The sequence below is a fragment of the Proteus sp. G4415 genome (genome assembly GCF_963896075.1).
Classification (GTDB): Bacteria; Pseudomonadota; Gammaproteobacteria; order Enterobacterales; family Enterobacteriaceae; genus Proteus; species Proteus mirabilis.
The window spans coordinates 1-56,207 of record NZ_CAWQOK010000102.1 but is presented as its reverse complement, the minus strand read 5'-3'; the positions used below and the strand labels follow the sequence as shown (position 1 = coordinate 56,207).

The window sequence follows — 56,207 nt, the reverse complement described above, 5'->3', positions numbered from 1 at the left end:
CTATTCACAGTAGTAAAAATAAAATTTATGCCAAATAACCATAGCAACATTAATGATATAACTTAAGTTATCGACAAATATGAAGCCTGTTAACTAAAAAACCTCTATTAACTCAAATTCTTCAAATATTAATTCCATATCTGGAGAGTAGGTACCTTCTCGCATAAAGAATTCTTTATGTCCTTGTTGCCAATATGACAAGCTTAGATCACCCTCACCTTCTTTACGCGCTAACTGTTCTGTGACCTCAGAAAAACGTACCAATGTTAAAGAGCGTGTTCTGATAACACAAATAGGAACCCCATGGCTATTTAAAATAATATTGTAACCACCAATTGTTGGCGTGACTGGATCACTAAAAAAACCACTTAATGAGCTACATGTTGCTGTTTTTTTTCTTTCAACGACAAGTTGTGCAAGTTCATCAGCAAGCTGCGGATTATCCCCGAAAGACCAACAAATCGCTGTAGGGTATTTCTTTTTTATCAATTCCAGCATGAGATTTTTCTCTCGTTATCTCGAATAAAAAACCAACACCTGATTTTAGTCAGGCATTGGTTATTCCTATATTACTGTATAAAACAATTAATATTGTGATTTAATTGTTTTTGCGATCTCAGCGACGACATTCTGCCATCCTTCCCCTAGCGTACGTACCAGAGCCGGATAGCCATCTTGCGTTTGTGTTAACGCGACAGAAAAAGGCTGACTAATCACTTTATTGCCTTGAGTGTAGATCCAATCACCAGCAATAATCACTTTGCCGTCATATCGACCTTGAAAATAATTAACATTGACAGTCAATTTAGCAAGTTTATCTTCAATAGGTTGTGTCGAAACCACTCGATTAGGGAATTCTTTTGCTAATCCCACAACCAGATTTTGCTGTAGCTGTTGATCAAGCGGGTTTATCCACAAATGTTGGTTAGCAACGGTATAATTGATATCACTGGTTTGATAGACAATGCCCGTGTTAACTAACATATCAGATAAACGGATAGGCTGAACCCAAATCTGATCTTGCTTTGCGCTCTCAGTAGTTGTAACAACCTTATTATTTGCACCTTGATAAACATCAGGTAATTGATAATAAGCTTTATCAGGCACACTTGAACAAGCCGTCAGCATCAATACCGCGATCCCAATAATATATTTCATTATTTTTCAGCCCTCTTTGGTTCAGGATCTTTACCTTGTTGTGCTTCAAAAATTAATGCGTTGCTCTTATTGTTTAAGGTCTTCAATAGCGGTTGCATCTCTCTGAGCACTTGATCTAAGCGTTGCATATTATCAACCATTTTACTGTATGCCGGTGAGCCAGGTTGGAAACCTTGCATACTGCGATTGATCTCTTTTAATGACTGTTGAATATCATTAGGCAGTTTTTGGAAGTCATCACTACCAATCATAGCATTTAATGATTTCAGAGTTTCCTTCGCTTCAGCAACCGCTTTTTGACTTTCGGTTAATGTCGCAGTCATCTCTTTCAACATTGGCTCAACAGGAAGATTGTTGATCTTATCCAATGAAGTCATCACTTTTTGCTGAATTTGCGTTAAACCAGAACTGACTGTGGGTATTTGTGGTAATCCTGCAACAGTTTGTGGCCCTTTCCAAGGTTCAACATCTTGATAAAAGTCCAGATCAATATACAGCGCACCTGTTAATAGATTGCCTGATTTTAACGATGCTCTTAATCCATTTTTAGCAGCAGAAGAAAGCTCTTTTACGAAATCAAAACTTTCACCTACATCATTCGCAAAACGTTCCGGCTCAACATGGATAAGCACAGGAATACGGAAATCTTTATCTAACGATTGTTGCATTTCTTGGGTGTAATAGGGTACTTGAACAACCGTACCCATTCTAATACCACGGAACTCAACTGGCGCTCCGGCTTGTAATCCTCTTATAGAATCAGAGAAAAACATAATATAGCTACGGTAATCGGTATATAACGAATTTTGAATACTCTTTTCGTTATCATAAAGTTTAAATTCTGTTTTAGGGGCAATAGCTTCACCAGGTAACCACCCCGTAGGCACATCGAAACTCACCCCACCGCTAAACAGTGTGGAAAGCGAAGCCATTTCAACACGAACCCCTGATGATGACATATCAAATGCAATGCCTGAATCTTTCCAGAAACGAACATTCGACGTGACCATTTTGTCATAAGGTGCTTTGATAAAAAGCTGGTAGTGCATATCTCGGCTTTCAATATTAAATTCACTCGTCTCAACCGAGCCGACTTGATAACCCCTAAATAATACCGGATCACCTGCATTAAGCTGGCCTGCTCTTTCACTGACTAAATTAATGCGTATCCCCTTTGCATCCGGAGAGGCCAGTGGCGGAGAGTCCAATAAATTAAATTCATCCTGCTCTTTACCTGTTAAACCGGGTTGTAGCTCAATATAAGCACCTGAGAGTAGAGTACCTAAACCAGTGACACCTTCTTTCCCCACTTGTGGTTTAACCACCCAAAAAGCGGTATCAGCACGCAGTAGTTCTTTCATTTCATTATCGAGACGAGCTTTGATGATCACTCGACTAAAATTACTATCTAATGTCACACTTTCGACTAAGCCAATATCAACACTACGGCTCTTTATTTTAGTTTTACCTGCTTCAATACCATCAGCATTATAGGTTATTAATGTGACTTCAGGACCTTGATGACTGAAATGATAATAAAGTATCCAAGCTCCTATCAATAACGTAACAAGAGGTATTATCCAAACTGGAGACCAGCTTTTCAGTTTATTAATTTTTGCTTGTGTTAAAGCAGTATCGTTCTTTTCAGTCACCCTTAGGCTCCTTAATCATGGGTTTATCATCATCGGCAGTACATTTATCCCATGTTAACCGAGGATCAAACATCATTGCAGAGAACATCGTTAATACGACAACCAATGCAAATAGCACTACACCAAAATCGGGATAGATACTCATCAGACGTCCCATTCTGACTAATGAAGCTAAAACAGCGATAACAAAAACGTCAATCATTGACCAACGCCCTACATATTCAACCACTTCATAGAGAAAGTGCATTCTCGCCGGATCACGTTTTCCTTTAGCTTTATGTGCATCCCAACATAGCCAACCGATAGCCACCATTTTTAAACTGGGTACCATAATACTGGCAATAAAAATAACCATTGCCACAGGATATGAGCCATCTTCCCAAAGTAAGATAACCCCAGCCATTATGGTTGAGTAAAGATTATTACCCAGCGATTCCGTCACCATAATTGGCAATAGATTAGCCGGAATATAAAGAATTAAAGAAGTAATTAAGAAAGAGAGCGTCCATTGCAAACTATGAGGTTTTCTCGCATACCCTTTTACTTCACAACGACTACATTCATATTGATCAGCCGGTAAAATAGCAGTGCAAGAACGACATAATCTTACCCCTTGCTTTAAACCTGTTTTACCTGATTCAATTTTAGGATAAGCGGGTCGCGATTCTAGTTTTTCCCATAATGTATGGCGATCTAAACATTGAAATGCACGAATTTGTAATAAGCAGTAAAGTACATAAGGTAGAAAGCTTAACCCTAAGCCGATATCACCATACGCCATTAGCTTGACAAAACTGACTAAAATACCGGCTAAAAAAATCTCTGCCATACACCACGATTTTAATTGGAAAAGAATTCGTGATAGCCAAATTTGTAATTTTCTTGGCAGCTTAATGGGTGTACAAAGCAGTAAAATCGCTATCATGCAGAAAGCAGGAACCACTTGTACAAAGAGTAAAAAGAAAGCGCCTAGCTCAACATAATTTTCGCTAAACATCACATTTGGGATCTGCATTAAAGTAATGTTATTGGTAATTCCTGCCACTTCCATACTGACAAAAGTAAATTGGCAAGCCATTAACAACATAAATAATGCACTAATCGCCAAGGCTACAGGCTGATAAAAAGGTTGTCGCCAACGTGCTGTTAGCAAAGTGTGACAACGTGGACAGGTCGCCTTGGTTCCTTGGGCTAATTCAGGAACACTCACTACCAGATCGCACTGAGGGCACAATATTTGCTCATGTTGTTCTTCATGACAAGAATGTTGACCCGAACACACAACGGCACCTCTCATTTATTTGATAATCAATAAACAACAATAAGTATAGAGACTAAAACGGGGCATTATGCCCCGTTATGAGTTGGCATACGTTATTCACCGTTTTGCATCATCTCCAGCTCTTGCCATCTATCAAAAGCTGTTTCAAGTTCATTTTCCTTATCAGCTAATGCTTTTAGCACTTTTTCTGTCTCTTCATGAGGACGTGTAAAGAAATCAGCTGCAGCCACTTCTTCTTGTAAACAACCTAATTCCTCTTCTAAACGTTCCAGTTTAGCGGGCAGTTGTTCAAGCTCGCGGATCAAATGATAGCTTAACTTATTGTTACTTCGTGTAGCCTTTTTGGCGTTCTGTTTTGGTTTAGTCTCTTTTTCAGTTTTTTCTGGTGCATTACGTGACTTATTCGCTTCATTTTTAAGAGAAACAGACTGTGCACGCTGCTGCTGCGCATCATAATAGCCGCCAACATAGCTATTGATTACGCCATCACCTTCAAAGATCCAACACTCCGTAACACTATTATCAACAAATTCACGATCATGGCTAACCAACAACACAGTGCCTTGATAAGCATCCACCAGCTCTTCTAATAGTTCTAATGTTTCAACATCAAGATCATTAGTTGGTTCATCAAGAATAAGTAAATTGCTTGGTTTTAAGAACAAACGAGCAAGCAATAGACGATTTCTTTCGCCCCCCGAAAGTGCTCTAACAGGTGTCATGGCACGTTTTGGTGGAAATAAGAAATCTTGCAAATAACCTAAAACATGACGAGGACGACCATTTACCATCACCTCTTGCTTACCTTCTGCAAGGTTATCCATCACTGTTTTATCAGGATCAAGTGTGGCACGGTGTTGATCAAAATAAGCAACTTCTAATTTAGTGCCGCAATGAATACGACCACTATCTGCTTTTAAATCCCCTAACATCAATTTGAGTAGTGTGGTTTTACCACAACCATTAGGGCCAACTAAGGCAATTTTATCTCCTCGTTGCACTTTTGCAGAGAAGTCACGAACGAGCCTACGCGTACCGATGCTATAATTAACATCTTCTAATTCAAACACAATTTTACCTGAGCGCGTTGCTTCTTCGACCTGCATACGAGCACTGCCTAATACTTCACGACGTTCACTTCGTTCAACTCGCAATGCTTTTAATGCCCGTACACGACCTTCATTACGAGTCCGGCGAGCTTTGATCCCTTGACGTATCCATGCTTCTTCTTGCGCTAATTTCCGGTCAAACTCAGCATTTTGTTGCTCTTCAACACGCAATGCCTCTTCTTTACTTTCCAGATATTTATCGTAATTTCCCGGCCATGAGGATAGTTTTCCGCGATCTAAATCAATAATGCGGGTTGCCATATTACGAATAAATGATCGGTCATGGGAAATAAAGACAATGCTACCTTGGAAATCCTTTAAAAATTTCTCTAACCATAAGATAGTTTCTATATCTAGATGGTTGGTGGGCTCATCCAAAAAGAGCACTTTCGGTGCGCTCACTAATGCGCGCCCTAATGCGGCTTTTCTTAACCATCCTCCGGAAAGTGAGGAAAGCTCTGCTTCGCCATTTAACCCTAATTTTTCCAGTACTTCAGCAATACGGCTATCTAATAACCAGAGATTACGGTTATCGAGCACTTCTTGTAACTGAGCTAATCGATTAAGATTTTTTTCAGACGGATCCGTTTCTATTACCTTTGAAACACGATGATATTCGGTAATATATTGCGCATCTTCTGCAACGCCTTGCGCGACAAAATCAAAAATAGTGCCTTCGATATCTCTGGGGGGATCTTGTTGTAAACGTGCAGTCACCAGATCTTGTTCATACACCACTTGCCCATCATCTAAGGGCTGCTCTTTGGCTAACACTCTTAATAGGGTCGATTTTCCGGCACCATTGCGACCGACTAAACAAACGCGTTCATTTTCATCAATAAACAAGTCTGTATTATCTAATAAAGGGGCATCACTAAACGCTAAATAAGCCCCAGTCAAACTAATTAACGGCATTGTAAATTATTCCTCACCAGCATGATTTAATAGCCAGCAATTGTGGATTTGGCGGTTACGTGCAAAATCTTGCGATAACGTTTTTTGTGTTATCTCTTTTGCTGTTAACCCAATATTCGCTAATGCTTCATGATCCATTTTGAAACCACGTTTATTATTTGAGAACATAATTGTTCCGCCTTTTCTTAATAAACGCTTTAGATGTTTCATTAATTCAATATGATCACGTTGTACATCAAAGGTATTTTCCATGCGTTTTGAATTAGAGAACGTCGGAGGATCGATAAAAATCACATCAAACTGTTCATTACTTTGGCTTAGCCACTGTAAGCAATCCGCCTGCATTAAACGATGTTGTCTACCTGATAATCCATTTGCTTGAAAGTTTTTCTCAGCCCATTCAAGATAAGTTCGTGACATATCTACTGTTGTGGTACTTTTAGCTCCCCCCAACCCAGCATGGACTGACGCGCTACCGGTATAAGCAAAGAGATTTAAAAAGTCTTTTCCTTTGCTCATTTCACCTAACATTTTGCGTGCAATGCGGTGATCTAAAAACAGTCCAGTATCGAGATAGTCGGTTAAATTCACCCAGAATTTGGCACCAAACTCATCAACTAAAAAGAAATCCCCTTTCTCTGCCATTTTTTCATATTGTTGTTTACCTTTTTGGCGTTGACGAGTTTTTAAAATTAGTTGATCAGAGCGTAATGCCAAAACCTCCATGGTGGCACTAATCACATCAAATAAACGCTGGCGTGCTTTATGTTCATTAATGGTTTTTGGAGGTGCATACTCTTGGATCACCACTTTTTCGCCATAGCGATCTACCGCAACATTATATTCTGGTAAATCAGCATCATATAAGCGATAACACTCAATTTGCTGTTGTTTTGCCCATTTTGCGAGTTTTTTCTCATTTTTACGTAAACGGTTAGCAAAATCTTCCGCCAGTCGTGTATTAATCGTCGAAGGTGTTTCTGATAATAAATAGTTTTTTTGTACACAATCTAACGGACCATTTTTAGCTTTAAATTCACGCTCAGCACGTAACTGAATACAGCTTAACAATTCAGGAGAAGCACTAAAAAGTGATAATCGCCATCCTGGGAAATGGGCTTTTACCGCACGTCCTAACTGGCTATGCAAAGCAATGAGTGCGGGTTCACTTTCTAAACGTTCACCATAAGGCGGGTTACTAATAATCGTCCCTTTAACACCCGTGGATACTGGGTTAGTCAGTTTTGCTGCATCACCTTGGGTAAAAGTAATTAAATCGGCCACATCCGCACGACGTGCGTTGGCTCTTGCCATATCTAATACACGTTTATCCACATCGAAACCATAAAAACGCGCTTGAGTATTCTTTTTACCTTCACGGAAGCGGGCAAATGCTTCATGAGTGACTTCTTTCCATAGCGCTTCATTATGTCCTAACCAATGACGGAAACCCCAATGGACTCGATTTAAAGCGGGAGCACAATCCGTCGCCATCATTGCTGCTTCAATAAGTAAAGTACCTGAGCCACACATAGGATCAATTAATGGTGTATCGGTTTTCCAACCTGAACGCATAATAATCGCTGCTGCTAGATTCTCTTTTAGCGGTGCTTGCCCTGTTAAGTCACGATAACCACGTTGATGTAATCCATCGCCACTGAGATCTAAAGATAATGACGCTTTTTCTTTATGTAGATGTATAGTTAAACGAATATCCGGTGATTGCTTAGCAACATCCGGTCGTTGCCCTATTTTACGTTGGAATGAATCGACGATAGCATCTTTCGCTTTTAATGCACCATATTGGCTATTACGGATCACATCATTAGTGCCATTAAAGTGAATAGCAAAAGTATGATTAACTGTAAATACTTCGCTCCAATCAATTGCTTGCACACCAAGGTATAAATCTAGATCACTGTAGACATTAAATTCATTTAGCGGAAGCATGATGCGAGAAGCTAAACGGCTCCAGAGCAAAGACTGATACATGGTTTTATCATCAGCACGGAAATAGACACCACCTTGCGTAATCTGGCAAGACTGGGCACCAAGGTGTTCAAGTTCAGTTTTTAATAATTCTTCCAGACCTCGGCCTGTGCTGGCAAACAGAGAGCGCATAATATTGTTACCACCTAAAATAAAATTGTTGGGCATTATAGCTAATTGTATTACGTTGTCATAAAGTTACTGACGATAAAAAAATAATAAAACCTTTTTGGGAGCACTGATGATCAACGTATCACGCCTTTATATACACCCTGTAAAATCAATGAAAGGGACTCGTCTTTCTCAAGCCTTTGCCCGTGAGAGCGGCTTCACGTTTGATCGTGATTTTATGATAACGACCCCTGAGGGGACATTTATCACCGCACGTAAATACCCTTTGTTGCTGTGTTTTATTCCCACTGTAATGACAAATGGTATTTATATTCAAGCACCCGATGGTGAAGGAATTGCCATTACTTATCAGGATTTTCAATCTTCATTACAACCAACTGAAGTGTGGGGAAATCATTTTACCGCTTATGTTGCCCCAGATGAAATAAATCAATGGTTCAGCCGCTATTTAGGCATGGATGTACAACTTCGCTGGACGGGTGAAAAATCAACACGTCGAGTAAAAAAATCTCCTGAAACCGCGGTTTCGTTCGCTGACGGTTACCCTTATCTATTGATTAATGAAGCCTCATTTCAGTCTCTGCAACAGCGTTGCCCAGCTTCAATCAATATTGAGCAATTTCGCGGTAATATCATCATCACAGGTGCAAAACCTTTTGCAGAAGATAGCTGGCAAACAATCCGTATTGGCTCTGTCGTCATGGACTTAGTCAAGCCTTGCAGTCGCTGTATTATGACCACTATCAGTATCGATAAAGGCATTAAGCATCCTACCACAGAACCGTTAGCAACACTGCAAACATTCCGTACAGATGAAAAAGGCGATGTGGATTTTGGTCAAAATATTATCATTCGCCAATCAGGTATTATTCGTGTTGGGGATAAAGTTGAAATATTAGCTTATAAAGAAGCGAAATCTTATTTACAAACAACAGAGCAAACAACCGAACCAGCAACTGACAATGCGGTTACAGCAGCCTCCGCTCAAGAGCCAAAACAAGCTGTCACTATTGAATTTAATGGCATCAGCTTTGCCGGGAATAATCAAGAGGTGTTGTTAGAGCAACTGGAAAATCACGGTTATGCTATTCCCTATAGTTGTCGTGCGGGGATTTGTGGCTCTTGTGTTATTCAATTAGATGAAGGTGATGTCAATGCATTAAAAGCAGGTGCCATAAAACGTTCTGGCAGAATACTCGCATGTAGTTGTGTTCCTAAAGGCAATGTAAAACTTTCACTTAATAAAAAATAACGCTTATCTTTATCACAAATAAAAAGAAGGTAAACTGTCCTTATCTTCTTTTTATTTTGCATGATCTGCTCTGCTGATTAAGAATTATCTCATCAATAACTCAATTTTAAATTAACTATAAACTCACTTTATTTACTTTTATAAATTTGTTGCAAAAAGAGAATAATGCAGATTTGATTTTAGGAAGTGTTGTTTAAGGCCAATTGTTTTTAGCATATTATAAACAATAAGTGAAAATAAAAGAGTAAGTCCTTTTTACTCTTTTATTAGATGACTTTTTCGTACAAAAACGATCTTGGCTCAGACTGTTTATGATATTCACTTAACCGATCATTCATGATTTTTAGTGGATCACAAAACGTTAGTGTTCTATCAAATAATGCTAACTGAGGCTGGGCTAATAAGCATAAACAGGCTTGCTCTCCCACTTCCGCCACTAAAAAAAGCACTTTTTCATTGCTATCTTTCAATGCGGTTTCCACCACTTGAGCTAAATAAGGGCGGGTTGATGAATGACTCACTTCAAAATACCAGCTCTTAGGCATTAATGGCTTTAAAAAACGATGGGCTATTAATGCGTTTAACGCTAATTCTGCTCGCGACTCAGAAGGCATATCAATCTGGCGGATTTGCTCATCATATCCATAATAAAGAGCAGCATCATCAACAGTAAAAGGTGATGATTGATGAGCAGTTGCACTTAGCATTTTACTTGGAAAACGACTACGAAAAATCATTCCATTAGCTAAATCGAGCATCAACTTTTGTTGCTCGTCATCAAAATACCAACGCCAGCGATCATCGGGTTTTATTATCACTAATTATTCCCCCTTCGATTTATTACCTGCTTTTTTCTCTGATACTCAATATTAAATAACCTAAATAAAATATTTAATACCACCTAACAAAAACAGGGTTCATTTTTTTATTAATTAAGCACAATCACTGCCATTTAATAAAAAATAATCAACTAGAGGCAATATAAACGAGTTAAGGGCAGAAGAAAAGCCCTTAACTGATTATTGAATGTAATTAAATATGATTAATTATAGATTTTATAAGTGCAGGACCATGATAAATGAATCCTGAATAGACTTGTATTAAAGAAGCACCTGCATCCATTTTTTCGCGTGCGGCAGTCAATGAATCAATCCCCCCTACCCCAATAATAGGTAAAGCGCCTTTTAACTCTTCATTTAGTTGTCGAATGATTTGTGTACTTTTTGATTGAACCGGACGACCGCTTAATCCACCGGCTTCATTGCAGTGATCTAATCCACTCACTAATGATTTGTCTAATGTTGTATTGGTCGCAATTACGCCATCAATATGGTGACGCACTAAGCTATCTGCAACTTGGATTAATTCTTCATGAGTAAGATCAGGGGCAATTTTAACGGCCACAGGCACATATTTTTGATATTTCCCTTGTAACTCAAGTTGTTTATTTTTAATCGCAGATAATAAATCGTCTAATGCTTCACCATATTGGAGTGTCCGTAAGCCGGGGGTGTTAGGTGAAGAGATATTAATCGCAATATAACCTGCATAAGGGTAAACTTTTTCCATACAGATTAAGTAATCATCTTTTCCTTGCTCTACGGGGGTATCTTTATTTTTACCGATATTAATACCCAGCACACCACCATATTGAGATTGTTTTACATTCTCTATTAGGTTATCAACCCCTAAATTATTAAACCCCATTCGATTAATTAAGCCTTCAGCTTCTACTAAGCGAAAGAGACGCGGTTTGTCATTACCTACTTGTGCTCGTGGTGTAACAGTACCGACTTCAATAAAGCCAAAACCCATTGCCCCTAGTGCATCAATACAATCACCATTTTTATCAAGGCCGGCGGCAAGACCGAGAGGATTTTTAAATGAAAGTCCCATACAAGAAACGGGTTTGGCAGGAAGTGATTGTTGAATAAGAAATTGAAATGGGGAATGAGATAAGCGTTTTAACTGACGAAAGGTAAAATCATGGGCACGTTCAGGATCTAGCCGAAACAATGCCTTCCTTACTAAGGAATAATACATACGATCTCCATTGAGAATATCGGGTATTAGGAATGATATGTCTACGACGATTTAAGCGTCGAGCATCATATAGATAAAAGCACGAAAAGTAAACGTTTCAATTGCACAATTCACCATAAAAAATCCCCAGTTTATGATGTCCCTCGCACAATTCTCCTTTCATTAAGATGATGTAACATCTCAAAAAACTTAAAAAAATCAATATTTAAGATTTTTTTCATATTTATCAATAAATAAAGTTTTCTACAATTATTGAGCAATATAACACTAGTTAAATCCTAGCAATTCAGTAGCGCTAAACTTGGATAGTAAATTGAGTAAAAGAGTCTTTTATACTCAAAAATGGAAACTACTTTATGAACGATAAAAAAACCATTAACACGCACCCCCCTTTACTTACGAATATTCGAAACCTCTTGATACAAGGTAGAAAAAACACAGTACAAGCAGTAAACAGCATAATGGTACAAACATATTGGGAAATCGGTCGTTTAATTGTTGAAGATGAACAACATGGAGATAATCGAGCAAAATTTGGAAAAAGAGTTTTACAAACTTTATCAGCTGAATTAACAAAAGAATTTGGTAAAGGATTTGATACCTCAAATCTTCGATATATGAGGAAATTTTATCTCACATTTCCAATTCGTGACGCAGTGCGTCACGAATTAAGTTGGACTCATTATAGAACGCTACTAAAACTAAAGAATGAACTCGCCCGTCAATGGTATATAGATGAAGCAATTACACAATCTTGGTCCGCCCGTGCATTAGAAAGACAAATTAGCACATTATATTATGAACGATTACTTTCAACACAGGGGAAACAGCAAAGTATTTATCCTGTATTAGCTGAAGGAAAACAAAAAACTACTGAACTCGCAACTTCAGTCAAAGATTATTTACGTGATCCCTATATTTTTGATTTTCTAGGACTACCTAGTAGTATCCTGCAAGAAAATAAACTAGAACAAACTTTAATAGAAAACCTAAAAGAATTCTTACTCGAATTAGGAAAAGGGTTTGCTTTTGTCGAACGACAACAACGTATTAGTACTAATGATGGTGATTTCTATATTGATTTAGTTTTTTATAACTTTCACTTAAAATGCTTTTTGTTAATAGACTTAAAAATGCATAAACTCACCCATCAAGATGTTGGGCAAATGGATATGTATGTCCGCATGTATGAAGAGAAAAAACGCCGTCATGATGATAATCCAACCATAGGGCTAATTCTTTGCACTGAAAAAAATCACACAGTAGCCAAATACTCCATTCTAAATGAAAGTAAACAGCTATTCGCTTCAAAATATATGCTTGAATTACCAAGCGAAAAAGAATTAATTTTACAATTAGAAAAAGAACGCCAAAAATTATTTGAATAATAGTCATAACCCCTTAGCTTTTATTCAATACATATTATTAAACCATTATAATTTTTTGTATGAAATACTTACCATAAAAAATCCCCAGAATATGCTGGGGATCTAATTATCATGCTAACTTAATACCTTCTTATCACTTACTTAGTGATAGCGATATAGTGTTAATCCGCTAATGCTTTAGTGATTTTCTCATATAAATCACCTGATAAGTTATCAAGGGCTTTTAGCTTTAATAACTCGGCACGCATTTTCTCTTGGCGATTAGCATCATAGCGTTTCAAACGAATAAACGGCTCAATAAGACGAGATGCAACCTGTGGATTTCGGCTATTTAAGTCAGTCAGAATTTCTGTCAATAATAAATAACCTGAGCCATCTTCTGCATGGAAAGCCACAGGGTTATTATTCACAAACGCACCGATTAAAGCACGAGTACGATTTGGGTTAGCTAAAGTAAAAGAGCGATGTGATAGCAAACTGCGTACTGTTTGTAATACATCAGTTGCCGGACTCATTGCTTGTAAGCTAAACCACTTATCCATTACCAAGCCATCTTGATGCCATTTATCATCAAACTCTTGTAATAGTGCCTCTTTACAAGGTAATTGTGCCATTACTGCAGCATTTAAGGCCGCGAGTGCATCGGTCATATTGTCGCTATTGTGATATTGCGCTTCAACCAATTGATTACCCGTTTGCTGGTTTTCAACGGCTAAATAACCCAAGCAGACATTGCGTAAATCACGTTTAGCAATATCACCATGATCGACACGGTAAGCACCGATATGCATTGAGTGATAAACCGCAGAGAACTCATCAGCCATTTCAGTGGCTAAAGTTTTACGAATAAAACCTAAGGCCTGATGAATAGCAATAGGATCGATAATAGCAAAAGCTTCGCCCGCTTCAACATCGGTAGGTAATGTCAGAATAAGTGCCGCCAAGGCAGGATCGATATCTTTATCAAGCAATACAGCACGGAAAGCATCAATTACCATTTCAGGTAAAATTAATGGTTGCCCTTTTTGAACACGCGAAACGTTTTCTTTAATATAACGACCTAATAAAGATTGCGCCGCATCCCAACGAGAAAAAGCATTACGTGCATGTTTCATTAAGAATGAGAGTTGCTCATCCGTAAAAGGATAATCAAGTTTTACTGGCGCAGAGAATTCTCGCAATAATGAAGGAATTGGCTGTTGAGCAACATCATCAAAAATAAACTGCTGCTCTTCTCTCACCACATTTAATACATTAGAAACCGGCTGACCTTGTGAGCGTAAAGGGATAACCTCCCCTTGTTGATTATATAATTCAATATCTAACGGAATATGTAGAACTTGTTTTTCCGCCTGATCTGCCGTTGGTGGCGTCATTTGGCTGACGGTTAATGTATATTGCTGTTTTTGTGCGTCATAGCTATCACGTACAGTCAATACCGGTGTACCTGATTGGCTATACCAACGACGGAATAAAGTCAGGTCAACATTAGAGGCATCTTCCATCGCTTGTACAAAATCATCACAGGTCGCTGCACTACCATCGTGACGATGAATATACATCTGCATACCCGCTTGGAATTTCTCTTCACCGAGTAGCGTGTGGATCATACGGATCACTTCCGCCCCTTTTTCATATACCGTTAAGGTATAGAAGTTATTCATTTCAATCACACTATCTGGACGAATTGGATGAGCCATTGGGCTTGCATCTTCGGCAAACTGTGCTGTACGCATAACACGCACGTTATTGATACGATTAACTGAGCGAGAGCCTAAATCAGAGCTAAATTCTTGATCACGGAAAACCGTTAGTCCCTCTTTTAAGCTTAATTGGAACCAGTCACGGCAAGTAATACGGTTACCTGTCCAGTTATGGAAATATTCATGGCCAATAACAGATTCAATCCCTAAATAATCTTTGTCTGTTGCTGTTTCGCTTTTAGCAAGAACATATTTAGAGTTAAAGACATTAAGCCCTTTATTCTCCATTGCCCCCATATTAAAGAAATCAACAGCGACTATCATATAGATATCGAGATCGTATTCTAAATTAAAGCGTGACTCATCCCATTTCATGGCATTTTTTAGTGATGTCATCGCCCAATCAGCACGATCAAGATTACCTTTATCGACAAATAACTCTAAAGCAACTTCACGACCACTTTTAGTGTTAAATGTATCGCGTAATACATCAAAGTCTCCCGCCACTAATGCAAAGAGATAACTTGGTTTAGGATGTGGATCTTCCCAAGTCACCCAATGACGACCATCTTCAAGATCACCTTGTGCAACACGGTTACCATTAGATAATAGATAAGGATACTGTTTTTTATCTGCAGTGATCGTAGTGGTATAGCGCGCTAAAACATCCGGTCTATCTAAATAATAAGTAATATGACGGAAGCCTTCCGCTTCACACTGTGTACATAGCGCATCGCCAGAAACATATAACCCTTCTAAAGCGGTATTAGCTGATGGGTTAATCTCATTAACAATTTTTAACGTAAACTGTTCAGGCAATTGGTCAATGATGAGTTTGCCGTTTTCTTCTTTATAGTGTGTCCAAGCAACATCATTAACAAAAATAGATTTTAATGTTAAATCTTCCCCATCTAACACCAACGACGTTGCCGTTGTCGCTAAGCGCTTGCATTGGCTAATAGCAGTAACCTGTGTTTTTTCTTTATCTAAGATAAAATCAAGATGCAAATCAGTGATGGTGTAATCTGGGGCGCGGTAATCTTTACGATATTTAGCAATTCTTTGTTGTGTCATAGAAAAAAACCTTTTAGTTAACACGACTATTTTACGGTTATATAACCAAAGCTTACTCGTCAAAAAACGGTTTAGCTAGTCGAATATTCAATTGAGCACATTAAAAGTCAATAGAATGTTAATGGGATATTAATATGTGTAACTAATTTATTTGCTAATTGATGCTAACATACTCCCAAATTATGTTTAACGTGGTAAACTCAATAGAGATTTACAGCTTGTTTTTATGTCGCAGAGAAATATTAACGAATAGTGACGCATTATCATCATATTCGGGTATACTCTCCAACCTTAACGATTTAGCTGACATAAAAACGCTCCGTGAGGATGCTTGACGCGCTATGATTTTAGACGCTACACCGATTATTACATCACTGTTGGATACCGATGCATACAAGCTCCACATGCAACAGGCGGTTTACCATCATTATAGTGATATTCCTGTCGTTGCTGAATTCCGCTGCCGGAGTGATGAACGTCTAGGTGAATATGCAACAACCTTACGCCATCAAGTGGATATGATGGCAGACTTGTCATTAACTAATGAAGAGTTTGGCTATCTTCAAAGCCTGCCTTTCTTTAAAAATGACTATCTGCAATGGTTTAAACATTTTCGCTTTAAACCCGAGCAAGTGCATATCGCGACCACTGCTGACAATCAATTGACGATTAAGATAACTGGCCCTTGGCGTGAAGTTATTTTATGGGAAGTTCCTTTGTTAGCATTGGTGAGTGAAATTGTCCACCGTGCTCGTTCGCCACAAATCACCGCTGATGACGCCGTTATTCAATTACGCAAACTTATCGATATTTTCTATCGTGATGCGGCTGAACAACAGATTGATTTAGCGGATTTCAAATTGATGGATTTTGGTACTCGTCGTCGCTTTTCTTATGATGTGCAACGTGCCATTGTCGATGAATTAAAAAATCATTTCCCTTATCTTATCGGCACTAGTAACTATCATTTTGCTGAACGTATGCAACTGGCGCCCGTAGGCACACAAGCCCATGAATGGTTCCAAGCACATCAGCAAATTAGTCCTGAGCTTGCCAATAGTCAACGGGCTGCATTGCAATCATGGCTAGATGAATACCCAGATCAACTCGGTATTGCACTCACTGATTGTATCACTATGGATGCATTCCTGCGTGACTTTGATATGCCATTCGCCAGCCGTTATCAAGGGTTACGTCATGACTCAGGTGATCCGATTGAATGGGGTGAAAAAGCCATTGCTCATTATGAAAAGCTCGGCATCGATCCGATGAGTAAAGTATTGGTATTCTCTGATAGCCTCGACTTTCAGAAAGCCTTAGTACTTTATAAGCATTTCCATAAGCGTATCCGCTTAATTTTTGGTATCGGCACCAGATTGACTTGTAATATCCCGAATATTACACCTCTTAATATTGTGATTAAGCTGGTGGAGTGTAATGGTAAACCTGTTGCTAAATTATCGGATAGTCCAGGTAAAACCATTTGTGAAGATGATGAGTTTGTCGACAAGCTACGTAAAGCCTTTGATGTTCCTCTTGTTAGGCAAGCTTGTTAATAAAGATTAAATCGCTATCTATTCACTCTATCTATTCTATCTATAAAGAAAGGGCCAATATTGCCCTTTCTTTTTGCTATCACCCCCACTATTCGACTGATTTTACCTATTTTTAGCAAAATATTTTCTATAAAGGCTTTTCTCTTGCTGATTCCCTCTTTAAACTGAAATTTCCTACTTGTTTCCTGCGCTATTGCAAGTAACATAGAAAAACTGTCCGACAGGGGCAGAATGAATTTACTAAACAATTATTTTAATTAAACGAAGAGAGATTTATTTATGATCGTTGCGCCTGTAGTCGACGTACTGCAAGGCCGTATCGCGGTTGGCGAAGACGTCACCGTTCGCGGTTGGGTACGTACAAGAAGAGATTCAAAAGCTGGTATCTCATTCCTTACCGTCTATGACGGTTCCTGCTTTAATCCAGTACAGGCCATCATTAATAATAATTTACCGAATTATCAAGATGAAGTGCTGCACTTAACCACAGGTTGCTCTGTGGAAGTCACCGGTAAAATTGTTGAATCTCCGGGTCAAGGTCAGAACTTTGAAATTCATGCGACCAAAGTTGTGGTAGTAGGAATGGTTGATGATCCGGAAACTTATCCGATGGCCGCTAAACGTCACAGCGTTGAGTATCTGCGTGAAGTTGCTCATCTTCGTCCACGCACAAACTTAATTGGTGCTGTTGCACGTGTTCGCCATACCTTGGCACAAGCACTACATCGTTTCTTCGATGAGCAAGGCTTTTTCTGGGTTTCTACGCCATTAATTACGGCGGCGGATACCGAGGGTGCGGGTGAAATGTTCCGTGTCTCTACCTTAGATATGAACAACCTGCCACGTACTGATAAAGGTGAAGTTGATTTTAGCGAAGACTTTTTTGGTCGCGAAGCTTTCTTAACCGTATCAGGACAATTAAACGGCGAAACTTATGCCTCTGCATTAAGTAAAGTCTATACTTTCGGCCCAACTTTCCGCGCTGAGAATTCAAATACTAGTCGTCACTTAGCTGAATTCTGGATGGTTGAACCTGAAGTGGCTTTTGCTGATCTGAATGATATCGCCGGATTAGCAGAAAAAATGCTGAAATATGCCTTTTCTGCCGTGTTAGCTGAGCGCAGAGATGATATGGAGTTTTTTGCTCAACGCGTTGATAAAGAAGCCATTACACGTTTAGAGCACTTTATCGCTTCTGATTTCGCACAAATTGACTACACAGATGCGATTACTGTGTTAGAAAATTGCGGCCAGAAATTTGAAAACCCAGTTTATTGGGGTGTTGACCTCTCCTCCGAGCATGAGCGCTATCTTGCTGAGAAACACTTTAAAGCCCCTGTGGTTGTGAAGAACTACCCGAAAGATATCAAAGCATTCTATATGCGTATGAATGAAGACGGTAAAACAGTTGCGGCAATGGATGTGTTAGCACCAGGTATTGGTGAAATCATTGGTGGTTCTCAACGTGAAGAACGTTTAGAGATGTTTGATAAACGTTTAGCTGAGATGGGTATGAATAAAGAAGACTACTGGTGGTATCGTGATTTACGCCGTTATGGCACCGTACCACACTCTGGTTTTGGTCTCGGCTTTGAACGCTTAGTTGCTTATGTGACTGGTGTCACAAATATTCGTGAAGTGATCCCATTCCCACGTACACCAAGAAATGTCGATTTCTAATGATTTGATTAATTAGTAGCCAACAAAAAACATTTGTGTTGCTGATTAATTGTACTAACTTTAGTTATACCAGAAGCCAACCTCAGGGTTGGCTTTTTTTATGCATGGCTACAATTTGATGGAAAAGTTCCCCTAAATACACACTTTGAAATACATTGTTACAATTTGTTACACTTTTTTCGATTTTGTAGCAAATTCGGGGTAGATAAAATTTTTTACCAATGGAACACTGTCACCCGACACAGACGACACTTAACTCTCATAAATAGTTCCATAAAAATTAAGAAACTATTTCTGGCAGTGGCAAAGGTGTCTGAATAACACCAATGAGGGTAATAATAATGATGAAGCGCAATATTCTTGCAGTGGTAATCCCAGCTTTAATGTTTGCTGGTGCAGCAAACGCAGCTGAAATGTACAACAAAGACGGCAACAAAGTAGATATCTACGGTAAAGTTGACGTTCGTCATTACTTCGCTGACAAAGATTCTGGTGAAGACGGTGATGCATCTCGTGCACGTATCGGTTTCAAAGGCGAAACTCAAATCAATAAAGACTTAGTTGGTTTTGGTCGTTTCGAGTACGAAGTTAAAACTAATAATACTGAAGGAAGCGAAGGTAACAACAAAACTCGTCTGGCTTTTGCTGGTCTGAAATTTGCTGACTTCGGTTCTTTAGACTACGGCCGTAACTACGGTGTAATTTATGACACCAACGCATGGACTGACGTTCTGCCTTTATGGGGCGGTGACTCAATGTCACAAACTGACGTTTATATGACTGGCCGTGCTACTGGCGTATTAACTTACCGCAACACTGATATGTTCGGTTATGTTGATGGCTTAAGCTTTGCTCTGCAATATCAAGGCAAAAACAACGAAAACACCAACAATGCTCGTGGTGAAAAAATCACTGATAACAATGGTAATGTTGTAGGCTACAGTGTAGATAAAAAAGCTAACGGTGATGGTTACGGTTTCTCTACCGCTTATAACTTAGGCTGGGGCGTAACACTGGGTGGTGGTTACTCTAACTCTGCTCGTACTTCTGGCCAACAACATTACAGCTCAGCAAAAGGTGAACGCGCTGAAGCATGGAACGTTGGTGGTAAGTTTGAAGCTAACAATGTTTACTTAGCTGCAATGTACGGTGAAACCCGTAACATGACCTATTTCGGTAATAAAAATAATATTGCTAACAAAACTCAAAATATCGAGTTAACTGCACAGTATGATTTTGCTGATTTAGGTATCAAACCATCTTTAGCCTATGTTCAATCTAAAGGTAAAGACTTAGGTGTTGCTCAAGGTAACGACCAAGATTTAGTTAAATATATCTCTGTAGGTTCTTTCTACAAATTTAACAAAAACATGACTGCAGTTGTTGATTATAAAATCAACCTGTTAGATGACAATGACTTCACTAAAACTTACGGCGTTGCAACTGACAACGTAGTTGGTTTAGGTCTGACTTATCAGTTCTAATTACCCTTTAAGGTAATTAAACAGTCAAGTTAATTGATTTGAAAAGCAACACTTCGGTGTTGCTTTTTTTATTTGCCTATCCTATTTATATTGCTCGCTTTTCTGTTCCTCCTTTTCTAATACTAAGATAAACAGTTTATTATACTAAACTGTTGGTTATTTTTAGTGGTTATATTTACATGTTAATGTAATCACGAAAGATTTACTTATTTACATCTTGTTTTGCTATTTATTCTCACTTAGTTCACAACTTCTTGCTAATTTCTCTACAAACTGTTGGCAAACCGATTCTATAGCGTTACTCTTGTTACTCATAATTCGGCTTCGTTTTGAGCTTAGGGAATAATTACACTATGTTTGAGAAAATCATTGCTGCACCAGCCGATCCTATTCTGGGTTTAGCTGATAGTTTCCGTTCTGATACTCGTGAAAACAAAATTAACTTAGGGATTGGTGTTTATAAGGATGAAACAGGTAAAACACCTGTACTCACTACCGTTAAAAAAGCAGAAAAATATTTATTAGAAAACGAAACCACTAAAAATTATCTTCCTATTAGCGGTATTCCTGAGTTTGGTGCGGTCACTCAAGCACTGTTGTTTGGTGAACAACACCCTATCATCACAGAAAAACGTGCACGTACAGCACAAGCTCCGGGTGGTACTGGGGCATTGCGTATTGCTGCGGACTTTATCGCTCAGCAAACTAATGCTAAACGTGTATGGATAAGTAACCCGACTTGGCCCAACCATAATAATATTTTTCAGACTGCAGGCTTAGAGATTTGCCAATATGATTATTATGATGCCGAAAGCCACGGTTTAGATTTTGAAGGTATGCTAGCCAGCCTACAAAATGCACAAGCAGGTGATGTTGTGCTGTTCCACGGATGTTGCCATAACCCAAGTGGTATTGACCCAACGTTAGAGCAATGGCGTCAATTGGCTGCCTTATCCGCAGAGAAAGGTTGGTTACCAGTATTTGACTTTGCTTACCAAGGTTTTGCTAATGGTCTTGAAGAAGACGCGCAAGGCTTACGCCTGTTTGCTGAAAGCAATCCTGAGCTGATTGTTGCAAGCTCATATTCAAAAAACTTTGGCCTTTATAATGAGCGTGTAGGTGCTTGCACTATTGTCGCAAAAGAGAGCGATACTGCTGAGAAAGCATTTAGCCAAGCCAAAGCGATTATTCGCGCAAACTACTCTAATCCACCGGCACATGGTGCATCTGTGGTGACCACTATTTTATCTAACCCAGAGTTAAAAGAAGAGTGGATTGAAGAGCTCACCACAATGCGTGAACGCATTCAGCGTATGCGCCAATTGCTGGTGACAACCTTACAAGAAAAAGGCGCAAAACAAGATTTCAGCTTTATTATTGACCAAAATGGTATGTTCTCATTTAGTGGCCTTAATAAAGAGCAAGTTGAACGTCTACGTGCTGAATATGGTATTTATATTGTCGGCTCTGGTCGTATTAATGTCGCAGGCTTAACACTGGAAAATATGGTTCCATTGTGTGAAGCCATTGTCGCTGTACTTTAATGGCTTTTTCATCGTTTTAAAGCATACAGTTAGATAACACGTTTTATAACCCAACAGCGTTTAATTAGATATGTTGTTGGGTTTTTATTATTTTATAAAAATATCATTAATAAATAATTTATTTCTAGCTTGATGCGATAACTCTTTTTCTTATGCACTTAGTAAATAGACTAGTTATAGTCTGTATAGCTTTTGTTCCAGCTTTTCATCCCCCAAATACACAGTTTATTCCCTACTGTCCCCCAGAAGATGTACTTGCGACCGACTATCATAAAGGTAGCATACTGATATCCGTACACTCTTACGCCATATACACCATAAACAATCTATTTATTCCGTCTTTACACAGCATTGATACTGTTAATTGATGAGCGATATCATTTTTAATTTTTCATCTATAAAAAAGCCCTTTAATATAAAGGGCTTAAAGAGTTTGCTTTATTTTAAATTACCAAATGGGCATTTCATCTTGTAAGAAAGGATTATATTGACGCTCATGACCTAAATTAGACATAGGGCCATGGCCGGGGATAAATAGATAATCATCACCTAGTGGTAATACTTTATTTTTGATAGAAGCTATCAGATCGGCATGATTACCACGAGGGAAATCAGTACGACCAATACTTTCACGAAATAATACATCTCCCATCGAGATAAGTTTATTTTGGTGATTAACAAAAATAATATGGCCCGGTGTATGGCCCGGACAATGTAAAACCGACAAAGTAATGGTTTTACCAATAGTAACAGTATCCCCTTCATTTAACCATTGATCAGGCGTAAAAGATTTTCCACTGGGGAAATTAAACATACGACACTGTTGTTCTAAATCTTCAATAAGGAAGTTATCATCTTTATGTGGCCCATAAACAGGCACATGAAAATGCTCAACAATTTGAGCTGTTCCTGCTACGTGATCAAAGTGGCCATGAGTTAATAGCACTTTAGTCAACTTTAATTGACGTTGTTCAATTTCTGCAATTAATGTTTCGACATCACCACCGGGATCAACAATGGCCGCTTCTTTGGTATCATCACACCAGATAAGGGTGCAATTTTGCATATAATTTGTCACAGGTATAATGTGATACATCATAGCTTACTCCGCGCTTTCTTAATCTATATCTATTTATTTATTACATAGATTACCATGAGCGCACGGGTCCTGTATCGATATGAACAAAATTACTTCGTGGATAATAACCCACTCCTCCCGCTTTCATTCTTAGTGCAACTTGGCGTACTTTAGATAAATCAGTACCTACTAAACGGAAATCCATTGCTTGACCACGGGTATGATAGCTTTTTTTCGCAACACCGCTGGTGTGTTGACGTAGATGGTTATTAGTCGCGAGTGAACGATAACCCGAAATAAGTTCAACGGCTTTATTGTTGTTTAACATCACCTGTAACAGATAGATTTGATCAAATAAGGCTGGATCGATAGTTTTAACTTTATTTTGACGGTGATCTCTAAAAAGATGATTTAGTCTAGCAAGCTCTTGTTTATTATAACGTTTACCATCAAAAAACTCGGCTTTAATAGTTTCACCAGTATTTAAATTATTAAAGCGAAGAATTTTCGGTCGGGGAGTTGCTAATGATGCAAATGCATGTGAGGGAAGTAAACCTAAACCAACAGCAGCCATACCAAGGCCTAACCACTTACGACGATGTGAATCAACAATATCCATGATAGCTACACTCAAAATAATGATAGAAGGAAGAACAGACCTTTATTATGACAATATTTTTCTTGAATTGTTGCTTATTGTTTGTATAGATTTGTAAACATATCATTGATATTATTTTATAAAAGTTTATGTTTTATTATTAATAATAGCCGTGTTAGCAATTAACATTTTATTAATATTAATGTTATTTCTAAAAATAGATTAAAAATAATAGCTATTTTTTAAAATTTATTAATAAAACTGAATGAAATTATTTTATCTCACTGATTTTTATAAAAAATAAAGAGCAAGCATAATGCTTACTCTTTATTGTTGTTAGCCATCTATTCTATTACAAATATTTCTTAATATTCTCTAAAAAAGAGGTTGCATTATTAATGCTTTGGTCATAATTATAAATATCTGCTCGATATTGAGGGGCATTTTCTTCTGCTACCCAAGCTGTTTGATAATATAAATAGACAGGGATACGTTCAGGAATTGGTGCATATTGTGTTGAACCTCGTTTTAAGGCTGCATCAATTCTATCTTGTTTCCATCCTGCATCACCTAATAATATCGTCGCTAATTGCGCCGCTTTATTCACACGAATACAACCTGAACTAATTGCTCGCATATTTTTAGTAAATAAATTGTGGTTTGGTGTGTCATGCAGATAAATCGCTTCAGAGTTTGGCATATTAAATTTATATCGGCCTAGGGAGTTAGTTGGCCCAGGGGCTTGCCAAATGCGATATGGAAAATTAGCCGCAGAGATGTTTTCCCAATCTATATCGTAAGGATTAATTGGATAGGCGTCATTCCCCCACCCTGAATAAATCGTATAACCTTTACGGCTAAAATAACTAGGATCAGCCTTTCCTTTTGGAACTATATCTTTACGCGTCATACTCGTAGGTACATTCCAAGGCGGATTAACCACAACATTATTAAGCGCACTACTCATAATGGGGGTTTTTCTATCTGGTCGACCAACAATCACTTTTGAATCTAAAATCAGTTGATTATTAGCATAAAAATAGAGGGAGTAATCAGGAATATTGACCCAAATTCCAGTGTCACCAATAGGTGGGGTTAAACGTAACCGCTGTATATTTAATGCCATAATTCCAGCACGCTGTATTGGTGTCATATTTAACCAATTACGCGTCTGTCTACCAATAATACCGTCAGTTTCTAATCCATGGGCCGCTTGAAACGATTTTACAGCAGCAATTAAAGGCTCATCATAAATCGTTGTTGCTACTTCTTGCTCATTTTCAGCCAATTGAGGCAGTAAATTTAAGTTACGCAATATTTGTCTTAATGCAATAACTTCTTCTGCCGATTGGTTTGGCTTTAATGAATTTTTCCCTTCCATGACGGGCCAAATAACCTCTTGATGAAGCTGTTTGCGCACTTCCTCTTTCATTAATGGATAGTAAGGGTGTGAGGGTGCAAAGGAGACGACAAAGCGCCCTAAGGTATTTTGTTGTAGATTGAGTTGGAAATGCTCGACAGCTTGCACAGTCGGTGCCGGTAATGCTTGTATCGCAGCGCGATATAACAGTGTTGTTCCTGATTGATTAATCTGTTCAACAAAGCTGATATAACCTAAAAAAGCGTCAGATAAAATAATATCTCGTGCTTCTGGCGTTAATTGTGCTGTTTCTAATAGCGTTAACCAACGTCCAAATTGTGGTTGAATTCCAGTTAAGGCAACCTCTGCCAGTTGCTGCTCTAGTTGTTTTGTAATTTGTTCATCTTGCCAAATCAGTGCTAAATCATTGCTTTGATAAACATCCACGAGTTGCTTAAAGTAAAGTGGTTTATATTCGCTTGGTAACCAAGATTGTAGTTTAGTGCTAACTTCCTGCTTACTCACTGATGGTGAATTTAATGTATCTTGTGTTGCCACGTCTTCTGTGAATGCGGGTACTAATGCAGGTGTTTCTGATGTGAATAGCGGTGGCGTTTCACTTTCTGAGGCAATAACATTATGCCCTGAGAGAAGTGTACCTATTACGACCGAATACGTTATTGCTCTTTTAATTGCTTGTTGCGCCATAGTCCTCAGTGCCTCATCCCTTGTTATTATTTTGCTATCGTAAAATATTAGATGAGTTAGACAAAGAGTTTTATAGGAATAAACTAATATTTGTAAAGTTTTATAAAATCTTTTCAACAATAGGCACTTAAATCATCATAAAAAGATGTTTAATACACTTTTTATATTAAATAAGAGTATAAATACTAAATACTCACAATGCCGTGCACAATAAATATTCAAATAGAAAGTATATAGATTTAATCTATCATATGGTTCTATTTTGTTTTATAAAGAAACCCAAAATAAAAAAGGCGTAGTTTCCTACGCCTAACAAATAAAGGTCAACAGCACAGAGACAGATTAGTACTCTGAATTGATAACCACTTCTTCACCAAATTGTCCCGCTTTAGGTAACGGCTGGTAAGAAGAGTTAGCAGCACGTAAGATACGGATCCCACGGATATTTAGCTCATCAGCTGCTGCGATATCAGCATCTGCATCACCGTAGTAAATTTTCAGTTTGTGATCGCGCATCCAGCTTACTTTGTTATTTGCGCCAGGTTGGTCACCGGCAAAAATAACAGGTTGCATTTTGTCTGCAGGAATATTTAAACCTTCTTGAACATATTTAGTCACAGTCTCTGTTTTAGTCTGTGTACGACCGGTAATGAAATAAACAGTATCACCGCGTTTTAAGTGCATCTGAACAAGATCGATACCGACTTGTTTAGGCATACTGAATTTATCCCATTCGTTGTTCATTTTTTCCCAGAATTCTGGGTTTTTCAGATAACTGAAATCGTTTGGAGAATATTCCAGTTTACCACGATAAAAGCCTGGGCTTGAGAACAGAACGGTGTCATCAATATCAAAACCTACCGCCATTGGTGCTTGGCCTTCTAAGCTTTTTTCAATTTCTGCAACAGAAACCCATTTAATTGGTTGCTGATGTGCAAGTTCAGTAACAGTAACCCCTGGGCTAACAACTTCTGGCATATGAACTTTTGCCATTGCTGCGCCATTTAAACTTAACGCCAACGCAATTGCACTAAGAGTAAGTGTGACTTTACGCATTCTCTTTCCTTTAATTTTTATATTAATCACAGAAGGTGATAATAATAAACATCATAATTACATTTAAATGAGATGTAGCGCACGTTATTTTATTTAGGCTGGTACTCTTTTGTTAGTTTACTTTCATTTTTTGATCTATCTAACACTTTGAAAAAAAGAAAGTACTATCTACGAAAGCAGATAGTGCCGTTATTATCTAAGTCGTCCCCAAATGAACACATCAATGACTCTGTTATTTTTGAAACATTTTTTGGTAAAAAATAAACATTTTAAAATTAGCCAAGAAAAACCCATTACCTATCATAGGTTATGGGTTTATCTACAGATAGAGGTTCGAAATTGTTTTAATAATTTATAAGTAATATACAATTAATTTAAATTTGGATTAGAAAATAGGAAAGCTAACATGGACACAAAGCGCGTGGGATATACTGTTGTTGATCTATCCCAATGGGGACGAAAAGAACACTTTGAAGCATTTCAGTCTTTTGCTCAATGCACCTTTAGCCAGACAGTTCAACTGGATATTACTTCATTATTAAAAACCGTAAAGCAAAATGGGTACAAATTCTATCCGACATTTATATACATCATTAGCCGATTAGTAAATAAACATGCAGAATTCCGCATGGCAATGAAAGACGGGGAATTGGTGATATGGGATAGTGTTAACCCTGGGTACACTATCTTTCATGAACAGACCGAAACATTTTCATCTTTATGGAGTTACTACCACAAAGATATCAATCAATTTTTGAAAACTTATTCAGAAGATATAGCACAATACGGTGACGATCTAGCCTATTTTCCAAAAGAATTTATCGAAAATATGTTTTTTGTGTCAGCAAATCCTTGGGTAAGTTTCACCAGTTTTAACTTGAATGTGGCGAATATAAACAATTTCTTTGCCCCTGTATTTACAATAGGTAAATATTATACGCAAGGAGATAAAGTTCTGATGCCACTAGCAATTCAAGTGCATCATGCCGTATGTGATGGCTTCCATGTAGGCAGATTACTCAATGAAATACAGCAATACTGCGATGAGGGATGTAAATAATCAATGGGACTTAAAGCACATGTTTTTGTTCCACTCAAACCTGTCGCTATCCTCTGTTTCCACTTTTATTGATTATTTTAACATCGATATAAATTGATGAGGGGCATTTAGTACTTCCCTTTTTATTGAGGGGTCACGCTATAAAATTTGTACACTGATTTGTACTAATAACGGTGATAAAAATACTAAATGCCATTAACACTCATGAATAACCAAAATATAAAATAATGAAAACAATAAGTTATATTATAAGGTTATTCACTTACTCATCATAATCCTTCATCAACTATCTGCAATATTTTCGGATAAATGTTTATCTTTTTCACTTTGTTGCCCAAAGCCTTTTAATCCGACCACATGAACATGCTCGCTTCCATTAAAGACTTTACGCACTAATTTATAAGTTGTGCCTTTTTCTGGACTAATATTTTCTGGTGCGGCAATGATAAGTTGCATATCAAGTCGTTCACACAGTTCAAATAGGGTTGCGATAGATTTCGCATCTAAACGTGCGGCTTCATCAAGGAAGAGCAAACGACAAGGCGAAATATCTTTTCCTCTTAAGCGTCGTGATTCTTCTTCCCAACTTTGAACCACCATCACTAAGATAGACATACCTGTACCAATGGCTTCACCTGTTGATAGCGCACCACTTTCTGCTTTTAACCAACCTTCTGGCCCACGATTAACTTCAACTTCCATCTCAAGATAGTTACGGTAATCAAGCAGCTCTTCACCCACCGTTTGTGGCATACGCTGACCAAAATCAGCCTGTGGATTTAAGCGTTGATACAGTTTTGCCATCGCTTCAGAGAAGGTTAGGTTTTGGTTTTTAAATAGATCTTGATATTGGCTATCTTCTTCTTCCGATAATACATCCAGTAAGATTTGATGGCTTTCACGAATATTAACGTTTAACCGTACACCACGAACCTGACCAAAGGAAACCGCTTGTAAGCCCTGATTTAGCATGCGAATGCGATTTTGTTCACGTTGGATAGTTTTACGAATAATATTTGCCACACTGCGAGAGCTGATCGCCAGTTTTTGTTCACGACTGGTTAGCTCTTCGGTTAAGCGAGCTAATTCAATTTCCATCTGTTCGATAGCATCAACCGGATCATCGGTTTTGATAATATCTTGTCGAATGCGTTCTCTTAAATGTTGGTAAACCGCAATAAAGAATTGGACTTTACGATCAGGGTATTTTGCGTCTTCAGAGCGACGTAATGCATCCCGTAAATATTCATTATCCGCCACAGCCTGACGTAACGCACCTAGCGCCTTATCCGACATTGAACGTAACTCATCCGCTGAAAGATAGGCAAAGTCACGACGATGTAAACGGCGCTCCATACCATTTTCTTTCACTAAACGCATAACAGCACACCAACTGGCTTTAGCGCTGACGACGTGCTCACGCATTTGGCCATAATCACGTTCTAATTTGCGAATTTTCTTCGCCATATTTTCACGTTCAGCTTCACTAAGCGCAATATCACGCTCAAGTTGGCTAATACGCGTACGGTTAGCACTCACCGCAGCATAACGTTGATCACGTAACTCTTTGGCTCGCGCTTCTGCACCCGCATCAATTTGCAAGCCAGTCTCTTTCATCTCTTGCTCAAGCTCTCTTAATAGTTCTGATTTGGTATCAAAAGAACTTTTTAGTGAGGCTAGTACTTGATTAAACTGATCACATTGTGCCTGCTGTTGACGATATAACTCTCTCGCTGTCGCTCGCTCTGTTTCAGCCATTTCTAAACGACGACGTAATTTTTCATTAAGATCGTTATTTTCACTGACAATTTCAACCGCATCGCTATAACTAAAATGTGGACGACGCTGAACCACTTCCACCAGCAAAAATGCTTGTTGTTGATAACGTTGCTGCTCTTCTTTTGCGTATTGATAATCTTGTGTTAATTGATCATGCTCTTGTGGATCGCTTTGTAAAATCGAGGCTATAGGCTCTAACGCAGTTAATGCTTTCTCATGACGCTGTAAATAACGCATTGACTCTTCTGCGTTATAAAGCTCTTCACGTAGCTCTTCAACACGATCAATTAATGTTTCGTCCAATAATAAATTGACTTGAGGAATGAGTTTATTTAATAAATTGAGCGACTCTTTGGCTTGCGCATAATGCTGACGTTGTTGCTGAGTGCCCTCTTCATATTGTGATAACTCGCGCTCTAATTCATTACGACGTTGATTTAATTGGCGAATATCTTCTTCAGGATCGGCATCAAATGCCACTGAAATATGTTGCCCAACAAATTGGCTAAATGCATGGTGTGCACGTTGAATTTTCTGCACATCAAAGGCCTGTGTAGCATATAGCTCTGACAGCTCGTCTCGTTGACGGGATAATATTTCTAGCTGGTTTTCTCGTGCTGCTCGGCCAAATAATGGAATTTCGGGATAACGTGAATAGCGCCACTGCCTATCTGAACTTTTAATAAGTACCGCTTTTTCCATTTCTTGGGCATTAAACACGCTATCATCAAAGGATTGTGGATCACCTTCAATAAAATAGAGATCTTCCGGGCAATCTTCTAAAGAAGCTAACTGCTCTTCGATCGCACTGAGATCTTGTACTACAATCGCATGGCGCGCAGGTCCATATAATGCTGAGAAATAAGGCGCATCATCTAAGGTGATATCATCGTAAATCTCCGATAATAAAACCCCGTTAAAGCGTTCTGCTAAAGTAATTAATCGACTATCTTCAGCCCCACTAGGCTGACTTAATCGTTCAATTTGAGCTTCAATTTGCTGTTTGCGAGCAGCGGTTTCATCACGCAAAACCGTGGCTTCACGCTCTTTCTCAAGTAACTGTTGCATATATTCAGTAACTTGATTGCTTGTTTCAAAAGATTGATGCGTTTGTTCACACAGTTGCGTTAAAGCATCTTGTGCAGCAAACCAAACTGGCGCTTGTTTTCTTAATTTTTCAATTTGTTGTTTTAGTTGATCAAGCTCTTGGCGCATTTGCATACGCTGTTCGCCAGAATCACTAACATAATCGCTCAGCTCTTCAATCTTTGCTTCTAGCTCTTCTTGTAGAGTAAATAGATCATCAGGCTCAACATTTTTGCCATACTGTTTATTAAACTCTGCAAGTTGACGTTCAGCATTATTTCTTTGCTGTAAACGTTGCTCTAATTCAGCTAATTGCATCCGAATAGGGTGAACACGATCGGCTTGATGGCGATGTGATGACCATTCACGTAATGCGCTTTTAGCCACACTCCACGCATTTTGACGCTCAACTTCCCCAACAATCGAGGTGATCAATTTATAGGCTTGATCAAATTGCGTTTTGGCCGCATCAGAAACACCGAGTTTCTGCTCCATAGAAAGTAATGAATGCGTGATGGATTGAATTTTTGCTTGAATACGTTCAGCCCATAGCTCTGCATTGGTTTCATCTAAATCATCAATGCCACATTGTGCTTTCGCACGCTCTAATGCTTGTACCGCCTGACGATATTGAATAGCTCGGGTTTGTTGAACATCTAACGCTTGTTGATAATCTGCCAATTGACTTTTCAGTTCATCAACTTCTTCTTCCGCAGATCCAACTCGCGCTTCCAACTCTTCTTTTTTTGATGTTGCTTCTTCAACAACTTCACTTTGCTCTTCTAAACGGAATGTGATTTCTTCAACATCCGCAACATAGCGATCGATTTTTTCTTGTTGGCGTACCGCATTTTGTACGAGATTAAGTCTATCACTGGCGGCTTGATAATCTGTTTCCAAATCAGCCGATAACGCTTGTTGCTCTTCTAACTCTTTGCCCATTTCAATAAAGCGATAAGCTTCATTGTTAATCGCTTTACGCTGATCCCACAACTCTTTACGTAAAGATAGAGCCTGATCAAGGTGTACTCGTCTTTCATTAGCATGACGCATATAGTCCGCTGCAACATAAGAGGTCGCTTCGGTAACTAAATGTTTAAACAGATCACGATCGGATTGAGTGACCCGAATAGCTTCTAAGGTCATGCGGTTTTCACGTAATGCCCCTTCCATATCTTGGAAGGCTTTTCTTACTCCGCTATTTTCAGGTAATAAATAGTCGCGTAAAGAGCGAGTGATGGCACTTGAAATACCACCATATAATGAAGCTTCAATAAGACGATAGAATTTTGCCCGATCGCTTGCTGAGCGTAAACGTTTCGGAATAACCCCTAAATCAAAGAGTACAGAGTGGAAATCAGTAATCGAGTTAAATTGTCTAAAAACAACGCCTTCTATCGCTTCTACTTTTTCTTTTAATTCATTAAGTGGTAGAACACGTGCTTGGCGTCCATCGACAGCTTGCGTCAAAATTTCTGTTGGATTTTCAGCAATAGGTAGCCCTTGGATCATAAAAGGTTTGATATCAACCTTTTTATCTCGTCCGGCAACTTGTTGTAAGCGTACGCCAACGACAGCTCGTAAATGGCGGGAATTAATCACATCTAAAACAGCGTAACAAACTCCCGGGCGTAATTTCCCATATAATCCTTTATCACGAGAGCCACTGGTTGAACCGGCTTCAGTGGTATTTCTAAAATGAAGTAAAGTCAGATCGGGGATCATCGCGGTAATAAAAGCCGCCATGGTGGTGGATTTACCCGCTCCGTTACCACCGGATAAAGTCGTGACTAATTCATCTAAATCAAAAGTACGAGCAAAAAACCCATTCCAGTTGATCAATGTTAATGAGCGAAATTTTCCTCGTTCAATCATTTATTTTCTTCCTCTGCATCATCATCTTCACTGGACTCTAATTGCTCATCTTCCTGTTCATCGTCATCACTTGGCTCGCTATCTTGCTCTAGTGGCATAGCCTCACCATCGCGGATCATACGCATTTGCGCTTCAAGAGGAGAGTCACCACTACGCACATCAGCACCAAAGCGAAACACCGATTCAGTAATTGAAAAACGTTGCGTATCATTGGGTAAAAACGAAATCATCCCTAAACGACGTAGTCGGTTAAGTGACGTTTTCATTTTCTCTTGCAGTTTTTGTAGGTCTAAATCCGATCCTGTTGAGCGTTGATTAACTAAGCGTAACAATTTGCTTTCATCGGCCAGTGTACGTAATTCATCAAATAATTCTTGTACAGTGAAGATCCCCTGATTAGCTAATCGCTCAGGGCTAAGGTAGAGATAACAAAGAATTTTGCCGACCAACATATCCATTTCAGAAAGCACTGAACGAGGAATAAGCGTCGTTGAACGGGGGCGTAAGTAAAAAAAGCCTTCAGGTGCTCGAATTAATTCGACATTATAACGCGCATAAAAATCTGTTAACTCATCTTGAAAGTCCATCAAAAAAGCATGGTTATCTAGTGAGTCTATACCAATATGTCGACCTGCACGTAGCTGACTATCCAGTTCAGGAAAAAGTGAATTCGCTAATGCCTGTGCTAATTTAGCTGGTATAAATTGTTCAGTATGTATCGATGACATGCGCTTGTACCTTAGCTCCATATTCGTTAATTTCTGCCCATTTTGCTGGCAATCCTGCAAGTTCAGCTTGCGCGACACCTAATCGTACCGCTTGATCAATGACAATCCGTGCCACATCAAAATGCTTCTGTTGTGGATAACGATTAAGATACTCAACTAATACTGAACTGAGATCTAACGCTCGTTGTTCTAATTTATAAGCAGCCAGCTCTTGTTCAACCCATTGAGCAATTTGTTCATTTACTTCACTGAACATTTGATATTCCAGCTCTTCAGGCAATTCCCCGGTCACTTCTTCATCTCGCAACACAAGCTCTTCATCACGCATATCAAATAGCCTATCCGCATTAGCATAAGTTAATGCCCATGGGCTGTCGAAATAGTTTTGTACGGATTGGCGTAGGCGACGTGAAAAAATACGGTTTTTATCCATATCTATCGCCGTGCGAATAAATTTATGCACATGCCTATCGTAACCTATCCATAAATCGATAGATTGCTGTCCCCAACTAATAATACGGTCAAGTTTGCTTTGTAACTCAAAAACTAAAGTATCTATTTGGTCGACATGGCCTGAACTCATATTCGCTTCTTGAATACGTAATAGATTCGCTTGTAATTTGTCCCCTGCCGCTTCCAGTGTGTCTTGTAACTCTCTTAATGTCCCAGAGGTTTCAGATAGTAATTGTTCACAGTTTGAAATGGCAGCTTGCCAATCTTGGTTTAATAGTGCAGCAATATCTTCTTTAACGATATTTTGCTGTTCATCCATAATGCGTTGAGATAAATCGATGCTATCGAATATCTCAGCCACCGAATATTTTAACGGTGCAAAAACATTACGATGCCAATGATATGCATCACCACCTTCTTCTGCGGCACTTGCCGCTGAATCTAACTCACTTGCCACAATTGACAGCTGCATCGACAAGCGTAGTGATGAAAACTCACGTTGACGAATGTAGTAATCACTGATGCCAATACCTAATGGCGTTAAACGATATATCGCATTACCTTCTACCAGTTCACTGGTAAAACGGTTAAAAAGCCGCTGCTTGACCATATCATTAATGGCATTATTAGCACGAACTTGTATTGATTCTGCGGGTTGATCAAAGCCTTTACACACCTCTCGAAAGGCATCAATCAACTCCCCTTCACTCATCTCGCCATCAAGGCGTTCGCTGTTTAATACAGCAACTGCCATCAAAAAAGCTAATCTTTCCGGTGGCAGTGAAATAGAGAAATCATTTTTTCTCGCCCAAGACACTAACTCAGGAACGGTCTGGGTAAAATCACTCATAGTACATCCTTAATTTACACACTTTTGTGCCATGACATGAATGTAACGCCCCAGACTGATATAGGGCTCTTGCCGACAATAGCGTTGCTCTAAGGCAAGCAACGCTGGAAAATCTTTATTTTGCAACTGACGACTTTGCAAATAGTCATGAAAAACACGCACTCCCGTTTTTCCTAAAATCGTCATTGAAAATGACGCTAACCATTGATAAACATCCTCAGGTTGTAGCGGATTTTGTGGGGATAATGAGCGTTTTCTTCTGCGTGGTATTTCCGGATTTGCCAAATGGAAATTTCCCAAAATAGCATTTCTCATGACAATACCATTCGCATTGTAAAACATTAACGATAGGATACCATTAGGAAGTAGCATATCGGTAAGGACATTTATGGCGTTTTTCTGATCTGTGATCCACTCTAATACGGCATGGAATAGAATTAAGTCAACACCATCATCTAGATGCTGGTTTATCTCTTGTGCTGCACAACAAATAAACGTCATTTGATTGACAACACCTTCATCAATAGCCGCTTCTTGTGCGCGGTTAAGCATCTCTTGTGATAGATCACATAAAATTATCTGGTGCCCTAATTTTGCCAGTTGTCTGGAAAAATAACCTTCACCACCCCCCGCATCTAAAATACGCAACGGACGATCAGGGAGTTGAGTTAATAATTGTTGTAAATCATCCCAAATCACCGCTTGGCGGATTTTTCCTTTTGTTGTGCCATAGATATTGCGAGAGAATTTATCAGCAATATCGTCAAAATTACGGTCTGACATTAAAACGCCTCATGATAACAACTTGTTACTTGCGCTCTTTGCATTCTGATAAATTCAAAAATATGAGACACTGTACTGAAGGTAAACAAAGACAACAATTTTACCAGTGTTCGATGATACTGGCTGTTTTCAATCACAAAATAAGCCATGAATCAGATTATTCGCAAAGCGCAGTATAAATATAACGCTTATTAATGAAAAAATTAACGCTCAAACGTTTATCGTTTTACAATTTCTAAATTAGTGAGTATTTCTGTTCGTTAGCATTTAGTAAAAACTATACTTATACGCTATTTTGACACAATGCTTTATCAATCCCCTAGTTTTCACTAAATTTTTACTCTCAGTTGCTGACATTTCACTCAACTTAGGAAGATTTATGCTGTTTTTGCTCAAAAAATATCTTGGTAGCCTAATCATGCCACTACCGCTGTTATTAATAATTGCTTTTTTTGCGCTTATTTTACTGTGGTTTACTCGTTGGCAAAAAACAGGAAAAAGCGTACTCACTATCGTGATTGTGTTACTTACGCTGTTAGGCATGCAACCTGTCGCAGATACTCTATTGATGCCGAGTGAAAAAGCGTATCAAGCACGTTATGAATTACGCGAAAACTCACCACAAGATGTTAACTACATTGTCGTTTTAGGGGGCGGTTTTACTTATAATCCTGAATGGGCTCCTAGTGCTAACCTGCTAAATAATAGCTTATTTCGTGTTGCTGAAGGCGTAAGGCTTTATTATCGTTATCCTAATGCCAGCTTAATTTTTACCGGTGGTGCCGGCGTCAATAAAATAAGTAGCGCCGAAGTGGCTGCACAAGTTGCACAATCATTAGGTGTTCCAGCAGAAAAAACGATCGCCCTTTCTCAACCTAAAGATACCGAAGAAGAAGCGTATGAAGTGGATAAACTTATCGGTAAACAACCTTTTTTATTGGTGACCTCAGCAAACCATTTAGCGCGAGCAGAACGTTTCTTTTTAGCTAGAGGTATGCACCCTATTGTTGCACCTGCTAATCAGCTAGCCATTACTACCCCTCTGCATCCTTGGGAAAAATATACCCCTTCCGCGTATTATTTTCAGCATAGTGAGCGAGCATGGTATGAATTTATCGGCTCGATTTGGCAAACCATAAAACCTAGCGAACCATCTAGTGTAGAGGCGGTTGTTGAGAATAAAAATGAAGCTGACAATGGCATAAAATAGCGTATGAAGAATGAGATCATTAGGTAAAAAAATAATCAATCCTCTTTTTTATCGATGGTAGAAAACAACAACGGCACTGAATACCAGTGCCGTTAAACATTAATTTGCAATATACTGCAAATATTAGAACTCTTGGTTTAGTGCCCGAAAAGCGGCTCTCGCGGCAATTAAGTCATCTTGAGTATCAACCCCGACACCCGGTACTTCAAGCGCTTTTGCTACATGGATTTTCTCGCCATACCACAATACACGCAGCTGCTCTAACATTTCGATAGACTCCAATGGGCTTGGCTCCCAAGTAATATAACGACGAATAAAGCCTGCACGATAAGCGTAAATACCGATATGACGTAAGTAATGCTCGCCTATTTCATCATGAGAGAGATTAAAACGATCTCTTTCCCAAGGAATAGTGGCTCGAGAAAAGTACAGTGCAAAACCTTTCGCATCCATAACCACTTTTACAGCGTTAGGATTAAAGGCTTCTTTTGAGTCGACGATAGGCACAGCAAGAGTTGCCATACCTGCACCACAATTAGCTAAATTTTCTGCCACTTGCGTAATAATTGCGGGTGGAATGAGTGGTTCATCGCCTTGTACATTAACGATTATCTCATCATCTGCGAATTGATATTTTTCGATAACCTCAGCTAAACGCTCTGTACCTGAATGGTGGTCTTCACGGGTCATACACGCTTCTCCACCCGCTTGTTCAACAGCGCGAACCACATCTAAGTTATCAGTTGCAACAATGACACGTTTAGCACCTGAACGCTTTGCTTGTTCCATAACACGAACAATCATCGGTTTGCCATGAATATCAGCAAGTGGCTTACCGGGTAACCGAGTCGACGCATATCGACCTGGGATAATGACCGTAAACATTAGGTTATTTTTCCTCTTCTAATGACAACTCTCTGGCTTCATTCTCTAGTAGAACCGGAATATTGTCACGAACAGGATAAGCGAGATGATCAATTTTGCAGATAAGCTCTGAATTTTCTTTATCAAAGATAAGTTTGCCATGGCAAACTGGGCAAGCAATAATTTCGAGTAAGCGGTGATCCATTTTGTCCCTCACAAGGGTTAATCATGTTATAGGATAAAAGGATATCATAAGGAAGGATCAGCGTTAATACTCTACACCGCGGGTTTGGTAATTATTCGCTAAATATTTTCTCTATTAATAAATTTACTATTTTCTTTTTCACTATAAGCAACAAAAAAGCCACAATAATGTGGCCTTTTATCGTTTTGTCTGCAACATCATTAATAAAGAATTACATTCCGCTTTTATTGATAATAATTTAACCTTTTTATTATCTTTATTGCATTCTAATTAACGTGGCAACCATTTTATATTACCTTGAGCAATCAGTGATAACGTCTTATTTTATCCTTTTTGCATCAACGTAATGATAGATTTTAATTAAATCAATAGGTTAAAACATGATCTTGCCTATTTATTATAGGTGTCGACTATTTAGAACCCGATAACATCAGCGGCTTCTAGACCTGCTGCTGTTTTGATAACAGAAAACTCAACGTCTTGGCCTTCGGTTAGTGCTTTATTTTTTGTATTGGCAATCGCTTTTTTATTGACGTAAATATCTTGTTCAAGATCTTTTGCAACAATAAGACCATATCCTTTATTATTGTCAAACCATTTTACGCGACCCATTCTTAATTGTAATGTCATGATAGATAAACTCCTTTTGTTCTTTGTATAGTTTTTATCTTCTATACACATGCATTCTACTTTTTATTAAGTCTTCTTATATAAAACCCCATTAAATTCTGAACACATTAATTTAAGTAGTGCATTTTATTATTCAATATAAATGTTCAAAATCGTGATAGCTAAATTAGATAACTATTTATTGAACAGACACTAAACTACAAAATATTCATGACAAATATATGACATATTCTATATTGTAGCCTGTACCTATCAATAAACTTGCTTGATATAAATGATAAAGTAATTTCTATTCGAAAGCATTTTAACTATCAAGCACGAATAATATCCACAGCATAACAATATTAACTCTACAATAAAGATCTAAAAACTCTCCACACAAGGCTTTTGAGTAGATAGGGTATTAGCGAGTTAAATTGAACTACGACAAAAGCGGTATGCGATTAGTGGGTAGGTAATCTTTATGTAACGCTATCCTGATTTCCATTATAAATATCATTGTTTCAGATCATATACAAGTTTTTTTCGCGTTGTCACTAATTGGCTGACTTGATTTAGCACAGATAGATCTTTCAATACCGCACTGACAGGCAAATACCACCAGTTGTTTTGCGCAAAATGCTGGCATTTAACTGCGTCTTTTTCTGTCATAATCAGCGGCTCTTGGTGAGGCGTCAGTATTTGTAACTCTTGTAGGGTATATTCACTATGATCATTAAAGGCTTTAGTCGCAATTAACCTAACTCCTTTATCTTGCAAGGAATTAAAAAAACGAGGAGGATGACCAATCCCGGCCATAGCAACTGCATTACCCAGCTCAGTAATGGCTTTTTTCTCACCTGTCTTTAGATTTACCGCGATTTCTCCCTCTAAACTCATCGCTATTTCATTCGCTTGACAATCACCACCATTGACAATAACCGCATTAACAGAATCAAGACGATGAGCGCGCTCTCTCATCGGCCCTGCGGGCAACCACCAGCCATTACCAAAACGCCGTTGTCCATCAATAACAACGATTTCATAATCTCGCTGTAGGGCATAATGCTGTAATCCATCATCAGTAATAATAATATCAAGATCATATTGCGCTAATAGCGCTTTGACTGCATCACTGCGAGAAGGTGCAACGGCAACAGGTACGCCAGTGCGATGATAAATTAAAACCGGTTCATCTCCTGCGACGGCCGGCTGTGTTTCTGGCGACAATAATAAAGGATATTGGTCTGATTTCCCGCCATAACCACGAGAAACAACCGCAGGTTTAAAGCCTTGTGCTTTTAATTGCTCAACAAGCCAAATCACCACTGGTGTTTTACCATTACCTCCCGCCGTTAAGTTACCCACAACAACAACAGGTACGGGGGATTTCCATGAGGATAACCAGCCTTGTTTATAGGCAAAACGCCTAAAAAGGCTGATCGCCCCATAGAGCCATGAAAAAGGCAATAAAAGAAGGTAACACCACGATTTACCAGACCAAATCCGCTCAATCATTTGCCAAATTGCATCCTGTGTAGCTGAGCATAAACGCCTTTTCGCTCAATTAAATCAAGATGAGCACCACGTTCAACAATTTCCCCATCTTCAATCACTAAAATTTCATCTGCTTTTTCAATGGTTGATAGACGGTGAGCAATCACTAATGATGTTCTATTTTTTTGCAGTTCATCAAGTGCAGCTTGAATTGCCCGCTCTGACTCAGTATCTAATGCTGAAGTTGCCTCATCTAAGATAAGAATAGGCGCATCACGCAATAGTGCCCTTGCAATGGCAATACGTTGACGCTGACCACCTGATAACAACACGCCATTTTCACCAATTTCAGTATCGAGACCATTATCTAATTTTTGGATAAAGTCCATAGCATGGGCCATTTTAGCCGCTTTCTCGATATCCTCACGGGTATATTGGTCTTCACAAGCATAAACAATATTGTTTGCTACCGTTTCATTAAACAGATGCACATTTTGTGAAACTAACGCAACCTGATTACGTAGTGATCTTAATGTGTAATCACGAATATCGTGACCATTGATCAAAATCTCCCCTTCGTTAACGTCATAAAAACGAGTGAGGAGGTTTGCAATAGTAGATTTACCTGAGCCTGAACGCCCTACTAGTGCCACTGTTTTCCCTTCAGGAATAGTGAAGGACAGATTTTTCAAAGCAGGTGTATCTTTGGTGATATATTGGAAAGTGACATTACGGAACTCAATATCACCTGTTGGTTTTTTCAGCTCAAGGGTGCCGGTATCTTTCTCTTGTTCCATATCAAGGATAGCAAATAATGTTTGGCAAGCAGCCATGCCTCGTTGGAATTGAGCATTAACGTTAGTTAATGATTTTAATGGGCGCATTAAAGCGACCATTGAAGAGAAGACCACCGTAATTGTCCCTGCTGTCAGGGTATCCATAATCTCAGGAAAACTGGCTGCATATAAAACAAAGGCTAAAGCAAAAGAAGCAATAAGCTGGATAATGGGATCTGATATAGAAGATGCCACCACCATACGCATACCTTGGCGACGAATATGGTTACTAACATGATTAAAGCGCTTATTCTCAACTTCTTGACCATTAAAAATTAAGACTTCTTTATGGCCTTTAAGCATTTGTTCAGCACTTGTTGTCACCTGCCCCATACTATTTTGGATACGCTTACTGATGGTTCTAAAGCGTGTTGATACCATTCTGATCACCACCGCCACAATAGGTGCGATCACAATCAAGATAAGTGATAACTGCCAGCTATAGTAGAACATCAAGCCAAATAAGCCGATGATATAAGCCCCTTCACGGACAACAGTGATCAAAGCCCCTGATGAAGATGAAGCGACCTGTTCTGAATCATAGGTAATACGTGATAATAACGTACCTGTAGATTGCTGATCAAAAAAGCTCACCGGCATTCCCATAATATGAGAAAACAGCCGACGGCGCATATTCATCACGACTTTTCCTGATACCCAAGAAAGGCAGTAACTAGAAATAAAGTTAGATATACCACGCAGAACTATCAGGCCAATAACGGCTAAAGGCATCCATTTTAATACATCATTACTTGCTTTACCGAAGCCTTCATCAAGCAGAGGTTTCAATAAAGAGATCATAAATGCATCAACACCCGCATTTATGATTAATGCGCCTGCTGCAGCAAACAACCCCGCTTTAAAGATCCGAATCATCGGCCATAAGCGTCGGAATGTTTGCCACGTTGATAGGTCTATATCATTCATATATATTACCAAACTTTTAATAAATAGCGGGCTATTCTACTCGGGAAACGTCAAAACACCAAACCACTGATGATACCAACGAGGTAAAATATCTCGTCTATAGGTGACTACATCAATCTTTCCGTGTTTAAACTCGATAGAAATTTGCCCATTTATCGATGTTGTTAGCCAATCAATGGCCTCTTTTTTATAACGGTTATGTACTTTATCAGAAGGTAAACGCCAAGGGCTATAACGTGCAGCAGAAACTAGTGCATATTTTGGTGATATTGCTTGAATAAACGCCAATGTGGATGATGTTTGGCTACCATGATGAGGAACTTGTAAAATATCCGCTTTTAAATAGGCTTTTTTCCTTCTCAGTAATTGTGCTTCCCCCTCTTTTTCCAGATCGCCTGTTAATAAAATAACACTGTTACCATCCGTTAATGAAATCACACAAGAATCATTATTTTTAGGTGAGCGAGATAATGTCAGCGGCCAGAGCGCGTTGAAAGTAAGGTCTTTCCATTGCCATACTCCCCCTTGTAAGCACGGTAAATGTTGGGGATTGTCAAAGCTACTACGGATAGTTAACTTGGGATAAGCACGTAATAAGTCGTCAATACCACCGGTATGATCAAGGTGATCATGGCTAATTATCATGGCAACAGGCTGTAATCGATGATGCGTTAGATAGGGAATAATAACATTTTTAGCAATAGTGCCACCACTTTTCCAACGTATCCCTGTGTCATAGATAACCGCTTCTCCCTCTTTTTCAAGAATAATAGCTAAACCATGTCCAACATCTAACATGGTTATTCGCCAATCATAACGTTTAGAGAAAGACAGTTCACAATATAAAAAAGTAGCAATAGTGATCAAAATAATCACATGATGACGCCACCAGCTCATTTTGATAACTAAAAGAGTCATAATACCGCTTAATGCAAATAACCAGGGGACAGCGCCACAGGGTTGCCAATACGCAAGAAAATAAGGCGCACAGAAAAATGCCCAATTGATAGACTGATCAACCCATGACCAAATAATAGGTTGTATAACAGGTAAAAAGGCAGTAAATAGCCCACACATAATAAGTGGTACGGTAATAAACGAAATAATAGGTACAGCCCATAAATTAACAAGCAAACTAAAAAGATTACCACCACCAAATAAGTAGTATTGAAAGGGTAATAAGATGATCAATAGCCCTAGTTGCAAATGAATGAGTCTAATAACAAACCAACGTTTTTGCTGGCTAAATCTTTTATTTAATGGATAGAGCCAATACCAAACAATGATGGCAAATACCGCAGAAAAGGATAACCAAAAACTAGCGGATAATATGGCGAGCGGATCAAGCAATAAAATCACTGCTGCACTCCAAATCGCCCACTGCCAAGGTAAAAAAAGTCCACTACGCCAATGGAGTAAAACCCAAATAGTTAGGCCTATTATCGCTCTGGTTGCGGGGATCCCCCATCCTGATAAAGCCGCATAAAAAACACCACAACCTAAACTAATAACCAAAGGAAATTGTGGGTTAATCCATTGCGTTGGGAAAAGATATTGTACTCCTCTCGCCATCAGCCAACCAAACAGAGCAGCAAGGCCAATATGCAGCCCTGAAATCACAATAAGGTGCGAAATACCTGTTTTCATATAAAGTATTTTATTTTCGGCAGAAATACCTCGTTTATCACCTAACACTAATGCTGTGATTTCACCACTATTTTTTGTGGCTTGCCAATAAGATGAAAGATAGTGAATAAATTGAGTATAAATAGGAAGGTGAGAATTCGTTAATGTGGCTGATAATATTTTTCCTGACAATGTTTCTCTTACTGAAACGGCATATTTTTGGCTGTCAAATCCTCCCTCATTTAAATAACCATGTACTGCACGAAAGTGAATTTTAAACAGCCATGTTTGCCCGACTACGACATTTTTAGGCGGATGACGCCAATATATATTGGCATAGAGTTTAGCAGAAAAGAGATGCTGTTTAGGAATAGCAACTTTAATCATTATATTGCTATCCGGCAAGCGACGATATTCTAGAATTGCGCTTTCTATTGTGGCAATGGTGTCAGCAAGTTGAGAGGTTTTGACCATTAAAGAGGAGGCAGTACTGTTTGCATAGCACCAAAAACAGAGTAATAGCAACAAAAAACGTAAGTATGAAAAAGGAATTAAATATAACAATATCCCTACGATAATCAGTGTATAACTCAGGGATAAACTCAGTGTTTCACGTTGAATAAGTAAAGGTAAGCAACTTAATATAATGATAACGGCAAGATAATCTATATTAAGAGGTTTTAGCCCTAGCATTGCAATATATTTAGCATATAGATAATGCCATTTTATTAACGCTATTTTATTTCTATAAATATATTTTATCTTGACTAATAAAATCATATTTTACATCCATGTAATTAATTTTTCCTTGTAATATCATGCTGTTAAATTGTTATCTAAGATAGTTAAAATCGTATTTTTTTCGAACTCTCTTTTAATAAAAACTTTCGTTTTAAGCGCATACACTATTTTTTGCGAAGTTGTTCTAAAAAGTGATGGAATAACGGCAAATATCAAAATTAACTCAAGCCAAATAGATAAAGATCACGTAAGGTAAGCCCAATGTCTTACAACAATCGCTAATAAAGAGAATATAGAGAAGTGATAAAGAATATAGAGAATAGAGAATAGAGAATAGAGAATAGAGAATAGAACGTAACTTAATACCAACCGATAACCAATAAAAAACGGCACCGAAGCACCGTTTTTGAAAAAGTTTACTAACTTTATGCCTATTTGATAGGAAACTATTATTCCGTATAAATATTTACACGGTCACGTAACTCTTTACCTGGCTTAAAGTGTGGAACGTATTTACCTTCCAGCTCTACCTTATCACCAGTTTTCGGGTTACGACCCGTACGCGGCGCACGGTAGTGTAGAGAAAAACTGCCGAATCCGCGGACTTCGATACGCTCACCATCAGCCAAAGTATCAGCCATATGATCAAGCATTTCTTTTACAGCTTCTTCAACCGTCTTAGCCGAAAGATGAGATTGTAGGCCTGCAAGTCTCTCGATTAACTCAGACTTGGTCATATTACCTCCCTAGACTACCGATAAATAGGCAACGACTCTCGTTGCCTTCCGTTAATAACTTAAATTATTCGCCTTTAGCTGCTTTGAAAGCTTCAGCCATAGCGTTGTTTGAAAAACCAGCTTCTTCTTTGTTGTTTACAGAAGCGATAGCGTCTTTCTCATCTGCTTCGTCTTTAGCACGAACAGACAGGTTGATAACGCGGTTTTTACGGTCAACACCAGTGTATTTAGCTTCTACAGCATCGCCAACATTCAGAACCAGAGTTGCATCTTCAACGCGGTCACGTGAAGCTTCTGAAGCACGTAGGTAACCTTCAACGCCGTCAGCTAATTCTACAGTTGCGCCTTTAGCATCAACAGCAGTTACTTTACCAGAAACAATAGCACCTTTTTTGTGAGCAGACAGGTAATTATTGAATGGATCTTCTGATAATTGTTTAACGCCCAGAGAGATACGCTCACGCTCAGCGTCAACTTGCAGTACTACTGCAGCGATTTCGTCGCCTTTTTTGTACTCACGAACAGCTTCTTCACCTGCAACATTCCAAGAAATGTCAGATAAGTGAACCAGACCGTCAATACCACCGTCTAAGCCGATGAAGATACCGAAGTCAGTGATAGACTTGATTTTACCTTCAACACGGTCGTTTTTGTTGTGAGTTTCTGCGAATTGCTGCCATGGATTTGCTTTACACTGTTTCAGACCCAGTGAAATACGACGACGTTCTTCATCGATGTCAAGAACCATAACTTCAACAACATCACCAACGTTAACAACTTTAGATGGGTGAATGTTTTTGTTAGTCCAATCCATTTCAGAAACGTGTACCAGACCTTCAACGCCTTCTTCGATTTCTACGAAGCAACCATAGTCAGTCAGGTTAGTTACACGACCAGTCAGTTTAGTACCTTCTGGATAACGTTTAGCGATAGCTACCCATGGATCTTCGCCCAGTTGTTTCAGACCTAATGATACGCGAGTACGCTCACGGTCGAATTTCAGGACTTTAACAGTGATTTCGTCGCCAACATTGACAATTTCGCTTGGGTGTTTAACACGTTTCCAAGCCATATCAGTGATGTGCAGTAAGCCGTCAACACCGCCCAGATCAACGAATGCACCGTAGTCAGTAAGGTTCTTAACGATACCTTTAACTTCCATGCCTTCTTGCAGGTTTTCTAACAGTTGATCACGTTCTGCGCTGTTCTCAGATTCGATAACCGCACGACGAGACACAACAACGTTGTTACGTTTTTGGTCTAATTTGATGACTTTGAACTCAAGCTCTTTGTTTTCCAGATGAGTTGTATCGCGAACTGGGCGAACGTCTACCAGTGAACCCGGTAAGAACGCACGAATGCCGTTCAGTTCAACAGTGAAACCACCTTTAACTTTACCGTTGATGATACCAACAACAGTTTCGTTTTCTTCGTAAGCTTTTTCCAGCATCAGCCACGCTTCGTGACGTTTAGCTTTCTCACGAGACAGAACGGTTTCACCGAAGCCATCTTCAACCGCGTCCAGAGCAACGTCAATTTCGTCACCCACTTGGATTTCTAATTCGCCTTGCGCGTTTTTGAATTGTTCTACAGGAATCGCAGATTCTGATTTCAGACCTGCATCAACCAGAACAACGTCTTTATCGATAGCAACAACAACGCCACGAACGATTGCACCTGGACGAGTTTCGATTGTTTTTAGGGATTCTTCAAAGAGTTGAGCAAAAGATTCTGTCATGTTAATGATCTTCAAGTAAATTTAATTAACGTCCATTTAGCATCCGGCCGAATGGGGTTGTTTCACATACCTCGTTACATCCTTTGTGACAAGGTCATCGGGCATTATTGTGTATTCATTAACACGTCAACCCGATTTTAATAATTACCTAGTATAAACGAAATAAAAACGAATTACGCTGTTAATTGCAGATTTTTTTCGCATAAGCTAACGATTTTTCAATAACTTCATCAATAGATAAGCTTGTTGAATCGAGAATTAATGCATCTTTTGCCGCAACCAAAGGCGCTACTGCGCGATTTCTATCACGATAATCACGCTCTTTTATCTCGGATAAAAGGCGTTCAAAGTTAACATTAAAGCCTTTCTCCTGCAACTGTAACATGCGACGACGTGCACGCTCTTGCGCACTGGCATCAAGAAATATCTTTACTTGCGCATCAGGAAAAACGATTGTGCCCATATCTCGGCCATCAGCAATTAATCCCGGTGCAGTACGAAATGCACGCTGACGGCGTAATAATGCTTCTCTTACGCGAGGAAACGTTGCTGCTTGTGACGCTGTGTTGCCAACGGTTTCAGTACGAATTTCGGTTGAAACATCTTCACCTTCCAGAATAACACTTAATCCATTTTCATTAGGAATAAAGCGCACATCCAAATTCGCCGCTAAAGGCACTAATGCATCTTCTGATGTAATGTCCACATGATGATGTAATGCTGCTAATGCTAATACACGGTAAATAGCACCGGAATCAAGTAAATGCCAACCAAAGGCTTTTGCTAATGCTTGACACAATGTTCCTTTACCTGCTCCGCTAGGCCCATCAACAGTAATTACAGGGACGATAACCGCCATGAGTTTCTCCTTTTCATGGGCACTGTTTTTCTATATTTACTGCCGTGAACCTATGGCGTTCTACAACATAAGCTCTAAACAGAGAAAAACAGTATTAATATATTGCGCGTCATTATACGCATACTCTCTAGAGGAGGAAACAAGCAGTTAAAAACAAGCTGTGCTTTTTAAAGATAATTTTTTATTAATCTACTTATTTATAGAATAAAAACACGCTTAAATTAAGAAAATCGATAGTATCGTACTAGAGAAAAGCCAATACTATCGATTTAATTGATGCTATTTTAATTAAACTTTTGCATGAGAAATACTTGCTAGTTTTTCAAAATAGTCAGGGAATGTTTTTGCCGTACAGCCAGGATCAAGAATAGTAATCGGCGTGTTAGACAATGCCACAAGTGAAAAACACATAGCTATCCGGTGATCATTATAGGTTTTTATTTCAGCCGTCGTTAACTGTTTAGGCGGTATCACAGTTAAGTAGTCGCGACCTTCATCAACCATCGCACCAACTTTACGTAATTCTGTCGCCATGGCAGATAGACGGTCAGTCTCTTTTACCCGCCAGTTATAGATATTACGGATAGTCGTTTCACCCTCAGCAAAAAGCGCTGTCGTAGCAATCGTCATTGCCGCATCAGGAATAGTATTCATATCCATATCTATCCCTTTTAACTTGCCACGTTCACACTCTATATAATCGTCACCCCAACGTATTGTAGCCCCCATTTTTTCAAGCACAGACGCAAAATGGATATCACCTTGCAAGCTATTTTTACCAATGCCGGTTACTCGCACGATCCCTCCTTTAATGGCGGCTGCCGCCAAAAAATAAGAGGCAGAAGATGCATCGCCTTCAACCAAATATTTACCCGGAGATTGATATTGTTGACCACCTTTAATCATAAAACGCTGATAGTTTTGATTTTCAATTTCTCCACCAAAAGTGTTAATCAAGGCTAACGTGATATCAATATAAGGTTTAGAGACTAATTCACCTTTAATGGTAATAGTGGTGTCTTGCTGAGCTAAAGGCGCCATCATTAGTAATGCGGTCAGAAATTGGCTGGAAACGGTGCCATCAACATCAACACTCCCGCCCGAAAATCCCCCACAAACACGTAGTGGCGGATAGTCCGTTTGTTCAAGATAATCAATTTTTGCCCCCCCTTGACGTAACGCATCCACTAAATGACCAATAGGACGCTCTTTCATACGAGGCTCACCCGTAAGAACAATATCGTGCTCTCCGAGGCTTAAAGCTGCCGCCAATGGGCGCATCGCTGTTCCTGCATTGCCTAAAAAAAGCTCAAGTGGCTGCTGGGGATGAAAAGAACCTGCTAACCCTTCAATATCACATACCGTATTATTATTTGATAATTGATATTGTACCCCTAAGGCGGTTAGCGCATTGAGCATATGACGAATATCATCACTATCTAATAAATTAGTTAAACGCGTTTTTCCCTTGGCTAAAGCTGCCAATAAAAGTGCACGGTTAGAGACACTTTTTGATCCGGGTAAATTGATAGTGCCTTCAATATGTACGATGGGTTGTAATGTCAACGATTCCATAAACAGGTAAAAGCTCCGCTAGATAAGTCAAAATAGGTAGAGACGCTGTGTAATAATGTCAAATAGTATGATTATCGTAATTAATATTTATCTATTTGCCATATTGGCACAGAGATAACAGTTATTGGCTCTCTGTGCTTTAATTATCAGAAAACCTGCCAATAAGGCAGGTTTTGCAGCAGTGAAAAGGTAACCATTAAGCGTGGCGACGCTCAAAATCAGCCATAAAATCAACTAATGCTTGTACACCAGCAAAAGGCATTGCGTTATAAATAGATGCTCGCATACCGCCTGAAACACGGTGCCCTTTCAGCGCAACTAATCCTTGCTCTTCAGCTTCTTTTAAGAAAACCGCATCTAAAGCAGGAGAAGACATTTGGAAAGGTACGTTCATCAAAGAGCGGTTTTCTGTTGCAATACGGTTAATATAGAAATCACTGTTATCAATCGCACTATAAAGCAGTGTCGCTTTCTCATAATTGCGTTTTGCTATCTCTTGCAAGCCACCTTGCTCTTTTAACCATTTAAACACCATGCCTGATAAGTACCAAGCAAAAGTCGGCGGTGTATTAAACATGGAGTCATTTTCAGCCAGTACTGTGTAATCAAATACTGAAGGGGTTTCTTTACGTGCTTTACCCAGTAAATCTTCGCGAATAATTACCAATGTTAACCCCGCAGGACCAATATTTTTTTGTGCTCCAGCGTAAATCATGCCAAAACGGCTAACATCAAGTGGCTGAGATAAAATAGCGGAAGAGTAGTCGGCAATAACAATTTTTTTATCATCAAAATCCGGCTCTTCGTGGATAGCAATCCCATCGATAGTCTCATTTGGGCAATAATGCACATAGGCTGCATTATCACTTAATTGCCACTCTTTCATTGGTTTAACCGCGATTTTACCGTCAATTTCTGTCTTTATTTTAATGATATTAGGTGAACAATATTTTTCCGCTTCATCGGCAGCACTTTTAGCCCAATATCCTCCATCGATATAATCAGCGGTGGTTTTCTCACCTAATAAATTAAGCGGTAATGCCGCAAAATGACCACGAGCGCCACCATGACAGAACAGAATTTTATAATTTTCTGGTACATTGAGTAGATCCCGTAGATCTTGCTCTGCCTGATGGGCAACCTCCAAAAATTCTTTACTGCGGTGGCTGATCTCCATAACAGAACGCCCTAATCCGTGCCAGTTGCATAATTCTAATTCTGCACGACGAAGAACTTCTGCCGGTAACATGGCCGGACCTGCACTAAAGTTATATACCTGACTCATTCAAATTCACCCTATCTGAATATGTTTTGACAAAACGACCTCTATCGGTTGTATCATTCTCCTCTAATTGGCGCAATGACTTTTGTAAACTTACGTATTATGTGTAGCACACAAAAATAATCGTTAGGAGTATTTTATGTCGGGGAGTCAGTATAAAAAGGAAGATGCGAGCTGGGGAATGCTACTTAAAGGACGAAATAGTCTAAAATCACTCGCTTTAGCAGGGGGAGTGGCATTACATGCTATTAATGTCTATATCACCATTACCACCCTACCTTCTATTGTTCGTGATATCGGGGGGCTTAATTTATATGCATGGAATACCACCGTTTTTATTTTGGCATCCATTCTCTCTTCGGCGCTAACTTCTCGTTTATTAATTTTGCTCGCGCCACGTAATAGCTACTTATTTGCCACACTCTGCTTTTTAGTCGGCTCTATTATCTGTGCTACCGCCCCTTCAATGCCAATCTTGTTGGTTGGCCGATTTATTCAAGGTGCGGGAGGCGGGATGTTACTGGCTTTAGCTTATTCATTGGTCAGGGTGATGTTTCCGCAACCATTATGGTCTCGAGCTATGGCGTTAATGTCCAGTATGTGGGGAATATCAACGTTGCTGGGTCCCGCATTAGGAGGAATATTTGCAGAATATAATATTTGGCGGGGTGCTTTTTGGTCTATTCTTTGTGTAGGCATTCCTTATGCTATTCTACTGTTTACTATCCTTCCTAAGGAAAACAGTGCTGATATTGCTAACAAAAAAACATCACTTCCCTACCTACAACTTACCTTATTAATATTAGCAGTGTTATCTATCTCAATCGGTAGCTTGTATCACGTTACGCTATATCATATTTTATCTTTTCTATTAGCAATTATTTTTATCTTATTATTAATTTATATCGATAAGAGATCTCATGATGGGCTTTTTCCTAAAGGAACATTCTCTTTCTCAGCCCCACTATCCCCTATTTATCTGACTATGGCATTGCTAGGAATAAGTGTTCAGACAGAAGTGTTTGTGCCCTATTTTTTACAAATGATCCATGGCATTACTCCGTTACTTTCCGGTTATTTAGCTGCTTTAGTCGGTGCTGGTTGGTCTTTTTCGGCTATTATCTCTTCATCTCAACCAAGCAGTATTGCTCAGCGTCTTATGCGTATCGGCCCTGCCATTAACTTTACTGCCATAATTGTTCTTGGCTTATTAATTTCAAATTATCTTCTTTTACCTTATGGGCAAGTGATTATTATTTGTCTAGCCCTCTTTTTTACAGGTGCAGGAATTGGCATGGCTTGGCCTCATTATCTCACTCGTGTATTACAGGTTTCTCAAGGGGAAGAAGCGCAAAAAGCGGCGACGTCAATCACCACTATTCAGCTATTTTCAACCGCTGTAGGTGCTGCCATTTCAGGTACTGTTGTAAATATGGCAGGATTAACCAACCCCGGAGGTATTGCTGGCGCACAAAATGCAGCCCATTGGTTATTTATTGTATTTTCTATTACCCCACTGATTGCATTTATTACTGCAAAAATCGTTGTTTCCAATATAAGAAAACATTAATAACATATAACCCAAAAGGCTATTAAAAAAATAGCCTTTTTATTTTTTATAAATAAACGCCTTTTAAACCTGACTATCTTTATTTATGTTTTTAATATCGCTAAATTAGCCCTAAATAATATACAAGGGTAAACATATGAAATTAAGAAATGCAATAATAATTGGCGTAATATACACACCATCAATATGCCAGGCCGTAGAACAAACTAGCTATAAATATATTTCTATTAATCAAGACTCTTCAACAATAGTTAAACCTAATGAAATTAATCCTAAACAAGCAGAAATATTAATAGCACCAAAAAATCCCAAAGGCATTTCTCATAATAAATATGATACATTTGATGTAACTGATGCTGGCATTATTTTAAATAATAAAGAGGTTGCCGCTGAGACTATTATTAATGAAGTGGTTAATGGAGCAACGTCATTCTTAGCGGGGAATATCGCGGTAGCTGGCAATGCAGCTCATGTTGTTATAGCCAACCCAAATGGTATTGAATGCCATAATTGTAGTTTTTCGAATACATTACAAGAAACGTTAACAACAGGGAAACCTGTTATCAATAATAATAATGATGAATTAATCGGCTACCGCTTAGAAAAAGCTATCGCTCCTATAAATAAAGGATATAGGGGTGGAAAATCAATTGAACATATTGGAAAAATTGTATTCAGTAACAAAAATGACCGTAGTTCTAGTCATTCTTTTAATAAACTTAATATCATATCTAATAACATTAAGTTAGAAAACGGCTTTATATCTTCTAAAGGAGATATAAGTATTTACTCAGGTAAAAGAGATATAATAATTAAAGAAGGTGAAAGTATCTTAAAACAAGAATACGCCATGCGCTCAAATATAAAAAGAAACAATCTACCTAATCAGATAATATTAGGTGATAAAAATGGTGATCCTAAAAAACAAGGTTTAATCTCTTCTAAAAACATCATTATTAATGCTTCTGATACTACTATTTATAATTATGGTAGTTTAGAAAGTAGTAACCGTAGTAAAAATGCCATACAACTTAATCTAAATAAAACAATATTTAATAACCATGGATATATTCTCGCCAGAGGCGGATATTTAGATCTGCAAAATAAGTCTTTCTTCCACAATATGGAAAGTGGAACTATTGGCATGCAATATTGGCTTAATACTGGTAAAAATAACAATAACTATAGCGAGACATACATAGGGTTAATACCCAAAAATACTATTAGCCAAATGAAAAACTTAACTTTAGATATTAGTGAGGATAGTAATCTGATAAATGATGGTATTATCATGACAGAACGGTTACACACACGCGATAAGAATATAAGCAATATTCAAAATAATAGAGAAGATATCAAAATTTATACTAAGTTACGCAAAATTAAATAATATTTAACAAAGAAAACCATCTGCTATTTATCAGCAGATGGTTTTCTGATTTAACTAAAAAACAAAAAATTTAATTAATATTTTTCAAAGTTTTCTTGGATCGTGGCGGGATCTTGTGTTTCTGTCAAAGATAACTGTAATAACACTCTTGCTTTCTGTGGATTTAAACGTTCTGAAGCAATAAAGCCATATTTTGCATCATCTACTTCACCATTTTGTGTGGTAAATCCAACCGGAACACGACTTGAACGAACCACAACAACACCTTTTTTTACACCATCAGCTAAAGTATTTAAGATGTCAGAATATAAGTTACCATTGCCGACACCTGCACTAACAATACCTTTAAAGTGGTTATCTATAAACGCTTTAGCCGGTAAATCAGATGCATTAGCATAGTTATAAACAATACCTACTTTTGGTAATTCGGTTAATTTGCTGACATCAAAGGCAACTTTCTCAGCGCGCGGTGTTGCAGCAGTGTAATAGTGTACTTTACCATCATGAACATAACCTTGAGCACCTGCATTAATCGGCTGGAATGCTTGCACTTCTGTCGTATTCATTTTGACAACATCTTTACCACTGATCACTGAATTATTCATGGTAACTAATACACCACGATTTTCAGATGCTTTATCACTTGCCACCACCACGGCATTATAGAGGTTTAATGGACCATCAGCACCTAATGCTGTTGCTGGGCGCATTGCCCCTACCATCACCACCGGTTTTTTACATGCTGTGGTTAAGTCAAGAAAATAGGCGGTCTCTTCCATCGTATCTGTACCATGGGTTATCACAAAGCCGTCTGTTTTATCACAATCCGTATTAATTTTATTCGCCAGTTTTAACCACACTTGGTCGTTCATATCTTGCGAACCAATATTAACCACTTGCTCGCCTGTTAAGTTAGCCACTTTTTTTGCCTCAGGTACGGCATTAATCAATGTATCAATGCCTAATTTTCCTGCGGTGTAGCTTGAAGAAGTGGCAGAGTCACCACCCCCTGCGATGGTTCCCCCAGTTGCGAGGATTGTCACATTAGGTAAAGCAAAAACGGTACCACTAATTACGGTTAATAAGCTGGCTAGCAATGTTTTTCTTATCATTTTTTAATCCTTATGAGTCTATAAAATCGCGTCCAATTATGATGATTTATTATCAGTAATTCCGTGATAAATAGAACGAATTTATCAAAAGAACTAATATATTAGTGCATTAATGATAAGGAATGTTATTTAAAATCAACCGACACGAGAAATAATTAGTGCATTAGCGACGATTTCAGTATCATGTGCCCCTAACTATCACTCGTAAAATATTGATGAAACCTGCCATGTCACAAACATTTATTCCCGGCAAAGATGCCGCACTGGAAGACTCTATCGCTAGCTTTCAGCAAAAATTAACTCAGTTAGGTTTTAACATTGAAGAAGCTTCATGGTTAAATCCTGTTCCTAACGTTTGGTCTGTTCATATTCGTGATAAAGATTGTCCGTTATGTTTTACTAACGGCAAAGGTGCTACTAAAAAAGCAGCATTGGCTTCAGCATTAGGCGAATATTTTGAACGTCTCTCAACCAATTATTTCTTTTCTGATTTCTGGTTAGGTGCTGATATTGCAGAAGGTGAGTTTGTTCATTACCCAAATGAAAAATGGTTTCCACTGACAGATGATGATGCTGTACCTGAAGGCTTATTAGATGCACGTTTACGTCAATTTTACGATCCTGAAGGTGAGCTATGTGGCAGTGAACTGGTTGATTTACAATCAAGTAATTCAGAACGTGGTATTTGTGCCTTACCGTTTATTCGCCAATCAGATAAAACACCTGTATATATACCTGTTAATATCATTGCAAATCTTTATGCATCTAATGGTATGTCAGCAGGAAATACGCAAAATGAAGCTCGAGTGCAAGGGCTTTCTGAAGTGTTTGAACGCTATGTCAAAAATAGAATTATCAGCGAAAGAATTAGCTTGCCTAAAATCCCCCATGAAGTTTTAGCTCGTTATCCTGCTGTTATTGAAGCTATTACGACATTAGAAAAAGAAGGCTTCCCTATTTTTAGTTTTGATGCATCTTTAGGGGGACAATTCCCCGTTATTTGCGTCGTGCTGTTTAACCCACAAAATGGGACTTGTTTCGCTTCTTTTGGTGCTCATCCCGATTTTGGTGTGGCATTAGAGCGTACTGTTACTGAGTTATTGCAAGGCCGTAGCCTTAAAGATCTCGATGTTTTCAATCCACCGAGTTTTGATGATGAAGAAGTCGGTGACCACACTAATCTTGAAACCCACTTTATCGACTCTAGTGGTTTAATTAGTTGGGATCTGTTTAAAAAAGATGCAGACTATCCATTTGTTGATTGGGATTTCAGTGGTTCAACCGAAGAAGAATTCCACACATTAATGTCACTGTGCCAGCAATGTGATGCGGAAGTGTATATTATGGATTATGACCATTTAGGGGTTTATGCTTGCCGTATTTTAGTCCCTGGCTTATCCGATATTTATCCTGCTGAAGATCTGCAACTAGCCAATAACATTATGGGTGTCCATTGGCGTGATACCATTCTTTCTTTACCAACAAGTCATGGCACAAAAGAAGAGTACCTCTCACTTATTGGTCAATTTGATGAAGATGGCTTAGATGACTTTACTCGTATCAGAGAAATGATTGGTATTGCACCGGGTAAAGATAATGGCTGGAGTCATTTACGTGTAGGTGAATTAAAATCAATGTTAGCACTCGCTGGTGGCGATTTAGAACAAGCATTAGTTTGGGTTGAGTGGACACAAGATTTCAACGCATCATTATTTACACCAGCGCGTCAAAATTATTATCGTTGCCTGCATAATCTTTTACTCCTACGTGAAGAGCATGATCGTGAGCCTGCACAATATATGGAGGCTTTTTCTCGTATGTATGGCGAGGAAACACTGCAAGCTGCATTAAATGCAATTGAAGGTAAACAACCTTTTTATGGCTTGCAACCCATTGATCCATCATTAGCGAATTTGCCTGTTCATCAATCTTTATTAGCCGCGTATGAAAAATTACAACAAGCAAAACGTCAATCGAATAAATAACATTATTTTATTTAAGGTTATTTATTAAATAATTATTTTTAACTGATTAATAATCGCTTTGTTTAAAAT

General features: G+C 38.7%; 41 protein-coding genes. 11 read left to right on the top strand and 30 right to left on the bottom strand.

The window, feature by feature from the left end; all coding sequences use genetic code 11:
• Positions 1 to 93 precede the first annotated feature (93 nt).
• The 6 genes from AACU95_RS11845 to rlmKL all read right to left on the bottom strand — a co-directional run bounded on the left by AACU95_RS11845 (position 94) and on the right by rlmKL (position 8,237).
• Entirely contained in the window at positions 94 to 498 is a 405-nt protein-coding gene (locus AACU95_RS11845) for an ASCH domain-containing protein (RefSeq protein WP_004244678.1), read from the bottom strand.
• Positions 499 to 585: 87 nt separating this feature from the next.
• Positions 586 to 1,158, bottom strand: a complete 573-nt coding sequence (gene pqiC, locus AACU95_RS11840) for a membrane integrity-associated transporter subunit PqiC (RefSeq protein ID WP_004251932.1) — start codon at positions 1,156 to 1,158, stop codon at positions 586 to 588.
• On the bottom strand, positions 1,158 to 2,810 hold the full coding sequence (gene pqiB / locus AACU95_RS11835) for an intermembrane transport protein PqiB (RefSeq protein WP_004244676.1): 1,653 nt from the start codon (positions 2,808 to 2,810) through the stop codon (positions 1,158 to 1,160). The genes pqiC and pqiB overlap by 1 nt, the downstream gene beginning before the upstream one ends.
• Positions 2,803 to 4,092, bottom strand: coding sequence for a membrane integrity-associated transporter subunit PqiA (gene pqiA / locus AACU95_RS11830; RefSeq protein ID WP_004247682.1), 1,290 nt, complete (start codon positions 4,090 to 4,092; stop codon positions 2,803 to 2,805). The genes pqiB and pqiA overlap by 8 nt, the downstream gene beginning before the upstream one ends.
• Before the next feature lie 92 nt (positions 4,093 to 4,184).
• Positions 4,185 to 6,116, bottom strand: a complete 1,932-nt coding sequence (locus AACU95_RS11825; RefSeq protein ID WP_004244674.1) for an ABC transporter ATP-binding protein — start codon at positions 6,114 to 6,116, stop codon at positions 4,185 to 4,187.
• Positions 6,117 to 6,122: 6 nt separating this feature from the next.
• A complete protein-coding gene (rlmKL, locus tag AACU95_RS11820) occupies positions 6,123 to 8,237 on the bottom strand; it encodes a bifunctional 23S rRNA (guanine(2069)-N(7))-methyltransferase RlmK/23S rRNA (guanine(2445)-N(2))-methyltransferase RlmL (RefSeq protein WP_004247681.1) in 2,115 nt (704 codons plus the stop codon).
• 109 nt (positions 8,238 to 8,346) lie between these two features.
• Here rlmKL and AACU95_RS11815 point away from each other — a divergent pair, with 109 nt between their 5' ends.
• Positions 8,347 to 9,489, top strand: coding sequence for a YcbX family protein (locus AACU95_RS11815; protein ID WP_004244672.1), 1,143 nt, complete (start codon positions 8,347 to 8,349; stop codon positions 9,487 to 9,489).
• 266 nt (positions 9,490 to 9,755) lie between these two features.
• On the opposite strand, the gene AACU95_RS11810 is transcribed toward AACU95_RS11815, so the two are convergent.
• Positions 9,756 to 10,307: a cell division protein ZapC gene (locus tag AACU95_RS11810; protein ID WP_012367736.1), complete on the bottom strand. Its 552-nt coding sequence runs from the start codon at positions 10,305 to 10,307 to the stop codon at positions 9,756 to 9,758.
• 214 nt (positions 10,308 to 10,521) lie between these two features.
• Positions 10,522 to 11,532, bottom strand: a complete 1,011-nt coding sequence (gene pyrD, locus AACU95_RS11805) for a quinone-dependent dihydroorotate dehydrogenase (RefSeq protein WP_004251935.1) — start codon at positions 11,530 to 11,532, stop codon at positions 10,522 to 10,524.
• 356 nt (positions 11,533 to 11,888) lie between these two features.
• On the opposite strand from pyrD, the gene AACU95_RS11800 reads away from it, so the two are divergent.
• Positions 11,889 to 12,920 (top strand): PDDEXK nuclease domain-containing protein, encoded by a 1,032-nt coding sequence (locus AACU95_RS11800; protein WP_004244669.1) that lies wholly within the window; start codon positions 11,889 to 11,891, stop codon positions 12,918 to 12,920.
• 161 nt (positions 12,921 to 13,081) lie between these two features.
• Here AACU95_RS11800 and pepN read toward each other — a convergent pair whose 3' ends face one another.
• Entirely contained in the window at positions 13,082 to 15,697 is a 2,616-nt protein-coding gene (gene pepN / locus AACU95_RS11795; protein WP_004244668.1) for an aminopeptidase N, read from the bottom strand.
• A 341-nt stretch (positions 15,698 to 16,038) separates the two neighbouring features.
• On the opposite strand from pepN, the gene pncB reads away from it, so the two are divergent.
• Entirely contained in the window at positions 16,039 to 17,253 is a 1,215-nt protein-coding gene (pncB, locus tag AACU95_RS11790; RefSeq protein ID WP_004244666.1) for a nicotinate phosphoribosyltransferase, read from the top strand.
• A 14-nt stretch (positions 17,254 to 17,267) separates the two neighbouring features.
• Here the strand turns inward: pncB and AACU95_RS11785 are convergent, their stop codons facing one another.
• Entirely contained in the window at positions 17,268 to 17,459 is a 192-nt protein-coding gene (locus AACU95_RS11785; RefSeq protein ID WP_017827340.1) for a hypothetical protein, read from the bottom strand.
• A 73-nt stretch (positions 17,460 to 17,532) separates the two neighbouring features.
• Between AACU95_RS11785 and asnS the strand changes: the two genes are divergently transcribed.
• The 3 genes from asnS to AACU95_RS11770 all read left to right on the top strand — a co-directional run bounded on the left by asnS (position 17,533) and on the right by AACU95_RS11770 (position 21,961).
• Complete coding sequence (gene asnS / locus AACU95_RS11780) at positions 17,533 to 18,933, top strand: asparagine--tRNA ligase (RefSeq protein ID WP_004244664.1); 1,401 nt, start codon at positions 17,533 to 17,535, stop codon at positions 18,931 to 18,933.
• 341 nt (positions 18,934 to 19,274) lie between these two features.
• Positions 19,275 to 20,417 carry a porin gene (locus AACU95_RS11775; protein ID WP_088206701.1) on the top strand — a complete coding sequence of 381 codons (1,143 nt, stop codon included), beginning with the start codon at positions 19,275 to 19,277 and terminating at the stop codon, positions 20,415 to 20,417.
• Positions 20,418 to 20,770: 353 nt separating this feature from the next.
• The gene (locus tag AACU95_RS11770) at positions 20,771 to 21,961 is read left to right on the top strand and encodes an amino acid aminotransferase (RefSeq protein WP_004244662.1); all 1,191 of its coding nucleotides are present in this window, start codon (positions 20,771 to 20,773) and stop codon (positions 21,959 to 21,961) included.
• A 448-nt stretch (positions 21,962 to 22,409) separates the two neighbouring features.
• On the opposite strand, the gene AACU95_RS11765 is transcribed toward AACU95_RS11770, so the two are convergent.
• The 4 genes from AACU95_RS11765 to aphA form a co-directional block, all read right to left on the bottom strand.
• A complete protein-coding gene (locus tag AACU95_RS11765) occupies positions 22,410 to 23,060 on the bottom strand; it encodes an MBL fold metallo-hydrolase (protein WP_004247640.1) in 651 nt (216 codons plus the stop codon).
• Positions 23,061 to 23,109: 49 nt separating this feature from the next.
• Complete coding sequence (locus AACU95_RS11760) at positions 23,110 to 23,658, bottom strand: YcbK family protein (protein WP_004244605.1); 549 nt, start codon at positions 23,656 to 23,658, stop codon at positions 23,110 to 23,112.
• 331 nt (positions 23,659 to 23,989) lie between these two features.
• Entirely contained in the window at positions 23,990 to 25,705 is a 1,716-nt protein-coding gene (gene ldtD, locus AACU95_RS11755) for a L,D-transpeptidase (RefSeq protein ID WP_004244603.1), read from the bottom strand.
• A 342-nt stretch (positions 25,706 to 26,047) separates the two neighbouring features.
• Positions 26,048 to 26,761, bottom strand: a complete 714-nt coding sequence (aphA, locus tag AACU95_RS11750) for an acid phosphatase AphA (protein WP_004247637.1) — start codon at positions 26,759 to 26,761, stop codon at positions 26,048 to 26,050.
• A 406-nt stretch (positions 26,762 to 27,167) separates the two neighbouring features.
• Here aphA and catA point away from each other — a divergent pair, with 406 nt between their 5' ends.
• Positions 27,168 to 27,821: a type A chloramphenicol O-acetyltransferase gene (gene catA, locus AACU95_RS11745; protein ID WP_049197252.1), complete on the top strand. Its 654-nt coding sequence runs from the start codon at positions 27,168 to 27,170 to the stop codon at positions 27,819 to 27,821.
• A 282-nt stretch (positions 27,822 to 28,103) separates the two neighbouring features.
• Here the strand turns inward: catA and mukB are convergent, their stop codons facing one another.
• The 4 genes from mukB to cmoM are packed head-to-tail and all read right to left on the bottom strand — an operon-like array spanning position 28,104 to position 35,375.
• Entirely contained in the window at positions 28,104 to 32,561 is a 4,458-nt protein-coding gene (mukB, locus tag AACU95_RS11740; RefSeq protein WP_087740842.1) for a chromosome partition protein MukB, read from the bottom strand.
• The gene (mukE, locus tag AACU95_RS11735) at positions 32,558 to 33,289 is read right to left on the bottom strand and encodes a chromosome partition protein MukE (protein ID WP_026164598.1); all 732 of its coding nucleotides are present in this window, start codon (positions 33,287 to 33,289) and stop codon (positions 32,558 to 32,560) included. The genes mukB and mukE overlap by 4 nt, the downstream gene beginning before the upstream one ends.
• Entirely contained in the window at positions 33,270 to 34,592 is a 1,323-nt protein-coding gene (mukF, locus tag AACU95_RS11730) for a chromosome partition protein MukF (protein WP_004244597.1), read from the bottom strand. The genes mukE and mukF overlap by 20 nt, the downstream gene beginning before the upstream one ends.
• A gap of 9 nt (positions 34,593 to 34,601) precedes the next feature.
• Positions 34,602 to 35,375, bottom strand: a complete 774-nt coding sequence (gene cmoM, locus AACU95_RS11725) for a tRNA uridine 5-oxyacetic acid(34) methyltransferase CmoM (RefSeq protein WP_004244596.1) — start codon at positions 35,373 to 35,375, stop codon at positions 34,602 to 34,604.
• 379 nt (positions 35,376 to 35,754) lie between these two features.
• Between cmoM and elyC the strand changes: the two genes are divergently transcribed.
• Positions 35,755 to 36,585, top strand: coding sequence for an envelope biogenesis factor ElyC (gene elyC / locus AACU95_RS11720; protein WP_017827043.1), 831 nt, complete (start codon positions 35,755 to 35,757; stop codon positions 36,583 to 36,585).
• Between the two features lie 123 nt (positions 36,586 to 36,708).
• On the opposite strand, the gene kdsB is transcribed toward elyC, so the two are convergent.
• From kdsB to serC, 11 genes are all read right to left on the bottom strand, one after another.
• Complete coding sequence (gene kdsB, locus AACU95_RS11715) at positions 36,709 to 37,470, bottom strand: 3-deoxy-manno-octulosonate cytidylyltransferase (protein ID WP_004244594.1); 762 nt, start codon at positions 37,468 to 37,470, stop codon at positions 36,709 to 36,711.
• Positions 37,471 to 37,474: 4 nt separating this feature from the next.
• Entirely contained in the window at positions 37,475 to 37,654 is a 180-nt protein-coding gene (locus AACU95_RS11710) for a Trm112 family protein (protein WP_004244593.1), read from the bottom strand.
• Positions 37,655 to 38,068: 414 nt separating this feature from the next.
• A complete protein-coding gene (locus AACU95_RS11705; protein WP_004247631.1) occupies positions 38,069 to 38,284 on the bottom strand; it encodes a cold-shock protein in 216 nt (71 codons plus the stop codon).
• 495 nt (positions 38,285 to 38,779) lie between these two features.
• Positions 38,780 to 39,781 carry a tetraacyldisaccharide 4'-kinase gene (gene lpxK, locus AACU95_RS11700; protein WP_017827044.1) on the bottom strand — a complete coding sequence of 334 codons (1,002 nt, stop codon included), beginning with the start codon at positions 39,779 to 39,781 and terminating at the stop codon, positions 38,780 to 38,782.
• The gene (gene msbA / locus AACU95_RS11695) at positions 39,778 to 41,523 is read right to left on the bottom strand and encodes a lipid A ABC transporter ATP-binding protein/permease MsbA (RefSeq protein WP_004244589.1); all 1,746 of its coding nucleotides are present in this window, start codon (positions 41,521 to 41,523) and stop codon (positions 39,778 to 39,780) included. Before msbA ends, lpxK begins: the two co-directional genes overlap by 4 nt.
• Positions 41,524 to 41,559: 36 nt before the next feature.
• Positions 41,560 to 43,929 (bottom strand): DNA internalization-related competence protein ComEC/Rec2, encoded by a 2,370-nt coding sequence (locus AACU95_RS11690; protein ID WP_161737068.1) that lies wholly within the window; start codon positions 43,927 to 43,929, stop codon positions 41,560 to 41,562.
• Between the two features lie 410 nt (positions 43,930 to 44,339).
• Positions 44,340 to 44,627 (bottom strand): integration host factor subunit beta, encoded by a 288-nt coding sequence (gene ihfB, locus AACU95_RS11685; protein WP_004244587.1) that lies wholly within the window; start codon positions 44,625 to 44,627, stop codon positions 44,340 to 44,342.
• A gap of 64 nt (positions 44,628 to 44,691) precedes the next feature.
• Positions 44,692 to 46,365 carry a 30S ribosomal protein S1 gene (rpsA, locus tag AACU95_RS11680; RefSeq protein WP_004244586.1) on the bottom strand — a complete coding sequence of 558 codons (1,674 nt, stop codon included), beginning with the start codon at positions 46,363 to 46,365 and terminating at the stop codon, positions 44,692 to 44,694.
• Positions 46,366 to 46,546: 181 nt separating this feature from the next.
• Positions 46,547 to 47,224 (bottom strand): (d)CMP kinase, encoded by a 678-nt coding sequence (cmk, locus tag AACU95_RS11675; protein ID WP_004244585.1) that lies wholly within the window; start codon positions 47,222 to 47,224, stop codon positions 46,547 to 46,549.
• A 288-nt stretch (positions 47,225 to 47,512) separates the two neighbouring features.
• Positions 47,513 to 48,799: a 3-phosphoshikimate 1-carboxyvinyltransferase gene (aroA, locus tag AACU95_RS11670; RefSeq protein WP_012367711.1), complete on the bottom strand. Its 1,287-nt coding sequence runs from the start codon at positions 48,797 to 48,799 to the stop codon at positions 47,513 to 47,515.
• A 196-nt stretch (positions 48,800 to 48,995) separates the two neighbouring features.
• The gene (gene serC, locus AACU95_RS11665) at positions 48,996 to 50,084 is read right to left on the bottom strand and encodes a 3-phosphoserine/phosphohydroxythreonine transaminase (RefSeq protein WP_004244582.1); all 1,089 of its coding nucleotides are present in this window, start codon (positions 50,082 to 50,084) and stop codon (positions 48,996 to 48,998) included.
• A 136-nt stretch (positions 50,085 to 50,220) separates the two neighbouring features.
• Here serC and AACU95_RS11660 point away from each other — a divergent pair, with 136 nt between their 5' ends.
• The gene (locus tag AACU95_RS11660; protein ID WP_004244581.1) at positions 50,221 to 51,651 is read left to right on the top strand and encodes an MFS transporter; all 1,431 of its coding nucleotides are present in this window, start codon (positions 50,221 to 50,223) and stop codon (positions 51,649 to 51,651) included.
• Positions 51,652 to 51,787: 136 nt separating this feature from the next.
• Positions 51,788 to 53,041, top strand: coding sequence for a two-partner secretion domain-containing protein (locus AACU95_RS11655; RefSeq protein WP_004244580.1), 1,254 nt, complete (start codon positions 51,788 to 51,790; stop codon positions 53,039 to 53,041).
• A 74-nt stretch (positions 53,042 to 53,115) separates the two neighbouring features.
• On the opposite strand, the gene ansB is transcribed toward AACU95_RS11655, so the two are convergent.
• Entirely contained in the window at positions 53,116 to 54,153 is a 1,038-nt protein-coding gene (gene ansB, locus AACU95_RS11650) for an L-asparaginase 2 (protein ID WP_004244579.1), read from the bottom strand.
• 227 nt (positions 54,154 to 54,380) lie between these two features.
• On the opposite strand from ansB, the gene ycaO reads away from it, so the two are divergent.
• A complete protein-coding gene (gene ycaO, locus AACU95_RS11645) occupies positions 54,381 to 56,138 on the top strand; it encodes a 30S ribosomal protein S12 methylthiotransferase accessory factor YcaO (RefSeq protein WP_036894537.1) in 1,758 nt (585 codons plus the stop codon).
• The last annotated feature ends 69 nt before the right edge of the window (positions 56,139 to 56,207 follow it).

Bases quoted from the DNA above. Each gene is read 5' to 3' on its own strand.
- aphA (WP_004247637.1), bottom strand. From the start codon at position 26,761: ATGCGTAAAGTCACACTTACTCTTAGTGCAATTGCGTTGGCGTTAAGT.
- ldtD (WP_004244603.1), bottom strand. From the start codon at position 25,705: ATGGCGCAACAAGCAATTAAAAGAGCAATAACGTATTCGGTCGTAATA.
- ihfB (WP_004244587.1), bottom strand. From the start codon at position 44,627: ATGACCAAGTCTGAGTTAATCGAGAGACTTGCAGGCCTACAATCTCAT.
- AACU95_RS11825 (WP_004244674.1), bottom strand. From the start codon at position 6,116: ATGCCGTTAATTAGTTTGACTGGGGCTTATTTAGCGTTTAGTGATGCC.
- asnS (WP_004244664.1), top strand. From the start codon at position 17,533: ATGATCGTTGCGCCTGTAGTCGACGTACTGCAAGGCCGTATCGCGGTT.
- pyrD (WP_004251935.1), bottom strand. From the start codon at position 11,532: ATGTATTATTCCTTAGTAAGGAAGGCATTGTTTCGGCTAGATCCTGAA.
- rpsA (WP_004244586.1), bottom strand. From the start codon at position 46,365: ATGACAGAATCTTTTGCTCAACTCTTTGAAGAATCCCTAAAAACAATC.
- AACU95_RS11760 (WP_004244605.1), bottom strand. From the start codon at position 23,658: ATGGATATTGTTGATTCACATCGTCGTAAGTGGTTAGGCCTTGGTATG.
- mukE (WP_026164598.1), bottom strand. From the start codon at position 33,289: ATGTCATCGATACATACTGAACAATTTATACCAGCTAAATTAGCACAG.
- AACU95_RS11660 (WP_004244581.1), top strand. From the start codon at position 50,221: ATGTCGGGGAGTCAGTATAAAAAGGAAGATGCGAGCTGGGGAATGCTA.
- aroA (WP_012367711.1), bottom strand. From the start codon at position 48,799: ATGGAATCGTTGACATTACAACCCATCGTACATATTGAAGGCACTATC.
- mukF (WP_004244597.1), bottom strand. From the start codon at position 34,592: ATGAGTGATTTTACCCAGACCGTTCCTGAGTTAGTGTCTTGGGCGAGA.
- cmk (WP_004244585.1), bottom strand. From the start codon at position 47,224: ATGGCGGTTATCGTCCCTGTAATTACTGTTGATGGGCCTAGCGGAGCA.
- rlmKL (WP_004247681.1), bottom strand. From the start codon at position 8,237: ATGCGCTCTCTGTTTGCCAGCACAGGCCGAGGTCTGGAAGAATTATTA.
- msbA (WP_004244589.1), bottom strand. From the start codon at position 41,523: ATGAATGATATAGACCTATCAACGTGGCAAACATTCCGACGCTTATGG.
- cmoM (WP_004244596.1), bottom strand. From the start codon at position 35,375: ATGTCAGACCGTAATTTTGACGATATTGCTGATAAATTCTCTCGCAAT.
- AACU95_RS11765 (WP_004247640.1), bottom strand. From the start codon at position 23,060: ATGATGTATCACATTATACCTGTGACAAATTATATGCAAAATTGCACC.
- pqiC (WP_004251932.1), bottom strand. From the start codon at position 1,158: ATGAAATATATTATTGGGATCGCGGTATTGATGCTGACGGCTTGTTCA.
- lpxK (WP_017827044.1), bottom strand. From the start codon at position 39,781: ATGATTGAGCGGATTTGGTCTGGTAAATCGTGGTGTTACCTTCTTTTA.
- serC (WP_004244582.1), bottom strand. From the start codon at position 50,084: ATGAGTCAGGTATATAACTTTAGTGCAGGTCCGGCCATGTTACCGGCA.
- pncB (WP_004244666.1), top strand. From the start codon at position 16,039: ATGATTTTAGACGCTACACCGATTATTACATCACTGTTGGATACCGAT.
- AACU95_RS11770 (WP_004244662.1), top strand. From the start codon at position 20,771: ATGTTTGAGAAAATCATTGCTGCACCAGCCGATCCTATTCTGGGTTTA.
- AACU95_RS11690 (WP_161737068.1), bottom strand. From the start codon at position 43,929: ATGATTTTATTAGTCAAGATAAAATATATTTATAGAAATAAAATAGCG.
- AACU95_RS11815 (WP_004244672.1), top strand. From the start codon at position 8,347: ATGATCAACGTATCACGCCTTTATATACACCCTGTAAAATCAATGAAA.
- kdsB (WP_004244594.1), bottom strand. From the start codon at position 37,470: ATGTTTACGGTCATTATCCCAGGTCGATATGCGTCGACTCGGTTACCC.
- AACU95_RS11785 (WP_017827340.1), bottom strand. From the start codon at position 17,459: ATGTTACTTGCAATAGCGCAGGAAACAAGTAGGAAATTTCAGTTTAAA.
- elyC (WP_017827043.1), top strand. From the start codon at position 35,755: ATGCTGTTTTTGCTCAAAAAATATCTTGGTAGCCTAATCATGCCACTA.
- AACU95_RS11800 (WP_004244669.1), top strand. From the start codon at position 11,889: ATGAACGATAAAAAAACCATTAACACGCACCCCCCTTTACTTACGAAT.
- ansB (WP_004244579.1), bottom strand. From the start codon at position 54,153: ATGATAAGAAAAACATTGCTAGCCAGCTTATTAACCGTAATTAGTGGT.
- AACU95_RS11845 (WP_004244678.1), bottom strand. From the start codon at position 498: ATGCTGGAATTGATAAAAAAGAAATACCCTACAGCGATTTGTTGGTCT.
- pepN (WP_004244668.1), bottom strand. From the start codon at position 15,697: ATGACACAACAAAGAATTGCTAAATATCGTAAAGATTACCGCGCCCCA.
- mukB (WP_087740842.1), bottom strand. From the start codon at position 32,561: ATGATTGAACGAGGAAAATTTCGCTCATTAACATTGATCAACTGGAAT.
- AACU95_RS11710 (WP_004244593.1), bottom strand. From the start codon at position 37,654: ATGGATCACCGCTTACTCGAAATTATTGCTTGCCCAGTTTGCCATGGC.
- AACU95_RS11705 (WP_004247631.1), bottom strand. From the start codon at position 38,284: ATGACATTACAATTAAGAATGGGTCGCGTAAAATGGTTTGACAATAAT.
- AACU95_RS11775 (WP_088206701.1), top strand. From the start codon at position 19,275: ATGATGAAGCGCAATATTCTTGCAGTGGTAATCCCAGCTTTAATGTTT.
- AACU95_RS11655 (WP_004244580.1), top strand. From the start codon at position 51,788: ATGAAATTAAGAAATGCAATAATAATTGGCGTAATATACACACCATCA.
- catA (WP_049197252.1), top strand. From the start codon at position 27,168: ATGGACACAAAGCGCGTGGGATATACTGTTGTTGATCTATCCCAATGG.
- ycaO (WP_036894537.1), top strand. From the start codon at position 54,381: ATGTCACAAACATTTATTCCCGGCAAAGATGCCGCACTGGAAGACTCT.